53 protein-coding genes (2 of these 53 running past the window's edge) are annotated in these 57,671 nt (G+C 39.5%); 37 read left to right on the forward strand and 16 right to left on the reverse strand.

All coding sequences use genetic code 11. The features are described from left to right. The 6 genes from ftsZ to csrA form a co-directional block, all read left to right on the forward strand. On the forward strand, nt 1–180 hold the 3' portion of the coding sequence (gene ftsZ, locus ACYSN2_RS00500; protein ID WP_461748548.1) for a cell division protein FtsZ. Its footprint begins 945 nt before the window's first position; the window shows 180 of its 1,125 coding nt (coding positions 946–1,125); its start codon lies beyond the left edge, outside the window; its stop codon occupies nt 178–180. Nucleotides 181–223: 43 nt separating this feature from the next. Continuing rightward, entirely contained in the window at nt 224–1,138 is a 915-nt protein-coding gene (gene lpxC, locus ACYSN2_RS00505) for a UDP-3-O-acyl-N-acetylglucosamine deacetylase (RefSeq protein ID WP_461748293.1), read from the forward strand. A 132-nt stretch (nt 1,139–1,270) separates the two neighbouring features. After that, a complete protein-coding gene (gene rpsP / locus ACYSN2_RS00510; RefSeq protein WP_461748294.1) occupies nt 1,271–1,534 on the forward strand; it encodes a 30S ribosomal protein S16 in 264 nt (87 codons plus the stop codon). A 72-nt stretch (nt 1,535–1,606) separates the two neighbouring features. Beyond that, nucleotides 1,607–2,110, forward strand: coding sequence for a ribosome maturation factor RimM (gene rimM / locus ACYSN2_RS00515; protein ID WP_461748295.1), 504 nt, complete (start codon nt 1,607–1,609; stop codon nt 2,108–2,110). Beyond that, a complete protein-coding gene (trmD, locus tag ACYSN2_RS00520) occupies nt 2,100–2,795 on the forward strand; it encodes a tRNA (guanosine(37)-N1)-methyltransferase TrmD (protein ID WP_461748296.1) in 696 nt (231 codons plus the stop codon). Before rimM ends, trmD begins: the two co-directional genes overlap by 11 nt. A gap of 212 nt (nt 2,796–3,007) precedes the next feature. Then, nucleotides 3,008–3,190: a carbon storage regulator CsrA gene (csrA, locus tag ACYSN2_RS00525; RefSeq protein ID WP_461748297.1), complete on the forward strand. Its 183-nt coding sequence runs from the start codon at nt 3,008–3,010 to the stop codon at nt 3,188–3,190. Between the two features lie 89 nt (nt 3,191–3,279). Here the strand turns inward: csrA and glnA are convergent, their stop codons facing one another. Further along, nucleotides 3,280–4,692: a type I glutamate--ammonia ligase gene (gene glnA / locus ACYSN2_RS00530; RefSeq protein WP_461748298.1), complete on the reverse strand. Its 1,413-nt coding sequence runs from the start codon at nt 4,690–4,692 to the stop codon at nt 3,280–3,282. 240 nt (nt 4,693–4,932) lie between these two features. Here glnA and xth point away from each other — a divergent pair, with 240 nt between their 5' ends. From xth to ACYSN2_RS00610, 16 genes are all read left to right on the forward strand, one after another. Next, on the forward strand, nt 4,933–5,697 hold the full coding sequence (gene xth / locus ACYSN2_RS00535; RefSeq protein WP_461748299.1) for an exodeoxyribonuclease III: 765 nt from the start codon (nt 4,933–4,935) through the stop codon (nt 5,695–5,697). Nucleotides 5,698–5,748: 51 nt separating this feature from the next. After that, on the forward strand, nt 5,749–6,621 hold the full coding sequence (gene dapA / locus ACYSN2_RS00540) for a 4-hydroxy-tetrahydrodipicolinate synthase (protein ID WP_461748300.1): 873 nt from the start codon (nt 5,749–5,751) through the stop codon (nt 6,619–6,621). A 141-nt stretch (nt 6,622–6,762) separates the two neighbouring features. Then, a complete protein-coding gene (bamC, locus tag ACYSN2_RS00545) occupies nt 6,763–7,791 on the forward strand; it encodes an outer membrane protein assembly factor BamC (protein WP_461748301.1) in 1,029 nt (342 codons plus the stop codon). Between the two features lie 95 nt (nt 7,792–7,886). Then, nucleotides 7,887–9,857: a DNA mismatch repair endonuclease MutL gene (mutL, locus tag ACYSN2_RS00550; protein WP_461748302.1), complete on the forward strand. Its 1,971-nt coding sequence runs from the start codon at nt 7,887–7,889 to the stop codon at nt 9,855–9,857. A gap of 84 nt (nt 9,858–9,941) precedes the next feature. After that, on the forward strand, nt 9,942–10,799 hold the full coding sequence (gene aroE, locus ACYSN2_RS00555; protein WP_461748303.1) for a shikimate dehydrogenase: 858 nt from the start codon (nt 9,942–9,944) through the stop codon (nt 10,797–10,799). Between the two features lie 206 nt (nt 10,800–11,005). Beyond that, nucleotides 11,006–11,752: a bifunctional demethylmenaquinone methyltransferase/2-methoxy-6-polyprenyl-1,4-benzoquinol methylase UbiE gene (gene ubiE, locus ACYSN2_RS00560; protein ID WP_461748304.1), complete on the forward strand. Its 747-nt coding sequence runs from the start codon at nt 11,006–11,008 to the stop codon at nt 11,750–11,752. A gap of 52 nt (nt 11,753–11,804) precedes the next feature. After that, nucleotides 11,805–13,442, forward strand: coding sequence for a ubiquinone biosynthesis regulatory protein kinase UbiB (gene ubiB / locus ACYSN2_RS00565; protein ID WP_461748305.1), 1,638 nt, complete (start codon nt 11,805–11,807; stop codon nt 13,440–13,442). Nucleotides 13,443–13,721: 279 nt separating this feature from the next. Then, nucleotides 13,722–14,156: a c-type cytochrome gene (locus tag ACYSN2_RS00570; protein ID WP_461748306.1), complete on the forward strand. Its 435-nt coding sequence runs from the start codon at nt 13,722–13,724 to the stop codon at nt 14,154–14,156. Nucleotides 14,157–14,340: 184 nt separating this feature from the next. After that, on the forward strand, nt 14,341–15,429 hold the full coding sequence (locus tag ACYSN2_RS00575) for an extracellular solute-binding protein (protein WP_461748307.1): 1,089 nt from the start codon (nt 14,341–14,343) through the stop codon (nt 15,427–15,429). 340 nt (nt 15,430–15,769) lie between these two features. Then, a complete protein-coding gene (gene trxB, locus ACYSN2_RS00580; protein WP_461748308.1) occupies nt 15,770–16,720 on the forward strand; it encodes a thioredoxin-disulfide reductase in 951 nt (316 codons plus the stop codon). A 201-nt stretch (nt 16,721–16,921) separates the two neighbouring features. Beyond that, entirely contained in the window at nt 16,922–18,097 is a 1,176-nt protein-coding gene (locus ACYSN2_RS00585) for a phosphoglycerate kinase (protein ID WP_461748309.1), read from the forward strand. A 2-nt stretch (nt 18,098–18,099) separates the two neighbouring features. Continuing rightward, nucleotides 18,100–19,623 carry a ribonuclease G gene (gene rng, locus ACYSN2_RS00590; protein WP_461748310.1) on the forward strand — a complete coding sequence of 508 codons (1,524 nt, stop codon included), beginning with the start codon at nt 18,100–18,102 and terminating at the stop codon, nt 19,621–19,623. Nucleotides 19,624–20,022: 399 nt separating this feature from the next. After that, entirely contained in the window at nt 20,023–21,261 is a 1,239-nt protein-coding gene (gene coaBC, locus ACYSN2_RS00595) for a bifunctional phosphopantothenoylcysteine decarboxylase/phosphopantothenate--cysteine ligase CoaBC (protein WP_461748311.1), read from the forward strand. Nucleotides 21,262–21,264: 3 nt separating this feature from the next. Beyond that, entirely contained in the window at nt 21,265–21,699 is a 435-nt protein-coding gene (locus ACYSN2_RS00600; RefSeq protein WP_461748312.1) for a YqaA family protein, read from the forward strand. 26 nt (nt 21,700–21,725) lie between these two features. Further along, nucleotides 21,726–22,655 (forward strand): AEC family transporter, encoded by a 930-nt coding sequence (locus tag ACYSN2_RS00605; RefSeq protein WP_461748313.1) that lies wholly within the window; start codon nt 21,726–21,728, stop codon nt 22,653–22,655. Between the two features lie 51 nt (nt 22,656–22,706). Further along, complete coding sequence (locus tag ACYSN2_RS00610) at nt 22,707–23,552, forward strand: DMT family transporter (protein ID WP_461748314.1); 846 nt, start codon at nt 22,707–22,709, stop codon at nt 23,550–23,552. Between the two features lie 380 nt (nt 23,553–23,932). Here the strand turns inward: ACYSN2_RS00610 and ACYSN2_RS00615 are convergent, their stop codons facing one another. The 4 genes from ACYSN2_RS00615 to ACYSN2_RS00630 form a co-directional block, all read right to left on the reverse strand. Beyond that, nucleotides 23,933–25,258, reverse strand: a complete 1,326-nt coding sequence (locus tag ACYSN2_RS00615) for a c-type cytochrome (RefSeq protein WP_461748315.1) — start codon at nt 25,256–25,258, stop codon at nt 23,933–23,935. Continuing rightward, the gene (locus ACYSN2_RS00620) at nt 25,248–27,062 is read right to left on the reverse strand and encodes a GMC family oxidoreductase (protein ID WP_461748316.1); all 1,815 of its coding nucleotides are present in this window, start codon (nt 27,060–27,062) and stop codon (nt 25,248–25,250) included. Before ACYSN2_RS00620 ends, ACYSN2_RS00615 begins: the two co-directional genes overlap by 11 nt. A gap of 3 nt (nt 27,063–27,065) precedes the next feature. After that, nucleotides 27,066–27,755 (reverse strand): gluconate 2-dehydrogenase subunit 3 family protein, encoded by a 690-nt coding sequence (locus tag ACYSN2_RS00625; RefSeq protein ID WP_461748317.1) that lies wholly within the window; start codon nt 27,753–27,755, stop codon nt 27,066–27,068. Nucleotides 27,756–28,029: 274 nt separating this feature from the next. Further along, entirely contained in the window at nt 28,030–29,421 is a 1,392-nt protein-coding gene (locus tag ACYSN2_RS00630) for an alanine/glycine:cation symporter family protein (protein ID WP_461748318.1), read from the reverse strand. A 521-nt stretch (nt 29,422–29,942) separates the two neighbouring features. Between ACYSN2_RS00630 and ACYSN2_RS00635 the strand changes: the two genes are divergently transcribed. The 3 genes from ACYSN2_RS00635 to dctM all read left to right on the forward strand — a co-directional run bounded on the left by ACYSN2_RS00635 (nt 29,943) and on the right by dctM (nt 33,063). Next, nucleotides 29,943–30,950, forward strand: a complete 1,008-nt coding sequence (locus ACYSN2_RS00635) for a TRAP transporter substrate-binding protein (RefSeq protein ID WP_461748319.1) — start codon at nt 29,943–29,945, stop codon at nt 30,948–30,950. 143 nt (nt 30,951–31,093) lie between these two features. Beyond that, on the forward strand, nt 31,094–31,783 hold the full coding sequence (locus ACYSN2_RS00640) for a TRAP transporter small permease (protein ID WP_461748320.1): 690 nt from the start codon (nt 31,094–31,096) through the stop codon (nt 31,781–31,783). Then, complete coding sequence (gene dctM / locus ACYSN2_RS00645; protein WP_461748321.1) at nt 31,780–33,063, forward strand: C4-dicarboxylate TRAP transporter large permease protein DctM; 1,284 nt, start codon at nt 31,780–31,782, stop codon at nt 33,061–33,063. Before ACYSN2_RS00640 ends, dctM begins: the two co-directional genes overlap by 4 nt. A 395-nt stretch (nt 33,064–33,458) precedes the next feature. On the opposite strand, the gene ACYSN2_RS00650 is transcribed toward dctM, so the two are convergent. From ACYSN2_RS00650 to hemL, 6 genes are all read right to left on the reverse strand, one after another. After that, nucleotides 33,459–36,215, reverse strand: coding sequence for a valine--tRNA ligase (locus ACYSN2_RS00650; RefSeq protein ID WP_461748322.1), 2,757 nt, complete (start codon nt 36,213–36,215; stop codon nt 33,459–33,461). Between the two features lie 157 nt (nt 36,216–36,372). Then, on the reverse strand, nt 36,373–36,528 hold the full coding sequence (gene rpmG / locus ACYSN2_RS00655; RefSeq protein ID WP_461748323.1) for a 50S ribosomal protein L33: 156 nt from the start codon (nt 36,526–36,528) through the stop codon (nt 36,373–36,375). A gap of 10 nt (nt 36,529–36,538) precedes the next feature. Further along, a complete protein-coding gene (gene rpmB / locus ACYSN2_RS00660; protein WP_242146997.1) occupies nt 36,539–36,775 on the reverse strand; it encodes a 50S ribosomal protein L28 in 237 nt (78 codons plus the stop codon). A gap of 132 nt (nt 36,776–36,907) precedes the next feature. After that, the gene (locus ACYSN2_RS00665) at nt 36,908–37,954 is read right to left on the reverse strand and encodes a type IV pilus twitching motility protein PilT (protein WP_461748324.1); all 1,047 of its coding nucleotides are present in this window, start codon (nt 37,952–37,954) and stop codon (nt 36,908–36,910) included. A gap of 428 nt (nt 37,955–38,382) precedes the next feature. After that, on the reverse strand, nt 38,383–39,063 hold the full coding sequence (gene rpe / locus ACYSN2_RS00670) for a ribulose-phosphate 3-epimerase (protein ID WP_461748325.1): 681 nt from the start codon (nt 39,061–39,063) through the stop codon (nt 38,383–38,385). 162 nt (nt 39,064–39,225) lie between these two features. Further along, nucleotides 39,226–40,506 carry a glutamate-1-semialdehyde 2,1-aminomutase gene (gene hemL, locus ACYSN2_RS00675; RefSeq protein ID WP_461748326.1) on the reverse strand — a complete coding sequence of 427 codons (1,281 nt, stop codon included), beginning with the start codon at nt 40,504–40,506 and terminating at the stop codon, nt 39,226–39,228. A gap of 130 nt (nt 40,507–40,636) precedes the next feature. Here hemL and rsfS point away from each other — a divergent pair, with 130 nt between their 5' ends. The 4 genes from rsfS to ACYSN2_RS00695 all read left to right on the forward strand — a co-directional run bounded on the left by rsfS (nt 40,637) and on the right by ACYSN2_RS00695 (nt 43,371). Then, nucleotides 40,637–40,963, forward strand: coding sequence for a ribosome silencing factor (gene rsfS / locus ACYSN2_RS00680; RefSeq protein WP_461748327.1), 327 nt, complete (start codon nt 40,637–40,639; stop codon nt 40,961–40,963). A 44-nt stretch (nt 40,964–41,007) separates the two neighbouring features. After that, nucleotides 41,008–41,478, forward strand: a complete 471-nt coding sequence (rlmH, locus tag ACYSN2_RS00685) for a 23S rRNA (pseudouridine(1915)-N(3))-methyltransferase RlmH (protein WP_461748328.1) — start codon at nt 41,008–41,010, stop codon at nt 41,476–41,478. 309 nt (nt 41,479–41,787) lie between these two features. Continuing rightward, nucleotides 41,788–42,432 carry a c-type cytochrome gene (locus ACYSN2_RS00690; RefSeq protein WP_461748329.1) on the forward strand — a complete coding sequence of 215 codons (645 nt, stop codon included), beginning with the start codon at nt 41,788–41,790 and terminating at the stop codon, nt 42,430–42,432. Nucleotides 42,433–42,435: 3 nt separating this feature from the next. Continuing rightward, entirely contained in the window at nt 42,436–43,371 is a 936-nt protein-coding gene (locus ACYSN2_RS00695; protein ID WP_461748330.1) for a c-type cytochrome, read from the forward strand. 295 nt (nt 43,372–43,666) lie between these two features. Here ACYSN2_RS00695 and ACYSN2_RS00700 read toward each other — a convergent pair whose 3' ends face one another. Together ACYSN2_RS00700 and glpT are read right to left on the reverse strand one after the other, a co-directional pair. After that, the gene (locus ACYSN2_RS00700; protein WP_461748331.1) at nt 43,667–44,005 is read right to left on the reverse strand and encodes a hypothetical protein; all 339 of its coding nucleotides are present in this window, start codon (nt 44,003–44,005) and stop codon (nt 43,667–43,669) included. A gap of 559 nt (nt 44,006–44,564) precedes the next feature. Beyond that, nucleotides 44,565–45,911, reverse strand: a complete 1,347-nt coding sequence (gene glpT / locus ACYSN2_RS00705) for a glycerol-3-phosphate transporter (protein WP_461748332.1) — start codon at nt 45,909–45,911, stop codon at nt 44,565–44,567. Nucleotides 45,912–46,092: 181 nt separating this feature from the next. On the opposite strand from glpT, the gene ACYSN2_RS00710 reads away from it, so the two are divergent. From ACYSN2_RS00710 to ACYSN2_RS00720, 3 genes are all read left to right on the forward strand, one after another. Next, nucleotides 46,093–46,935, forward strand: coding sequence for an MIP/aquaporin family protein (locus tag ACYSN2_RS00710; protein ID WP_461748333.1), 843 nt, complete (start codon nt 46,093–46,095; stop codon nt 46,933–46,935). A 109-nt stretch (nt 46,936–47,044) separates the two neighbouring features. After that, nucleotides 47,045–48,538 carry a glycerol kinase GlpK gene (gene glpK / locus ACYSN2_RS00715; RefSeq protein ID WP_461748334.1) on the forward strand — a complete coding sequence of 498 codons (1,494 nt, stop codon included), beginning with the start codon at nt 47,045–47,047 and terminating at the stop codon, nt 48,536–48,538. Between the two features lie 137 nt (nt 48,539–48,675). Continuing rightward, a complete protein-coding gene (locus ACYSN2_RS00720) occupies nt 48,676–50,346 on the forward strand; it encodes a glycerol-3-phosphate dehydrogenase/oxidase (RefSeq protein ID WP_461748335.1) in 1,671 nt (556 codons plus the stop codon). 143 nt (nt 50,347–50,489) lie between these two features. Here the strand turns inward: ACYSN2_RS00720 and fabB are convergent, their stop codons facing one another. The 3 genes from fabB to lpxL form a co-directional block, all read right to left on the reverse strand. Next, nucleotides 50,490–51,710, reverse strand: a complete 1,221-nt coding sequence (gene fabB, locus ACYSN2_RS00725; RefSeq protein WP_461748336.1) for a beta-ketoacyl-ACP synthase I — start codon at nt 51,708–51,710, stop codon at nt 50,490–50,492. 20 nt (nt 51,711–51,730) lie between these two features. Further along, a complete protein-coding gene (fabA, locus tag ACYSN2_RS00730; protein ID WP_461748549.1) occupies nt 51,731–52,246 on the reverse strand; it encodes a 3-hydroxyacyl-[acyl-carrier-protein] dehydratase FabA in 516 nt (171 codons plus the stop codon). Nucleotides 52,247–52,539: 293 nt separating this feature from the next. Beyond that, nucleotides 52,540–53,451, reverse strand: a complete 912-nt coding sequence (gene lpxL, locus ACYSN2_RS00735) for an LpxL/LpxP family Kdo(2)-lipid IV(A) lauroyl/palmitoleoyl acyltransferase (protein ID WP_461748337.1) — start codon at nt 53,449–53,451, stop codon at nt 52,540–52,542. A gap of 321 nt (nt 53,452–53,772) precedes the next feature. Between lpxL and ACYSN2_RS00740 the strand changes: the two genes are divergently transcribed. The 5 genes from ACYSN2_RS00740 to ACYSN2_RS00760 all read left to right on the forward strand — a co-directional run. Next, entirely contained in the window at nt 53,773–54,288 is a 516-nt protein-coding gene (locus ACYSN2_RS00740) for an LPS-assembly lipoprotein LptE (protein WP_461748338.1), read from the forward strand. 9 nt (nt 54,289–54,297) lie between these two features. Further along, nucleotides 54,298–55,113, forward strand: coding sequence for a GTP cyclohydrolase FolE2 (gene folE2, locus ACYSN2_RS00745; protein WP_461748339.1), 816 nt, complete (start codon nt 54,298–54,300; stop codon nt 55,111–55,113). 229 nt (nt 55,114–55,342) lie between these two features. Further along, complete coding sequence (gene ruvB, locus ACYSN2_RS00750) at nt 55,343–56,377, forward strand: Holliday junction branch migration DNA helicase RuvB (protein ID WP_461748340.1); 1,035 nt, start codon at nt 55,343–55,345, stop codon at nt 56,375–56,377. Between the two features lie 111 nt (nt 56,378–56,488). Beyond that, nucleotides 56,489–57,289: a ferritin-like domain-containing protein gene (locus tag ACYSN2_RS00755; protein WP_461748341.1), complete on the forward strand. Its 801-nt coding sequence runs from the start codon at nt 56,489–56,491 to the stop codon at nt 57,287–57,289. 24 nt (nt 57,290–57,313) lie between these two features. Further along, nucleotides 57,314–57,671: the 5' portion of a WG repeat-containing protein gene (locus ACYSN2_RS00760; protein WP_461748342.1), read on the forward strand. The gene runs 152 nt beyond the window's last position; the window shows 358 of its 510 coding nt (coding positions 1–358); its start codon is at nt 57,314–57,316; its stop codon lies off the right edge, out of view.

Consider the following 57,671-nt stretch of genomic DNA (forward strand, 5'->3'; position numbering starts at 1 on the left):
GGTCTTGGTGAATACCAATCTCCGGTTGATCGAGGAAGTATTGCGGATCAATTGTTGGGTAGAGTTGCAAAGCCTGTGCAACAACAGGTTTCAGAGCCTGTTCAGCGTGAAGCGACGAAGTCATCGACTCAATCATCAGGATATTTAGATATTCCTGCGTTTTTAAGAAAAAACTCTTAATTTCTTCATATTAATTTAATATAAGGATGTTTTAATCAGCGTTATGATAAAACAAAGAACAATAAAAAATATCGTTCAAACCACAGGGGTGGGTTTGCACTCTGGTAAAAAGGTTTATTTAACCTTGAGACCGGCAGGAGTCGATGAAGGGATTGTTTTTCGTCGAACGGATGTTCCTTCTCCAAATATTAAAATACAAGCAGATTCGGTTGTAAGTACGCAATTAGCAACAATGATTGCTTCTCCGGAAGCACCTGAAGTAACAATCTCAACAATCGAGCATTTAATGTCTGCATTGTGTGGTTTAGGGATTGATAATATTATTGTGGAAGTAAGTGCTCCAGAGATTCCAATTATGGATGGGAGTTCTGCTCCTTTTGTCTATTTAATACAATCGGCAGGAGTGCAAGAGCAGGATGCTGCAAAGAAATTTATTAAGATTAAAAAGCCAGTTGTTTATAAAAACGAAGATAAGGTTGCAAAGTTATTGCCTTATAACGGCTTTAGATTAGACTTTACTATTCAGTTTAACCACGCTGTATTGGATAAAACGAATCCTCAACATCGTTGTGAATTTTCTAGTCAATATTATATTGAGGAAATTTCAAGAGCAAGAACTTTTGGATTTATGAAAGATCTAGAGATGATGAGAGAGTTAAATCTTGCGCTAGGCGGTAGTATGGATAATGCTATTGTTGTAGATGACTTTAGGGTTCTGAATAGTGATGGACTTCGATATGAAGATGAATTTGTACGTCATAAGGTCTTAGATGCAGTAGGAGATCTTTATGTCTTAGGTCACCCAATTATAGGGGAATTTGTAGGATATAAAGCAGGCCATATGATGAATAATATGTTGATCAGAGAGTTGGTTAAAGATCCGAGTTCTTATGAATTAGTGACGTATGATGAAGTAGAGACATCACCGATAACATTTACGGTGCCTGCTTGGAATTAAATTTACTTTAAGACTTTTAATTTACTAAAGATTAGAGTATAGTTTGTGGTTTACGATTTTATATTGAATAACGTGTCTCTATGTAATATAAAAAAGTTTTGGATTATAGTTGAATATAGGATATAAATTTTTATGGTTACAATTCGTTTAGCTCGTGGAGGCTCTAAAAAGCGTCCTTTTTACCAAATCGTTGTTGCGGATCAAAGAAACTCTGTAACGGGTAAATACATTGAGCGTTTAGGTTATTTCAACCCAATTGCTAAGGGTGGAGAGAAGCGTTTAGAGCTTGATACAGATCGTATCAACTACTGGGTAGGCGTTGGAGCTCAGCCTTCAGAGCGCGTTGCATCTTTAATTAGAGAAGCAAACAGAGCTTTAGCGAAAGTAGAAGCTTAATTTACGAGTAGTTCAATAAAAGCCACCTTACAAAAGTAAGGTGGCTTTTTTATTAAAAGGAATAGAAGATCAATGAGTGAAGAAAAAATCATTATTGGTAAAGTGAATGGATTTCACGGGGTAAAGGGTTTTATTAAAGTTTTTTCTGAAACAAGACCTAGAGAAGGAATTCTACAATATCCCCGATTTTTTATTAAATCTGGTGGAGATTGGAAGGTTCTTGATGTGGAAGTTGGTCAGAAGCACAGTAAGCATGTACTTTTGAAATTTGTAGGATATGACTCAAGAGATGCCGTTGAGCCTCTTTTGGGGGTAGAGCTTTATATTCAGCGAGAAGATATGCCGGAGCCTAAAGAGGATGAGGTTTATTGGGTCGATCTTTATGGGTTAAAAGTGATTAACCAAGATGGGGTTGAGCTGGGTATCATTGATGATATTTTTGAAACAGGTGCGAATGATGTGATGGCTGTCAAAAATGGAAAAGAAGAGATTTTAATCCCCTACTCTTTAGAGTACATCATCATGGAGATCAATTTAGAAGAAGGTTATATACAAGTTGATTGGGATGAAGAGTAAAATTGTTATAGATGTTATCGCTCTAATACCGGAGATTATAGAGCCTATCATCAAGGATGGAGTTGTTTCTAGAGCACATAATAAGGATCTTTTTGAGCTGCGGTTTTGGAATCCTAGGGATTACTCTGTAGATCGACATCATACAGTGGATGCTCGCCCCTTTGGTGGTGGGCCTGGAATGGTGATGATGTATGAGCCGTTGAAAAAAGCCTTTGATGCTATTGAAAATTTCCGAGAAAGTAGAGGTTTTAGAATCTATGTTTCGCCTCAAGGAGAAGTTTTAAAACAGGAAAGGGTGAGGAAATTATCGGAGTTGGAACATATCGTCATTCTTTGTGGTCGCTATGAAGGAGTGGATCAGCGTATTATTGATCATGAGATAGACTTAGAGTTATCGATTGGGGATTACGTGCTATCAGGAGGAGAGCTTGCGGCGGCAGTCATTGTTGATTCAGTTGTTCGAGTACTTCCTGATGCCATTTCGAATGAAGAATCTCATTTGAATGATTCTTTTAGTGTTGGAGATCTATTAGATCATCCTCACTATACAAGACCAAGGGAGATTGATGGTTATGTTGTACCTGAGGTTCTATTCTCGGGGGACCACAAAAAGATCCAGGTATGGAGAGAGAATAAGGCGAAAGAGGCTACGCTCTTGCGTAGTAAAAAGGAAGGTAAGATATAGGTTTTGATTGAAGGTAATTTATTAAATACATATAATTTTATTAAGTTTTATATTATAAATAACATATCTCATTAACCTAACTCAATTTCTTTTAATTTATTTAAAGTATAATTTATATTTAATAATTGACTGATTTGTATGTTGATATTATGATTACAAATCAGTTTTATTGATGTTCGGATGCTTTTTATGAAAGAATAAGGGGAGTAGACTTGTTAATATTAACTAGAAAGCCTGGTGAAAGGCTAATTATAAATGATGATATCACGATTACGATATTGGAATTTAAAGGAAATCAGGTGCGAGTAGGCATAGATGCTCCTAGTGATGTCACAATTTTTCGCGAAGAAGTGTATAAGACCATTGTGAAAAAAGAAGATGAAGAAGAAAAGTGATTTAAGTGATTTAGATAGTGATACTTAAAAGCCTCAAGTAATAGGAACATTACTTGAGGCTTTATTGTAAGGGGGGTTATCCTTGTTGTTTAGATGGAATAGTAAAGTTTGTATTCCATAGGATGTGGTGTTTCAGCAACTTGATTGATTTCATCCTGTTTTAGTTTGATGTATGCATCAATGAGGCAATTGCTAAATACATCCCCTTTTAATAAAAACTCACGGTCTTGATCGAGAGCTTCTAATGCTTCATCGAGCGATTTACTGACCTTCGGGATTGATTGGAGGATGTCGCTTGAAAGATCGTAGAGATTGTTGTCAAAAGCCTCTCCCGGATGAATTTTATTTTCAATACCATCAAGACCTGCCATTAATAATGCCGAAAATGCAAGATATGGATTTGCTGTAGCGTCTGGGAATCGCACTTCGATTCTTCGCGCTTTTTCATTAGAGATGTAAGGAATTCTAATAGAAGCCGTTCTGTTTTTAGCAGAATATGCTAACAAAACTGGCGCTTCGAAGTGAGGAACTAAACGTTTATAGCTATTTGTTGAGGCATTGGTGAAAGCGTTCAATGCCTTAGCATGTTTAATGATCCCGCCAATAAAGTAGAGCGCTGTTTCAGAAAGGTTGCTGTATTCATTGCCGGTGAAAATATTTTCGCCATCTTTAAAAAGAGAAATATGAACATGCATTCCTGAGCCACTTTCGCCGGCATAAGGTTTTGGTAAAAATGTTGCGCTTTTACCAAACTGATCAACAGTGCCTTTCACGATATATTTTAAACGTTGAACTTCATCTGCTTTTTCTAAGAGCGTATTAAATCTCACGCCAATTTCAGATTGTCCTGCTGAAGCGACTTCTCGGTGATGTATTTCAACCTCTAAGCCTGTTTTTTCAATATTAAGGCAGATTTCATTGCGTAAATCATGAAGTTTATCTACAGGATAGAGTGGTGAATAGCCTTCTTGTTTTTCAGCGAAATGACCGGATGCTGTTTCTGATGTTTGAGAATCCCAATACGCCGTATTAGAATTCAGCTCATAGCTCATATGGTTTGGGCTGTTGCTGTAACGCACATTATCAAAAATAAAGAACTCATTTTCAGGGCCAAAAAATGCTGTATCTGCAATATTGGATTGAATGAGATAATCTTCCGCTCTTTTCGCAAGTGCTCTTGGATCTCTGATGTAATAATCCATCGTATCTGGCTCAATCACATCACAAATTAATACTAAAGTAGGATGCGTTGCGATCGGATCGATAAAAGCACTTTCAGCTTTAGGAATAAGCACCATGTCAGAGCTTTCGGTCTGTTTCCATCCTTTGAAGCTAGATCCGTCAAAAAATTTTCCTTGAGTGAAGAGTTCTTCGTTTGCCTGTCGTGCGGGGATAGTAAAGTGGTGTTCTTGGCCGATCAGGTCTGTTAAACGAAGATCGATAAATAAAATTCCATTCTCTTCAATGAGATCCAAAATGGAACGAATACTATCAGCAGGCATGCTCACTCCTTAAAATTCTTGTGTCAATTTTTATTTCATAAACAGGTTATTCTACACTACTTTTGCTTAAAAAAGCTGAATAAATGGGGTTTTCAAATTTACTGGCAGAGAAGGATTATTGCACCGAGCTTTTGATTTGCAGAAGAGTTCCGTAGAATGGTGTTTTGTTAGAATTTAACTAGCAGATCAATGAGTCTATTTCTCTTATAACTTTAATTATATTTTAACGATAAATACATTATGAAAATAACAACTTGGAATGTAAATTCCGTGAATGTGCGATTGCCACATTTATTGGAGCTATTAGAAAAAGAAGCGCCGGATGTGATTGGCTTGCAGGAATTGAAATCTGTGAATGAGAAATATCCCTTGGAGGAAATTTCTAAATTAGGATATTTTTCAGCCATCAATGGGCAACCTACGTACAATGGTGTCGCACTTATCTCTTCGAAAGAGATTACGGATATTGTTTACGATATTCCAGGATTTGAAGATACGGAAAAACGGGTCGTTACGGGAACGATTGATGGAATAAGAGTCATTAATGCTTATGTTCCCAATGGGCAATCACCGGAATCAGATAAATATCAATACAAATTATCTTGGCTTTCAGCATTCAAGGGGTTTATTCAGTCTCAGTTGGATATTTATTCAGAACTGATTGTCATTGGAGATTTTAATATTGCTCCAACAGATGATGATGTTCATAATCCCGCAAGTTGGTCGGGGAAAATTCTCTGTACGGATCAAGAACGTGAAGCATTTTTCTCTTTATTGAAGTTAGGACTTCTAGATGGGCTTAGGATCGAAGCACAACCCAAAGGTTTATTTACTTGGTGGGATTATCGAGAAGGTGGATTTGAGAAAAACAGTGGTATTCGTATCGATCATCTATTATTATCAAGAGAATTGAGTCGCCGATTTAAATCGTCAGCTGTACATTTAAATTATAGGGCTATGGAGCGGCCCTCAGATCATGCTCCGGTATCAGTTGTATTGAAGTGAAAAATGAATATCCGTATATAACTGATAACGCAAAAAGTAAGGAGAGAATATATGTTTGGTGGTAGTATTGTTGCAATCGTAACCCCGATGTTTCCTGATGGCCGTATTGATTTCGATTCATTTGAAAAATTGGTGGAATTCCATATTCAAAATAAAACGGATGCGATTGTTGCGATGGGAACAACAGGAGAATCTTCAACTGTAAACTTTGAAGAACACCGTGAAGTTGTTAAGAAAGTCGTACAATATGTAGGTGGCAGAGTTCCTGTGATTGCGGGAACAGGCGCTAACTCTACAGAAGAAGCAATAAAGTTAACGCATTGGGCGGCAGAAGATGGCGCAGATGCATGTTTATTAGTTGCGCCATATTACAATAAACCACCACAAGAAGGTCTTTATCAGCATTTTAAGCTTATTGCTGAAACCGTGGATATTCCTCAAATTCTCTATAATGTACCTGGAAGAACGGCATCAGATATTTTGCCTGATACAGTCGAAAGATTGGCAGATCTTAAAAATATTGTTGCGATTAAAGAAGCAAGTACCTTTGAGCGTGTAGAACAGTTAGTACGTCGTGTTGGCGATAAGATCGATGTTTTGACGGGTGAAGATGGCATTTCTGCAAAATGTGTATTAGCAGGTGCTAAAGGTGTTATCTCTGTAACGGCTAATATTGCGCCACTTCAGATGCATGAGATGATGCAAGCAGCGATTGTTGGTGATGAAGCGCGTGCGTATGAGATTAATGAGCAGATAAAAGAATTACACCATGTGCTTTTCTTAGAAGCGAATCCTATTCCAGTGAAATGGGTGCTCCAAGAGATGCGGAAAATTCACGCAGGAATTCGTTTACCACTCGTTCCTCTCGATAAGCAATATCATTTAACAGTGCGTGAAGCGATGAAGACAGCAGGACTTCTCTAAATAGATTCTTTTAATGAAGTGAAAATGCGCATAAAAAAAGCAATTAAATGATTTTTCAGGTATAATTCCACTTGAAAGAATTTGGTGATTGCTTTAATCGCTCGTATAATGACAAGAATTTTATTCAGTAAAGGTTAGTCCATGTATACAAAAAAAATAGCGTTTGCAGTATTGCTATCAGGCTTAATAATTAGCGGTTGCTCTACTCAGAAAGTGCAATCGAGAGATAGCTTGCGTTATTTATCATCATCGCAAGTAAATCCTCTAGAGTATCCACCTAGCTTGGTGAAAAAGACGGAGACTGATGTACAAGCGACAACAACGCTTAAAGAATATCGATTACATCAAAAACAGGTCGCCCAGAAAGTCCTTCCTACAAGTGGTGCGGAAGGAATCACGTTTATTGAATCAGAAAATGGTCGTCGTTGGATTAATACTGGTCACACAGCTGATTTTGTGTGGTTACAAGTAAACCAGTTAGTCCGACAATTAGGATTAGAGATCGAAAGCTCTAGTCCAGATGTTGGTATTATCGAAACTAAATGGGCTGAAAACCAAGCGGATGTACAAGATGGATTTATTCGTAATCTCATTAGTAAAGTTGCCAGTAACTTATTTGGTGCGTCTTCGAGAGATAAATTCAAAATACGTCTAGAGCGTGATGGTGATCGAGTACTTGTATTCGTGACACATTATGCGATGAAAGATGAAGCCACAGGAAATGATGATCAATACCACCGTTGGGTAAATGCGCCGAGCGATCCTGAACTTGAAGCAGAATTTGTTGCTCGTCTTGCTGCAAGGTTGGGAGGTGATGGCCAAAGTGCCTTGGGAAAGTCGGCGCTTCCCGTGACTGACCGGGAAGGAACCCGCTTAACAATTAATAATCGTTCACAGCAGGATGTATGGAAGCAAATCGGTAATATTTTAGATGATGGTGCGCAATATAACGTGCTAGAGCAATATTCTGATATTAATACTATCCGTGTTGGTCGTACTGTGAAAAAAAGACGTTTTTGGTTCTTCACGAAATATGATCGGGAAGGGGAAGTCTACTACATTCGAATCAACCCAGTTGGTGAGAATAAGACCCAAATTGATGTATTGCCGGTGCTAACTTTGAATCATTTGGAAGAGATGATGGATCGAGTCACTACTCAATTAAAATAGTCTGAAACAATTTGATAACATAGAAAACGCCTGATTTAATAGATCAGGCGTTTCTTATATCTAAACGTTTATAAAATAGAGAGTAGAAATCAAAGATGAGCCAGCGAATTGCGAAGTTAGATCCTCATGTCATTAACCAAATTGCCGCAGGAGAAGTGGTTGAAAGACCGGCTTCTATTGTTAAAGAGCTAGTAGAAAATAGTATTGATGCCGGAGCGACCAATATCATTATTGATATTAAAGGTGGTGGTATGGATCATATTATTATTCAAGATAATGGTCATGGCATTGAAAAGGATGATTTAAATCTCGCGCTCTCAAGTCACTCTACAAGTAAAATTAGAAGCGCTGATGACTTGGTGGAAGTATCCACATTAGGCTTTCGCGGCGAAGCTTTGCCGAGTATTGCTGCCGTTTCTCGTTTGACGCTGATCTCAAAAGCGCAAAATGCGGAATATGCCTTCAAAGTGCAAGGTAAGGGATTTGATGAAATTAATGAGCCAATGCCGGCATCTTTACCGGTGGGGACTCGCATTGAAGTCTTGGATCTTTTTTTTAATGTACCGGCAAGACGAAAGTTCCTTCGAACGGAACGCACAGAATTCAGTCATATCGAAACCTTGGTAAAACGCTTAGCGCTGATTCGTTACGATATTGCTTTTACCTTAATTCATAATGGGAAAGAGCTATTCTCAGCGCCGGTTGCCGAAAGTATGGACGAGAAGCAGATGCGAATTGGCTCTGTATTTAGTCCTGAATTTTTGGCGGAGAGCTTTCACTTTACGCATACGAAAGAAGTGCCGCTAGATGATTACGATATTACTCGCACATTAACGCTTGAAGGGTGGGTTGCAAAACCAACCTTTTTCCGTAATAACAACGAGTGGCAATATGTGTATGTGAATGGACGAATGGTAAAAGATCGCCTTGTGGCTCATGCCATTCGCCAGGCGTATCGTGATGTGATGTATAGCGACAAACATCCAGCATTTGTGATCTATTTAACGTTAGATCCTGCAGCTGTAGATGTGAATGCGCATCCGCAAAAGCATGAAGTGCGCTTTCGAGAATCTCGCATGGTGCATCATTTCTTATTTAGCACATTAAATCATGTGATCTCTCAGCCGGAAGTAATGAGCGGACATGAGAAAATGCCGGTCATTGCTTCCTTAAATGGCGATGAAGTGAGTGGCGAAAGTTCTTCAGATATTCCCGTTCAGATTGAAGGAACGGAAATGCTTGAGAAACAGAGCGGTTTTAATTTCAATAGAGGCAATATCCCGAATCGACCTTATAAACCGGTCAATATCTATGAAGCGATCGGCGCCGGAAATATTAGCGCTCTCGATAATGCCGGCAATGAAAATGCAGGATCAGCACGTGATATTTCTTCTCTGATTCAGCAAGCTCGAGGACAAAGTTCCAATACTCAAACAGCATCTATGAGTGAAGATTCGGATGAATCTCTAAACCCCGATGAAGCGCCGTTAGGGTATGCATTAGGGCAATTGCATGAAGCGTATATTTTGGCGGAAAATCGTGATGGTTTAGTGATGGTAGATATGCATGCGGCGCATGAACGCATTATCTATGAACGTTTTAAGCAGTCGATGGGAACAGAACAAGGAATTATTCGTCAAGCATTGTTGATTCCTAAATCCATGGAGGTTTCTTCAAGACAGATTGCGATTGTGGAAGAATTTCAAGAAGAATTGCAGTCTTTAGGATTACTTATTGAAGTGTTAAGCCACGATAGTATTGTGATTCGAGAAGTACCGGCAAGCCTGATTCGAGCCAATAGTGAGAAGCTCATTACAGAAGTGTTGAACGATTTCGATCGTTACGGTTCGAGCCAAAAAATTACAGAACATATGAACGATATTCTTTCGACAATGGCATGTCATAGCGCCATTCGTCATCATCGCCGGTTAACACTTCCGGAAATGAATGCGCTGTTACGAGATATGGAGCGAACAGAGCGATCAGGGCAATGTAATCATGGAAGGCCCACATGGCGATCTTTAGCGATTACGGATTTAGATAAGCTTTTTTTCCGTGGGGAATAATCGCAATAATGATGACAGTGATAATGAGATTTCAAAAAAGATCATAAGAAATAGCTAATAAAAAATAAAAAGAGGATTTGTAAAGTGAGCATAGAAATAACCAACGAACATTTATGCGTGATTTTCGGGAATCCCGTTGCGCAATCTAAATCACCGGAAATGCAGAAGCAGTTTGCGAAGAATGCCGGCATTGATTTGGAGTATTTAAAGGTATTGGCACCATTAGATAACTTTAGTGGCGCATTAAAAGAGTGGATTGATAACGGCATTATCGGTGCAAATATTACGATCCCTTTTAAAGAAGATGTTTTAAAGTGTTGTGATCATCTCACAGAAGAAGCGACTTTAGCGCAAGCAGTCAATACCATTCGTATTGAAAATGGCGAAATTTATGGTCATAACACTGATGGTATCGGGTTGTTACGAGATATTACGGAAGTAAAACAGCAAAATCTTACCGGCAAACGAGTATTAGTTTTAGGTGCTGGAGGTGCTGTCAGAGGAATTTTAAAACCGCTTCTTGACTGCAAACCAAGTGAAGTCATTATTACCAATCGCACATTATCTCGCGCCGAAGGATTAGCTTCGGAATTCTCTCGTTTTGGTAATATTAAAGCCATGAGTTGGCAGGAGCTTTCCGGCGCATTTGATTTTATTATTAATGCCACAAGCGCCTCGCTACAATCCACGTTTCCAGAATTGCCAAAGGGCGTCATTAGTAATTCTAGCGTTGGGTATGATCTTGTTTACGGCAATGAACCTACATCATTTATGCATTACTTTTTAGAAGAAGGTGGGGCAAAAGTATTTGATGGTTTAGGAATGCTCATTGAGCAAGGCGTTTATGCCTTTGAGTTTTGGTTTAATGTTACGCCGAGCCGAGAAGGTGTATTAGAAATTTTTGGGCGTGCTGAATCTCTATCTGAATCACCATCTGAATAGTCATCTAAATAGTGATATTACAGTGATGCTTTGAAAATATTAAATAGTAGAGAAGAGTGAAGTAGAGAAGAATGCAGTTTTGAAAACTTGCTTTGAATAGTGATTGGAAGTCGTTAAATAAGCAGTCAATGAAAGCATGCCTTTAATCAGGCATGGAAGATAGGATTTTGTTATCATTTCAGGATGATTACATAAGGATAGAGAATATGTCTGAAGAAAAAACCCATTTTGGTTATCAAACAGTAAATAGTGATGAGAAAGAAGCGCGTGTTGCGGAAGTTTTTCACTCTGTTGCAAGTCGTTATGATGTGATGAATGATGTGATGAGCTTCGGTATTCATCGCTTATGGAAAAATACGGCAATGACATTGTCGGGCGCAAGAAAAGGGCAGAAAGTGCTTGATCTTGCCGGCGGTACAGGCGACTTAACAAAGCGTTTAAGTAAGCGTGTTGGTTCTGAAGGATTGGTCGTATTATCCGACATTAATGAATCCATGCTTGAAGAAGGTCGCAAGCGTTTAATTAATGAAGGCATCGTTGGGAATGTGGAATTTAAGCAGATTAATGCGGAACATATTCCATTTGAAGATGCGACATTTGATTTGGTGACGATTGGATTTGGTCTTCGAAATGTGACGGACAAACTCAAAGCACTTAAAGAGATGCGCCGAGTGTTAAAACCAGGCGGAAGATTATTAGTATTAGAATTCTCAACGCCGGTTGTGCCTGTTTTGGGAACACTTTATGATTTTTATTCTTTCCAAATTATTCCAAGAATGGGCGAATTAATTGCAAAAGATGGCGATAGTTATCGTTATCTTTCAGAGTCCATTCGTATGCATCCTCCGCAAGATGAGCTTCGCGATATGATGTTAGAAGCTGGATTTGATGAAGTGGATTATAAAAATCTTACCGGCGGGATTGTGGCAATTCACCGTGGATTTGTCTACTAATCAGTAACCTTTGAAAGGGTTTTCTTTTTGATATTTTGCAAAGGGTTTCTGGATGATCTCTCGTAGCTTGAGAATGATAAAAATTTGGTGGGTTTTATTACGCTTTGGTCTTTATGATCTCGCATTTATGATTCCCGGCTTTAGGCATTTACGCTTTTTACAGCCCATTTTATCGCTGTTTAATGGATATAAAGATACACCACTTCCTGTGCGTATTCGCTTGGCATTAGAAAGTTTAGGTCCGACTTTTATTAAGCTTGGGCAAGCGTTATCAACGCGTTATGATCTGTTAGATAAAGATATTGTCGATGAGCTGATCAAGCTTCAAGATCAAGTGCCGGCATTCTCATCGCAAGTAGCGATTGAGATCATTGAGAAATCCTTAGAAAAACCATTAGAAGATCTATTTGCAGAGTTTGTGGTAGAACCGATTGCGGCGGCTTCCATTGCTCAGGTACATAGTGCGAAGCTTCATAATGGGCAAGAAGTCGTTGTAAAAGTTGTGCGCCCGAACATCCAAAAAGTGATTAAACGCGATATTGGTTTAATGAAGATTTTAGCTGAGATGGTGGAGCGTTACTATCTTGATGGCAAGCGCCTTCGTCCTGTTGAAATTGTTGAGGAATATGCGCGTACGATTTTAAATGAGCTTGATCTCACAATTGAAGCTGCAAACGGCACACAACTGCGTGAAAACTTTAAGGGCTCAAAAGAGCTCTATGTGCCGGAGATTTTTTCAGAATTCACGCGTAAAAATGTTCTTGTGATGGAGCGCATTTACGGTGTTCCTGTGGGCGATATTGCGACGCTTAAAAAGCTTGGTGTGAATATCCCCTTATTGGCGGAAAGAAGCGTTGATATTTTCTTTAAGCAAGTCTTTGAACATAGCTTTTTCCATGCAGATATGCATCCCGGCAATATCTTTGTGGATGTGAGAAATCCTAATGATCCCACCTATATTGCGCTTGATTTTGGGATTATTGGCACGCTTAATGAAGATGATCAGCACTATTTAGCCAGTAACTTTTTAGCATTCTTTAATCGCGATTATCTAAAAGTGGCAGAGCTTCATGTGGAATCTGGTTGGGTGCCACCGGATACGCAAGTTGCGGACTTTGAAGCAGTGATTCGTTCACTGTGCGAGCCAATCTTTAATAAGCCTTTAAAAGACATCTCTTTTGGTGCGTTCCTTCTATCGCTCTTTCAAACGGCAAGACGATTTAAAATGGAGATGCAACCACAGCTCATTTTGCTTCAAAAGACGTTATTTGCCATTGAAGGTTTGGGTCGAGAACTCTATCCAGAGTTAGATTTATGGAAAACAGCAAAACCTTACTTAGTAAATTTTGTGAAAGAAAAACGAGGTCCTAAAGCACTTGTAAAGCGCTATCGTCGAGATATTCCTGTTTGGATTGAGCAGTTCCCTGATATGGTGCAAAATGCCAATCTTACCTTAAGACAAGCTGCGCGCGGAGATCTGAAGATTAATCTTGCTGCGAGAGAATGGGAAAAGCTTGCCAAAATCCAAAGAGAAGAGCGCCGGAAAAAAATATTTGGGGCGATCGGCTGTGTGTTTTTATTAGCACTACTTTTGAAATTTGAAGATTTTAATGATGTGAGTTATTGGTTAACGGCTGGAATTGCTGGGTTATCGGCATTGCTATTACATCATTCATTGAAGCGAAAATAGAGATTGTCATCTTTCTATAAAAAACTGATGCTACCGTGAAAAGAGAATGAAGGATCATTACGTGCAATATTTGCGATAAATATTCGCAATCGCTATATAAAAGTTTTTATATTTATACAAAATATTTAATTAATAGTAATATTCTTTAGATAGCTTCATTTATAATCAGCGATTGCATAAATGATTAGTTTTGAAATATGTTTGAAATAACTATCTAATATAGATTGAATCTAAGTTTTATCGCCTATTTGGCATTTGAATTTTTGAAAGGAGTAGTCAATGAAAAAATTAGCACTTACTGCAATGTTAGCTGTTGCAACGATGGGAATTTCTACAGCAGCAGTTGATACGGATGCAACGATTAAATATCGTAAAGCGGCATTTACAGTTGCAGGTTGGAATATGGGTATTCTTGGTGGCATGCTTAAAGGCGAAATCGAATACAACCCTGAAGAAGCGGTTGCGGCTGCAAAACGCATTAACGAAATGGCGAAAGCTGTGGGTGCAACGTTTGTTGAAGGCACATACGAAGGGACAAATGCAAGTCCTAAAATCGCAGAAGAGCGTCAAGATTTTGATACAAAATTAGCGGCATTTATTGAGCAGAGCGATATTATGGTAGAAGCTGCTGGCGATAAGAAAACATTAGCAGCACAAATGGGGAAACTTGGCGGTACTTGTAAGTCATGCCACGATTCTTACAAAATTGACTAATTAGAATTTTAAGAATTATCACTTTTAGATATTACATTTTAGATAGTGTATTTAGATCAAATTTTCTAAATGCCTTTAAATGTTTATAAGATAAAATTAAAGTGTGATATAAGAATGAAGCGGTTGGTGCAAGATCAACCGCTTCTTTTATGTCTACCCACTTTATAGGAGAAATAATAAAGTGATGAAAAAACTAAAGTTAACGGCTCTTTTATCCCTAGGGTTCTTAATTGGTAGTCATACAGTAAGCGCACAGGAAGTACGCGTTTATAACTGGACGGACTATATTGATCCTGAATTAATTACCGAATTTACTGACAAAACTGGTATTAAAGTGATTTACGATACCTTTGATAGTAACGAAGTATTATTAGCAAAAACATTAACAGGAAACTCCGGTTACGATATTGTTGTGCCATCTGATTACACGTTAATCTATATGGTTCAAGCAGATGCCGTACAGAAAATTGATCGCAGTAAATTGTCGAATATCGATAATATTTGGCCATTTGTAGAAGAAAGATTAGCAGATCTTCCGGGTGCAACAGAGTATTCAATTCCCTATATGTGGGGAACGACGGGTATTGCTTACAACGTTGCAAAAATTCAGGAACTTGTACCTGATGCACCGTTAGATTCGATGGAATTACTCTTTAATCCTGAATATGCATCCAAGCTTGCAAGTTGTGGAATTTATGTGATCGATTCTCCGAGTGAGTTCTATCCAATGCTCATGCGTTATTTAGGATTGCCGGCAGATAGCACTTCTAATGAAGATCTTGCGAAAGCAAATGAAGTATTACAATCGATTCGCCCCTATATTACGAAATTCCATTCATCAGAATATATCAATGCGATGGCAAATGGCGATGCATGTTTAACGCTTGGTTGGTCAGGCGATCTATTCCTAGCAAAAGCGCGAGCAGCAGAAGCAGATGCCGGCGTTGAAATTGAATACTTCATTCCAAAAGAGGGTGGTTTACTCTGGTTTGATCAGTTAGCAATCCTTAAAAACTCTAAAAATACCGAAGAAGCTTATGCCTTTATCGATTATTTATTAGATGCAAAAGTGAATGCAAGAGCGGCGGATTATGTGGAATATGCAACCTCAAATGAAGGTGCATTTGAGTTTGTAAACCCCGATCTTTTAAATGATCCAACACTCTATCCAACAAAAGAAGAATTATCGCTTTTAAATGTAAAACAGCCTTATACGCAAGCAGAGCAGAAAAAACTGATGCGCCAATGGTTGAAGATTAAGGCACAGCGTTAATACTATTTTTAGTATTTCAGAAGCCTTTGAGTAAGGCTGTAAGAATGCATTGATGCGATATATTAGAAGGGCTGATCTTTAAAGGATTAGTCCTTTTTTATTGTAAGATTGATTTAATAAAGGCTTGTTGCACAACACGAGCTGATTCGTGGCTGGGTCGAATGCTTGCATGCTTATCAATATCTCGTGCCAGCAATGTTGATCCTTTTTAGCAGTTTGAATCGGTTGATTCTTGATTAATTTAGGAATAATTGCTCTGACTTAGGAGCGATCTTCGCTTTTAAGGTATAATGCGGAAATATAAATTTACATAAAAATTGAGATTGAGGGATTTTATAATATGAGCGAAGTACATCACTCTTTAATCGTGTTAGGTTCAGGTCCTGCGGGATATACAGCGGCGCTTTATGCGGCAAGAGCAAACTTGAAACCGGTTGTGATTACCGGTATGCAAATGGGCGGTCAGCTTACAACGACAACAGATATCGATAACTGGCCATCGGGTGCTGAAGGTTTAACAGGTCCTGTATTAATGGATCAAATGCGTGAGCATTGTGAGCGTTTTGGTACTGAAATCCTCTTTGATCATGTCAATAGCGTCGATCTCACTAAAAAGCCTTTCACGCTTTTCGCGGATAATGCAACGTATACTTGTGATGCGTTAATTGTCGCAACAGGTGCTTCGGCGAAATATTTAGGTTTACCTTCTGAAGAAGCATTTTTAGGACGTGGCGTTTCGGCATGTGCGACGTGCGATGGTTTCTTCTATCGTGAGAAAGAAGTGATTGTTGTCGGTGGTGGAAATACTGCGGTTGAAGAAGCGCTCTATTTGAGTCAAATCGCTTCAAAAGTACACTTAGTTCATAGAAGAGATACATTTAGAGCTGAAAAAATTCTCATCGATCGCCTTTACCGCAATGTGGAAGAAGGAAAAATCGAGCTTCATTTAGATGCAACATTAGAAGAAGTCTTAGGCGACAATGCCGGCGTTACCGGTGCTGTAATTGCTTCCGTGAAAGATGGCAGCACGAAAACCTTAGAAGTGCCGGGCGTGTTTATCGCTATTGGCCATGCACCAAATACGGAGATCTTTAAAGATCAGTTAGAGATGCGTCATGGTTATGTTGTAGTAAAATCTGGCATTGACGGCGATGCGACAAGTACCTCTATTCCTGGTGTATTTGCGGCAGGTGATGTGATGGATTCTCACTATCGTCAGGCGATTACTTCAGCAGGATCAGGTTGTATGGCAGCATTAGATGCTGAACGTTATTTAGATGGATTGAAATAACAACACGGATACGACAAAGGTTGTCGTAAAGAAAAAATTAAAGAAACAATTAAATAAATTATAGAAGCGTTGATGAAGAATATTGAGAGCATGAATGACTCATGAATCATCAAATGCTGGTATCAACGATTCGAAATAGCATTAAACAGAATTTTTTAACATTATTTTGATATTAAAGTAGCTTAATTGCGAGGATGGCAAATGAAATTTAATACTTTGGATGATCTTAATTTAGAAGGTAAACGTGTATTGGTTCGTGAAGATTTAAACGTACCCATTCATGAAGGGGAAATTACTTCTGATGCGCGTTTAGAAGCTGCGTTACCAACGATTGAGAAAATTCTAGAAAAAGGTGGGGCGGTAATGCTCATGTCTCACTTAGGCAGACCGACAGAAGGCGAAGAGAGCAAAGAATTCTCTTTAGCGCCGGCAGCAGTTTGGTTAACAAACCGTTTAGGAAAACCTGTTTCATTAGTGAAAAACTGGATTAACGGCGTTGAAATTCAACCGGGCGAAGTAAAACTTTTAGAAAATGTACGTTTCTTAAAAGGCGAAAAAGCTAACGATGAAGCGCTTGCTAAAAAAATGGCAAACCTTTGTGATGTTTACGTGATGGATGCATTTGCAACCTCTCATCGTAAAGAAGCCTCTACTTACGGCGTGGGTTTAGAAGCGAAAGAAGTTGCAGCGGGTTTATTGTTAGAAAAAGAGCTCAATGCTTTAACAAAAGTGATTCAAAATCCTGAAAGCCCAATGGTTGCGATTGTGGGCGGTGCAAAAGTTTCGACGAAACTTACTGTATTGAATACGCTTCTTGATAAAGTGGATCAGCTAATTACTGGTGGTGGTATCACGAATACGTTATTACTCGCAAAAGGTTACAAAGTGGGTAATAGCTTAGTTGAGAAAGATTTAGTACCGGAAGCGAAGAAGCTTCTTAAACGTGCAGAAGCAGAAGGGAAAGAGATTCCACTTCCCATTGATGTCGTTGTCGGAAAAGCATTCTCAGCCGATGCAGAAGCTGTGATTAAGCCAATCTCAGAGATCGCAGAAGACGATATGATTATGGATATCGGTCCTGAAACAAGTGCGCTCTACAGCAAAATTCTCGCAAATGCAAAGACGATTGTTTGGAATGGCCCAGTTGGCGTATTTGAATTTGCAAACTTTGCAGAAGGCACAAAACAATTAGGCGAAGCCATTGCGAAAAGTGATGCATTCTCCATTGCCGGCGGTGGTGATACCGTTGCGGCAGTAGAAGAATTTGGATTAAAAGAAGATATCTCTTATATCTCAACAGGTGGCGGTGCTTTCTTAGAGTTATTAGAAGGTAAAGTATTACCTGCAGTTGAAATGTTAGAAAAGCGAGCAAACTAAAAATGAACAATAACGAAATCTTAATTAATATTACGCCGAATGAAACGAGAGCTGCTGTCATTAGCAATGCGATGGTTCAGGAAGTGCTGATTGAAAGAGAAGAGAAGCGCGGACTGGTCGGCAATATTTATAAAGGCGTCGTTATTCGTGTTTTACCTGGTCTTGAGGCAGCATTTGTCGATATCGGTCTTGATCGAGCAGCATTCTTACATGTCAGCGATATTCAAACAGCATGTAGCGATTATACTCCGGACGAATGTGAGAGCTGTAATGATGGCAATGAAGCGGAACGATTACCGACAAAGCGTAATCCGGAAGCGATTGATATCACCAAAATTCTGACGCAAGGCCAAGAATTAGTGGTGCAAGTGATTCGTGATCCCCTTGGAACAAAGGGCGCACGAATCACAACGCAAGTATCGATTCCTTCTTGTTATCTTGTCTATTTAGCAGATTCAGATGTGATCGGCGTTTCAATTCGTATTGAAGATGAAGAAGAACGTGATCGTCTAAAATCTACATTGCAGGAATATCAGAAAGAGATTCCCGGCGCCTATATTGCTAGAACGGCAGCAGAAGGCGTTGATCCTTGGGTGCTTCGTGCCGATATGCAGTTCTTAAATCGCCTTTGGGCAGATTTAAAAGAGCGTATTGCAAAAGCGAAAGTGGGAGAAGTAATTTACGGCAACTTCCCATTAGAGCTTCGAATCTTACGAGATTATATCTCTAAAGATATTCAGCGCGTTCGAATCGATTCGATGGAAGGCTACAAGAGCATGATTGATTTCACCACGCTCTTTTTGCCGGAAATGACAGAACGTATTGAATATTACGTTGGACCAAGAGCGATTTTTGATCTCTTTAATACAGAAAGAGAGATTAATCTAGCGCTTGAAAAACGAGTCGACCTTAAATCTGGCGGTTATTTAATGATCGAACAGACAGAAGCGATGACAACGATTGATATTAATACCGGCGGATTTGTAGGATTTCGTAACTTAGAAGAAACGATCTATAAAACGAACCTAGAAGCAGCGCAAGCCCTTGCAAGACAAGTTCGTCTTAGAAATCTTGGCGGTATTATTATCCTCGACTTTATCGATATGCAGAGCGAAGAGCATCGTCAAGGTGTGTTAGAAGAGCTTCTTGAGCATCTTTCACAAGATTATGCGCGTACTTCCGTGAGTGAAGTGACTTCTCTTGGATTAGTGCAGATGACACGTAAACGCACGAGAGAAAGTCTTGTGCAGTTAATGTGTGAGCCGTGCCCTAAATGTCAGGGAAATGGTTACGTAAAAACCAGTGCAACGGTCTGTTTTGAAATTTTACGAGAGCTCATTCGTGATGGAAAACGATTCCCAACATTGAAAGAATTTCTCGTATTAGCAGCGCCGGAAGTGATTGAACGTCTGCTTGATGAAGAAGCGCACAGCGTTGCCGATCTTCAAATTCAGATTGATGCCAATATCCGTCTGCAACCGGAAGAACTCTATCCTGTAGAGCAGTTTGATATCGTACCGATGTAGTTTTAGGTTAGAAATCTATCAGAGTAGTATATAAAGCTAGATCTAAAAGAAGCCTCAAATATTTTGATAATGTTTGAGGTTTTTTCTTATTTTTCGTAAATATTTCTTTGATCGATCGAAAAATTGATTTAGGGAAGTATGATTGATTCATTAGGAGCTGATGTGCGGCTGGTTCGAATGTTTGCATTCTTTTGAAAATCTCGTGCCAGCGTTGTTAAATCTTTTTGAGTAAGTTCTTTAGGTTTAAAACTAAAAGGATGATATGTGTAATTTGGTTAGGAACATCCTTTAATAATTTTCTATGATTTTTTTTGGGAAATATCAAACCTAACACTGCACTGTTTAATGCTATGATACGACAATCGTGCGAGTATTAATAAGGGTTAAGGAGCATTTGAAATGAACATTGTTTTGGGCGTAACGGGCAGTATTGCGGCATATAAATCCCCTGATCTTGTGAGAAGATTGAAGGAAGTGGGATTTGATGTTCGTGTGGTGATGACGAAAGGTGGGCTGAGTTTTGTCACGCCATTAACATTGCAAGCCGTTTCCGGTTATCCCGTTGTTTATGATCTGCTTGATCCTGCGCATGAAGCTGGAATGGGGCATATCGAACTTGCGCGCTGGGCGGATTTAATTTTAATCGCACCGACAAGTGCCAATACGATTGCTAAGTTAGCACAAGGATTTGCGGATGATCTGCTTTCAGCTATCTGTTTAGCGACTGAAAAACCCATTATGCTTGCGCCGGGAATGAATCGTTTAATGTGGCAAAATATTGCGGTTCAGGACAATGTTCAAAAATTGAAATCTCGCAATATTCATATTTTGGAGCCAGAAAGTGGCGAACAAGCATGTGGTGAAATCGGGCAAGGAAGAATGCCGGAGCCAATGCATATTCGGGACGCTGTTTCAGCGTTTTTTGCGAATCAAATCTCCCAGAATGTGAATGAAAAAATAGTGATTTCAAATCCATTACGTGGGAAAAAACTCGTAATCACAGCAGGACCAACGGTTGAAGAGATTGACCCTGTACGTTATATCAGTAATTATTCTAGCGGAAAAATGGGGTACTCTTTAGCGATTGCCTCTGAGAAACTCGGGGCTAATGTGACGCTCATTTCAGGACCGGTTGCGTTAGAAGCACCTAAAAATATTGAATTAATTGCTGTGAAGAGCGCATTAGAGATGATGGAAGCTTCGTGGAATGCCACAAGAAATGCCGATATCTTTATTGCAGCGGCTGCCGTTGCCGATTATGCGGTGACAGATCGAGCAGAGCAGAAGCTCAAAAAGACAGATGATTCAGAATTTCTGACGCTGACATTGAAGAAAAATCCTGATCTTTTAGCAACCATTGCCGGCGGAGAAAATCGCCCACCTATTTGTGTGGGATTTGCCGCAGAAACAGAGAATATTGAAGCAAATGCACAATCAAAGCTTCAACGTAAAAATGTCGATATGATCTGTTTAAATGATGTTTCCGGCGGTAAAGTGTTTGGGGAAGAGGAGAATGAAATGCTGCTCTTTATGAAAAATGGCGATATCAAACCGATTGCAAGAACGGATAAAAAGCTCGTTGCCGAGAAAATTTTAGAAAGCATTTCGTCGCTTATTACGCAAACGGAAGTAGAGTAAAGCATGGAACTTTCCATTTCTCTTTGGGAAGCATTGTGGCTGTTAGCGGTTTCTAGTTTCACTTCCTCAACGATATTGCCGGGAAGTTCTGAAGTCGCACTCGTCACGTTTCTTTACCATTTCCCCACAGAGATTTGGATTGCTTTTTTTGTAGCAACGATAGGAAATACGCTCGGAAGTATTTTAATGTTATTAATCGGGCGATTTTTTCCGGAGAAGAAACAGAAAAAGCTCTCTCCGAAAACGCATCGTTTTATGCAACGTTACGGTGCATTAAGCTTGCTCTTTTCGAGCTTACCCATCATTGGGGATATTTTGCCGATTGCTGCAGGTTGGCTACGATTGAATATGTATAAATGTTTAATCGTGCTTCTCATTGGAAAAGCGGTACGTTATTTGCTGATTATTTATCTTTTAGATTTTACGCCCATTATTTAGAAGCACTTTGAAGACAAGGAATCGTCGTGTTTACATTTTTTTTAATCCTATTTCCCATATTTTCAGTCTTTATTGTGGGTTTTATTGCACAGAAAATTCTGCATTTCGATATTCCGAATCTTTCCAAAATGTCGCTCTATGTGCTATCGCCATTTTTAGCGTTTAAAACTTTCTATTCTCACGAGATTTCCATCGATTATCTCTATTATGCGAGTTATGTTTTTGGGCTCTGCTTAGTATTAGTTTTACTGATTTCTATTATTTCCAAGTGTCTTCGCTACGATGAAAAAACACGTTGTGGCATGATTTTAGGATCTTGCTTTATGAATAATGGGAATTATGGAACGCCGGTAATTTTGGCATTTTTCGGACCTTTAGGCTTTGATATTGCCATTATTATGTTGGTGCTACAGCAAGTTGTGATGAATACGATCGGAACTTATTATGCGGCAAAAGGTTCTAGTCGGGAGATTGTAGGAAGCTCTGTAAAATATGCATTACGGAATGTGGCAAAAATGCCCACCGTTCATGGAGCGATTTTAGGTGTTTTATTTCAATTACTGCATATTCCTTTGAGTGATTCGCTTTACAGTTCTATTGCAATGGTGGGCGATGCGTCTGTTGTGGTTATTATGGTCATTTTGGGCATGCAATTAGCGAATATTCGTCTGACGAATGTGGAGTATTCTAAACTCTCTATTAATCTGACAGTGAAGATGTTAATTTCCCCGATTATCGCTTTTTTCCTTGTGCAATGGATGCCGATAGATCTTTTTTATAAGCAGATTCTTATTGTCCTTGCGGCAATGCCGGCAGCGGCAAACACCACCTTATTGGCGGTTTATTTTGATACGAAACCGGAGATGGTTTCGAGTGCAACATTTATCAGTACGCTTTCAAGCTTAATCACGCTTCCGATTGTTTTATTATTACTGGGAATTACGATACCTAGTTAGAAATGCCAGCATCCCATCTGTTGAAAGAAATTGGTTGAAGGAGACAATAACATGCATAAAAGAGCCTTAATGATGGCGCATATTGCCGCTGTTTTATTTGGTTTAACCGGCATTTTTGGCGCGCTGATTCAAGCAAGTGCAGAATCCATCACATTTGGTAGGGCGCTCTTTGCTGTTGTGGGATTATTGCTGATTTTAATTTGGCAGAAAAAATCTCTATTAAAGGGAATCACTCGCGTAAAAGCGGGAATGTTACTTCTTTCCGGCGCATTACTTGCCATTCATTGGGTCACTTTTTTTATTGCCGTAAAAGTCGGAGGTGTTGCTGTTGCCACATTAGGTTTTGCAAGCTTTCCGGCATTTATCACGGTAATTGATTGGGGTGTTTTTAAAGATCGAATTACCTCAAAAGAATGGTTATTATTGTTACTCATTTCAATCGGTTTAATTTTGGTAACACCGGAATTTAGCTTTCAGGATAGTGGCACAATCGGCTTATTGTGGGGAATTCTTTCGGGATTCTCTTTTGCCGTATTAGCGGTGACCAATAAGCGAGGTGTTCAGGGAATTGATGCAATGCAAGTCGCCTTTTGGCAAAACTGTGTCGTGATGCTTCTGCTATTACCATTTTCACTATTTGCAATGCCGGCATTAAGCCATATGGATTGGTTCTATCTCGCGCTTTTAGGGATTTTCTGCACCGGCTTATCGCACTATCTTTTTGTGAAGAGTTTAGAGCACTTGAATGCCCGTATTGCCGGCATGATTATCGCCTTAGAACCTGTGTACGCTATCGGCATCGCTTGGTGGTTATTTGGTACAGCGCCGACAATGACAATGATCGTGGGCGGTTTACTCATGATCTTTGCGATAGTATTGGCATCGAGAAAGAAGTAGGAAGAAGAATAATTTGATGAATTTTTAGAGAAAATCATAAAAATCCACAAAAATTAATAAAAACCAATAAAAACATTAAATCGGGTGATCCTTATCGTTTTTCAATAAGTGCGCTAGACTGAGATCATATTTTTTATAAAGTGGTTTTAGAATAAAGTTTAAAATTTTTTGTAAAACCTTTTATAAAACCTTTAGCAACCGTAGATAAGGAGTTTCATGATGGATGACGAAGAGTAGTTTTTCTAAATAGTTCCGCTGGGTTTTTCCAGTTGATAATACGAAGTTGCAAAAAGAGAAGGTCATTCAATGAAAGCCTTCTCTTTTTTTGTGTGGATGATAATGACTTAAATAGTTATTACTTTGTACTTTGCCGTTATTACCTATAAACCTTTGCTGTTTCGAGCCTGTTTAACTTCTTCAATCGTCACGGGTTGTCCTTGATTTCCCCAGCTTGTGCGAATGAAGGTAGCGAGATTTGCAATATCCTCATCACTGAATCGATCGGACTCATTTGGCATCACAAACTCTGTGACTGCTTGATGCGTACCATTTAAGATACTTCCGGATGTAATGATTTTAATAACGGAAAGGGGGCTTTCTGCCTGAACTGCAGGATTTCCTGCTAATGCCGGAAATACGCCTGAATAACCCATTCCATCGGTTCTGTGGCAAGTAGCACATGCATCGATATAAGTGGAAGCGCCTATCATGGAATCATTGCCGGAGGCGAGCGCTTGATGCGTTGCATCGTTATATACGTAAGGAGGATTTTGCGGGTTTACCGGCGGTAGTGTTTTGAGATATTTTGCCATGGCCGTAATATCTTCTTTCGTTGCATATTGCAAAGAGTTATCAATCACTTCACGCATTCCGCCAAAGACCGCATTATGTTCACTTCTACCAGTCCACAAAAGGGTTGCAAGATCATCCGTACTGATTCCTCCAAGACCGGTAATATCATCTCCTCGAAGATTAATCGGCATCCAACCATCAACAGGGACATTGCTTCCCATTAAGAATTTTGGATTAGAATCATTATAGGCTTCTTCATTTAGTGCAAAACCTCGGGGCGTATGGCAACTGCTACAATGCCCTAAACCTTGTACGAGATATGCGCCTCGTGCGATTTCAGGATCGGCATATTTTCCTGCATCAAACGCTTCCGGCGTGGGTGAGAAGATTAAACGCCATGCAGTGAGTGGCCATCGCATAGAGAGAGGCCATGTAATTTCTTCTTTGGGGGGTGCAATGGCAAGAGGTTTTACGCCTTGCATAAAGTAGGTATAGAGCGCGCGTATATCATCTTCAGAAATCACTGAATAATCGGGAAATGGCATTGCCGGATAGAGTGAAGCGCCATCTTTTCGAATTCCAAAGCGTACGGCATTGTCAAAATCTTGTAAGGTGTAATTGCCAATTCCATAGGTTTTATCCGGCGTAATATTCGGCGTAAAAATAGTACCAATGGGGAGATCAAATGAAACACCACCGGCAAATGGTTCATTTTCATTGCCGGTATGGCAAGAAGTACAATCTCCAAGCCGAGCTAAATATTCGCCTTTTTTGATGAGATTATCTACGGATCCTGCTGTTTTCGTTTCAATGGTCGATGTCGGGCCTTGATAGAAGTGAAGTCCAACCGCACCGATTACGCCAATGCCGACAATTGTTAAAACAGAACGAGAAATAAACGATTTAATTGTCATGAGTTTCTCCTTGAATCGTTACAAGCGGACCTGGATGAGTAAGGTAACGATCTTTAATCTCTTTCACTGAATGATAAGTAAGTGCACCAATTAAACCGGTGGGATTATAGGACATATTCTGCGGAAATGCGCATGCGCCGTAGACAAATAGATTCGGCACATCCCAAGATTGCATATATTTATTTACAACACTATTGCTAGGATGATCGCCGGTAATTGCACCTCCGGTAATATGAGTTGATTGATAGACTCTCGTATCCCAATTGCCGGTAGTTTTATTAATGGTGTAAGATTCGATCTCATCTCCCATGGCTTCGCAAATTTTTTCATATTGTTTGGCAATATAATCGCCTTGGCGAAGCTCATTTTCATGCCAATTGAAAGTCATGCGAGCAAGTGGTAAACCCCAAATATCTTTATAGGTTGGATCAAGATCGATGTAAGCATCTCTATAGGACATCACAGAACCTTCCGCATCCATGCCGACAATTCTTTGGTAGCCATCTTTTTTCCCTTGTTTCCAGCCTTTTCCCCATTTCGGAGTATTGGGGGCAGTGCCAACTTGTGCAATAGGGCGACCGCCGGCATTCGCGGCCGTAATATATGCACCACCAATAAAATTTCCTTCTCGGTGATCAAAGTGCAAACCATTGCAATCATCAATCACAACGCCGGCAGCACCTGCGCCAATAAAGGGATTATTTTGCGCACCTTCTTTGAGATAAACGGTCGCATTCGTATAGTACTGATAAGCGAAGTTTTTCCCGACAACGCCTTCTCCGGTGTAAGGATTATAAGGCTTGCCAATTTGTGATACAAGAAGGAGTTTGACGTTATGAACTTGGAAAGCACAGAGCAGAACAAGATCAGCAGGTTGAAAGACGAGCTTTCCTTCAGCATCTACGTAAGTCACGCCGGTGGCTTGATCGCCTTGATCATTGGTATTGACTTTAATTACTTCAGATTGTGTTCTTAGTTCAAAATTTGGGCTTGTTACTAATGCCGGCAAAATGGTGGTTTGTGGACTTGCTTTAGAATACATAAAACAGCCAAAGTCTTCACAATAACCGCAGTAGTTACAAGGTCCTAAACGAACGCCATAAGGATTAGTGTAAGGTTTGGAAGCATTAGATGCCGGAAGCGGGAAAGGATGAAAACCGACTTTTTTAGTAGCTCTTTCAAAAAGAGCGCCACTAAACAGCGTTTTTAAAGGCGGATTGGGATAATTCGCCGATCTTGGCGCTTCAAAGGGATTTCCGCCGGGAATAATTTTGCCATTTAAGTTGCCGGCTTGCCCAGATGTCCCGCACACTTTTTCAAACATATCAAAATAGGGTTCAAGATCTTCATAAGTGACGGGATAATCTTGAATCGTCATCTCTTCAGGGATAAAATCTGCACCATATTTTTCGGTATACATGGAGCGAATTTTGAGATCTTCCGGCAATGCGCGCCATGTCATTCCATTCCAGTGAAATCCACAACCACCGACATCTGTTCCCAGATAAAAAGACCCAAGTTCACGATAAGGAACGGCGGTATCATCCAAGTTATAACGAATGGTCACGGTATTATTCTTCATCCGTTGAAAGAGCTTAAAGCGCTGAACGTAAGCCAATTCATCCGCAACATTCGGATAAGGTGCATCCGATGATGTGGTTCGATGTTCTCCACGTTCTAAAGCGACAACATCGAGTCCTGCATCTGTCAGCTCTTTTGCCATAATGGCACCTGTCCAACCTAATCCTACGACGACCACATCTTTTTTAGGCATGGTTTTATCAGCTTTTTTTTGTAATATCATGATTTAACCTCTCTTACCGGCAATATCAACAGGACCATAAGGATATTTTGTGCCGGGTTTATCTACAAAATCCATAAAATCAGCTCGAGCACCGGGAAATCCAACAAGTTTCCAACCAATCATATTTTTATTACCGCCATATTTTGGATCAGAGAGAAATCCTTCTTGGGTATTTTGCCAAATAAGATTAAAAAAAGTCGTGGAGGAAGAGATGCCTTCTAAAGGAATATTTCCAGCTTCAATTTTTTCCATCACTGAAATTTGATCATCTTCATTGAGCTGATCAAATCGTTTTTGATATTGCTTTTGAAGGAATTGATTGATTTGAGCGATGCTCTGTTTGTAGAGTTCATTAGGCGGATATTGTTCTTGATAGCCAAGCGTGGGTAGGGCATCTACATGAAAAGGCGCTTCCATATAAAATAGCTCGCCTGTACCAAAAGTTGTTAGCATTTGTCGATCAATAAACTCAGGAACACCAGCAACAAGCGCACCGCCACCGAGTTCATCTTCGGGAATTAACTGATTCGTAAAAGCTTTGATAAATTCCCACTCTTCGCTATTAAAGTATTGAGGAGAATATTCTGTATTCGCTGTTTGAGCGAAAGACATCGTGGGTAATAAACAGATGGATGAGGTCATTACCGTGGTTGTCTTAATAAAGTTTCTGCGTGAGTGATTATATTTTTTCATGAAAGATATCCTATTTACATTCTGAATTTCCGTTAATCTCATTTATTAACTAGGATGATACATATAAGTTTACATATATTTATAAGTTTATATATTAAATATATTACTTAAATTTCTTTTGTTAAACTTTTGTTAAAGAATAAAGGCAACTATTTTTAGTAGTTGCCTTTGTTTTAAAATTTTCTCAGATTGTATTTGAGGGGGTATCGTAAGACTATTTTATGAAACCCTTTATTAGGGAAATTTCTTGCGTGAGATTTTCTTGCCTAAGATGTTAGTCATCCCAACAATCTGTATTCTTTAAGCCTTGGATATTTTTCGCTTTAAATATAGGATTTTTCCCTTCTTTAAGCTGACGATAGAAATCGTGTGCTACTTTAAAGGCAATATTGCCGAGGATTGCGATGACAACAAGGTTGATAATCGTCATTAAGCCCATAAATAAATCCGCAAGATTCCATACGGTTTGCATACTCATAATGGCGCCGAACATCACCATCACTAATACAAGTAGACGATAGAAGAGAAGAGCCCCGGAGCTATCTTTAATAAATTCGATATTGGTTTCGCCGTAATAGTAGTTGCCGATAATGGAGCTAAAGGCAAAAAATAGAATGGCAATGGCGACAAAGTATTGCGCCCATTCACCCACTTGAAGCGCTAACGAATGTTGTGTTAATACCACGCCTTCGCCGTGCGCATCTCCTGTATAAAGACCTGATAGGAGAATGATAAAAGCCGTTGCCGAGCAGATAATCATCGTATCGAAAAATACGCCAAGGCTCTGCACTAATCCTTGTTTTGCAGGATGCGAAACATTCGCCGTAGCCGCAGCATTTGGCACGCTTCCCATTCCGGCTTCATTAGAAAATAATCCTCGGCGAGCACCTTGCATAATGGCTGCACCAATTCCACCGCCGGCAAATTCTTCGATCCCGAATGCGTTATTAATAATAAGCATAAACATTGCCGGCACTTCAGCAATATTTACGGCAAGCACATAGAGTGCAATCCCTACATAAAAAATTGCCATAATCGGCACACAAATTTGGGTGAATTTTACAATTCTGCGAACACTGCCAAAAACAATAATGCCGGTGGCAATGACTAAGATTGCGCCGGTGGTGATAGTTTCTAATCCAAATACCGCTTCAAAGGATTTGGCAATGGTATTCGATTGCACCGAGTTGAAGATAAAACCAAAGGTAATGGTTAATAGAATCGCAAAAATAATGCCGAGTTTATTCCAGCCGAGTGCTTTTCTCATATAGTAAGCAGGGCCGCCTCGGAAGTTATCGCCGTCTTTGACTTTATAGACTTGCGCAAGCGTACTTTCGATAAATGCTGTAGACATGCCAAGAAGAGCGATCATCCACATCCAAAACACAGCGCCAGGACCGCCCATAGCAATGGCAATGGCAACGCCGGAAATATTTCCTGTTCCCACGCGACTTGCGGCACTAATGGTGAAGGCCTGGAATGCCGAAACGCCGTCTTTACTCTCATTTTTTTCAACGGTTAATCGGAACATCTCTGTGAAAAGTCTGATCTGGATAAAGCGAGTTTTAAGTGTGAAGTAGATTCCTAGAGTAATCAGAAGGATGATTAAAATATAACTCCAGAGATAGTTGTTTAAAGTATCGATTAGCCAGTTGAGGGAATCCATGATGTCTCCTTATCCTCTAAATATTCTTAGATAGTATAGATGTAATATCTTTTTAACTTTGGAAGTATTTGAATAATTGTTGCTATGCCACTGTTTTAGGCTATTTATATATCTTGTTATTTCTTATTCTTACTTTTATTTTCATGAAGATTGTAGAGTAGCTTGCTCTTAAAAAAAGCGCAACTTCTCCCTTTTTGCATGGTAAGGATTAAAAGAAGAAGGCAAATATATCCGTAAAATTTTATGATTTTAGAATGAAAATGAAGTTTCGAAATATTGTGTTTTATCACAAATATTTACGTTAAATATCATGATAGTAATCTTTGTAATCAATCTATATTGCTAGTAATTGAAGAATTCATGAAATCTGATCTAAGTTAAAAACCGAAAGGATTAATATAAATTAACTTAAAGAAATGTTTTTTTATGATATGTTCAAAAATAGCTCTTTTTATAAAGAGTGAATAAGAACGATATGAAGAAAACACTATAACGCATCATTCATGGAGGAATGTGTATTTATGAATACAATGATTAGGAAAGTTGTGGCATCGACGCTTCTTGTAAGCGGTTTAATGTTTGGAACATCGCAAGCGGCGGATGATCCGATTGTGATTAAGTTTTCCCATGTAGTTGCGGATACGACGCCAAAAGGGCAAGGAGCACTTCTTTTTAAACAGCTTGCGGAAGAGCGTTTGCCGGGACAAGTGAAAGTAGAAGTTTACCCAAACTCTTCACTTTTTGGTGATGGACAAGAGATGGATGCGCTTCTTGTGGGCGATGTGCATATTTTAGCGCCATCACTTGCGAAATTTGAACATTATCAGCAGAAAATCCAACTTTTTGACTTACCATTTATCTTTGATGATATGGATGCGCTAGATCGTTTCCAACAATCAGAAGCAGGGCAAGAACTGCTTACAAGTATGGAAGATAAAGGAATTACAGGGTTAGGTTATTGGCATAATGGCTTGAAACAGCTTTCAGCAAATAAAGCATTGCATGTACCTCGTGATGCGCGTGGACTTAAATTCCGAGTTCAAAACTCAGCGGTATTAGATGAGCAGTTTAAAGCGCTTCGTGCAAATCCTCGTAAGATGGCATTCGCCGAGATGTATCAAGGTTTACAAACCGGCGTTGTAAATGGTGCTGAAAATCCTTATACCAACATCTATTCGCAAAAAATTCATGAAGTACAAAAGTACATCACTGAATCTAATCATGGTGCTTTAGATTATATGCTCATTACCAATACTGATTTCTGGAATGGATTGCCGGAAAATGTGCGTGATGAATTAACAGAGATCATTGCAGAAGTCACGGTTGAAGTGAATAACCAAGCCAATGCTCTCAATGAGCGTGATAAGCAGAGTATTTTAGATGCCGGAACGACAGAAATTATCTATTTAACGCCAGAAGAGCGTGAAGAGTGGAGAGTTGCGGTAAGACCTGTTTGGGAGAAATTCCAAGATCAAGTAACGCCGGAGCTTATTGAAGCGGCATTAAGCGCAAATAAAACAGAGCAATAAAATTACCGTACTGAGCTTTATTAAACCCTAAATGATTGAACCCTAGGTTTCACTGCGATACTTAGGGTTTCATTCATCATGATTTATTACGAGTTGAATATTGAGCTTCAATATTGATTCTCAAAATTAGAAGAGAGGAGTTTATGTTTCTTTCTGTATATCAAAAGCTAGATCGAGGTTGGCAAACGACCGAAAAAATAGTCACGGTATTTATTTTATCGGCGATGACGTTTGTGACTTTTATCTATACGATGCTAAATAATCTCTATACGCCCTTTTATAGCTTGGCGGATTTTTTAGGCGAACGAGGATATACCTCCATTGAAGATCATCTCTTAAATGCCGGTGATTTTATGATGGATTTAGCGACCGCAATGAATTGGTCGAATCGTTTTACGGCAGCCTGTTTTGCATGGTTGATTTTCTTCTGTATGTCTTATGGCGTCAGAATCGGCGGACATATTGGCGTGGATGCTTTAGTGAAGTTATTTCATCGTCCGATTCAAAGATTCCTCGCTTATATTGGTCTAGGCGCTTGCCTTTTATATGGAGGAATCATGCTCTTTGCGAGTCTTGATTGGGTTTTAAACTTTTATAAAATTGGCACATTTGCCGAAGATTTAGATCGATTTGGCGTGCGCCGTTGGCATATTGCGATGATTGTTCCTATTGGATTTTTCTTGCTTATTTTGCGTTATTTAGAGATCGGTTACCGAATTGTGACGCATCAACAAGATAGTTTAGGATTAGCAGATGAAGCAAAAGATGTGATTGATGAAATTGCGAAAGCGGAGCACGTCACAACAGCAAATGATGCCGAGGTACAAAAATGACCATTTTATTCTTATTTGTTTTACTCTTTGCGTTAATGCTCATCGGCGTTCCTGTGGCAATCTCTTTGGGGTTATCGAGTGCATTAACCATTATGTTTTTCAGCCCAGATTCTCCAAGAAGCTTGGCGATTAAAATGTTTGAAACTTCAGAGCATTCAACGCTCTTAGCCATTCCATTTTTCCTAATTGCCGGCGCATTTATGACAACGGGCGGTGTTGCGCAAAGATTGATTGATTTTGCCAATGCATGTGTAGGGCATATTCGCGGTGGACTTGCCATTGGTTCTGTATTGGCATGTATGCTCTTTGCGGCGCTTTCAGGATCAAGCCCGGCAACGGTTGCAGCGGTAGGATCTATTGCCATTGCCGGCATGGTGAAATCAGGGTATAGCCAAGAATTTGGTGCGGGAATTGTTTGTAATGCCGGAACCCTTGGAATTTTAATTCCGCCATCGATTGTCATGGTGGTATATGCGGCGGCAACGGAGCAATCTGTTGGGAAAATGTTTATGGCAGGCGTGATTCCGGGTGTTTTACTCGGCATTGCATTGATGGTTGCCATTTATGTTGTGGCGCGTGTGAAGAAATTGCCGGCACAACCTCGTGTGAGCGTTGTTCAGTGGTTAGGTTCTTTTAGACGTGCGCTTTGGGGATTGCTCTTAATGGTAATCATCCTCGGTGGTATTTATAGCGGGATGTATACGCCCACGGAAGCGGCAGCAGTTGCAGCAGTTTACTCCATGTTTGTGGCGCTTTTTGTCTATAAAGATATGAAGATCACAGATTTCCCAAAAGTGATGCTTGAATCTGGGAAAATGACGGTGATGCTAATGTTTATCATCGCCAACGCCATGTTGTTTGCCCATGTTTTAACGACTGAGCAGATTCCGCAATTTATCGCCAATTGGGTTTCAAGCATGGGATTATCGCCATGGATGTTCCTCATTATCGTCAATATTGTGCTACTGGTTGCCGGTAGTTTTATGGAACCTTCTGCGGTTATTTTAATCCTTGCGCCGATCTTCTTCCCAATTGCAATGGAGCTTGGCATTGATCCGATTCACTTAGGAATCATCATGATCGTGAATATGGAAATAGGCTTAATCACGCCACCTGTCGGGCTCAATCTTTTTGTATCCTCGGCAGTTACCGGCATGCCGATTACAAGTACGATTAAAGCGGTATTGCCGTGGTTAACGATCCTTCTGATCTTCTTGTTATTGATCACCTACATTCCGATGATTTCATTAGGATTACCGAAATTCTTAGGAATGATGTAGTGAAGAGAATATAGTGATATCGATTTGAAATTCTAAAAAGGATTAATCCTGCTGGCGCAGGGTTCTCAGAAGAATGCAAGTATTCGCACTAGCGATGAATCAGCCACTGTTTTACAATTGGATTTTTTACACCGATTTCACTATCGATATTTCGGTTGAAACTCTAAAAAGGCTAGATTCTGCTGGCGAGGGATTCTCAGAAGAATGCAAGCGTTCGACCCAGCGATGATTCAGCTCTTATTAATCACAAGGTTTTTTAATCGTTCGGTATAAAACTCTAAGAAACAAAAAAGGCTAGTGCAGAAACACTAGCCTTTTTTTAATATCACATTTTATTGTTTAATCACTTAATAGTGAGTATTCAATATATGTAATGAAAATGTTGAATCATGAAATTATAATGCTTCAATCTTAACGAGTTGCTGTTTTAACTCTTGTAATTGATTTTCCGCATCTTGTAATTTCGCGCGTTCGCCTTCTACCACTTTTGCCGGTGCTTTATCTGTAAATCCAGGATTTGACAGCTTGCCGGTAAGTGCTTTGATGATTGGCTCAATTTTACCAATCTCACGATTTAAACGAGTCAGCTCTTGCGCTTTATCGATTAATCCTGCAAGAGGAATGAGAAGACGCATTTTACCAATCACGACAATTGCAGATTCAGGCGCATCGCCTTCTACTTTTGTGAAGCTTTCAAGACGCCCCATTTTTTGCAAGAAGTTCATGTTTTTCTCGATACGAGCAAGATCTTCATCTGTTGCATTTTCATAAAGCACATCAAGTGGTTTACCTGGTGAAATATTCATTTCCCCACGAATACGGCGAACCGCTAAAAGCACGTCTTGTAACCATGTGACATCCGCTTCAAGTGCTGTATCACGTTGATCCACAGAAGGGTAATCCGCTACAGAAATACTCACATCTGTTTTAAGTGTTGGTGCGATTTCTGTGAGTTTCTGCCAAATTTCTTCTGTGATATATGGCATAAACGGATGAAGTGCTTTGAGAATAGAATCTAACACAAAGAGCAAGTTGTAACGAGTTGCCGCTTTCTCTTCTTCGCTGTAATCGCCATTTAAGATTGGTTTTGTCAGCTCTAAATACCAATCGCAGAACTCATGCCAGATAAAGTCATAAAGCGCTGCCGTTGCTAAGTCAAAGCGATATGATTCGATATGACGATTCACTTCTGTCAGCATATGACTTAAGCGTGAATTGATCCATCTGTCGATATGAGAGAGTTTCGCACTGTTTTCACATACTTCTTTATCTTCTGTATTCATAAAGACAAAGCGAGATGCGTTCCAAATCTTGTTACAGAAGTTGGAATAACCCTCAATACGACCGACATCAAAGATGATGTCACGACCATTTGTCGCAAGGGAAGTAAAGGTAAAACGAAGGGAATCCGTACCAAATGCTTTGATGCCTTCAGGGAAGTGACGGCGAGTATCTGCTTCAATACGTGCAGCCATTTGTGGTTGCATTAAACCTGTTGTACGTTTTGTTACTAATGATTCAAGATCAATTCCATCGATCAAATCGATTGGGTCTAAAACGTTCCCTTTAGATTTACTCATCTTCTGACCATCTTGGTCACGCACTAAACCATGGAAGTAGACTTCTTTGAAGGGGATTTCATCCATAAAGTGAAGTCCAAACATGATCATTCTTGCAACCCAGAAGAAGATAATATCAAAGCCTGTTACGAGCACTGATGTTGGGTAGAATGTTTCAAGTTCTTTGGTTTTTTCAGGCCAGCCAAGCGTTGAGAAAGGCCAGAGCGCAGAAGAGAACCATGTATCTAAAACGTCATCGTCTTGTTTGAGAGAAACGCTTGCATCGATGTTGTTATCACGGCGAACTTCTTCTTCGTTTTTACCAACATAGATATTGCCGTTTTCATCATACCAAGCAGGAATTCGATGACCCCACCAAAGCTGACGTGAAATACACCAATCTTGAATGTTGTTCATCCATTCAAAATAGGTATTTTCCCAGTTTTGAGGAATGAATTTAATGTCTTTGTTTTTAACCGCTTCAATGGCAGGTTTTGCAAGTGTTTTTGCATCTACAAACCATTGGTCTGTTAAGTACGGTTCAACGATCTGATTCGTACGATCACAGCGGGGGATCATGAGTTTATGCGGTTCGATTTTATCGAGTAAACCTGCTGTTTCAAAATCAGCAACAATCTGTTTACGAGCATCAAAACGATCAAGACCACGATAAGCTTCCGGCATTTCATCATTAATTGCCGCATCATCTGTGAAGATGTTGATCATTGGAAGGCTGTGGCGAACCCCCATTTCATAGTCATTGAAATCGTGTGCCGGCGTGATTTTAACGCAGCCCGTTCCAAATTCAGGATCCACATAATCATCTGCAATAATCGGAATTTGACGATTACAGAAAGGAAGATCAATGGTTTTACCAATAAATTTCGCATAACGCTCATCTTCAGGATGAACTGCAACTGCCGTATCGCCGAGCATGGTTTCAGGACGAGTTGTCGCAACGACTAAATACTCATCTGTGCCGGTAATAGGGTAGCGAAGATGCCACATGAAGCTCTCTTCTTCTTTGGATTCTACTTCAATATCTGAAACCGCAGTTTTAAGAATCGGGTCCCAGTTAACAAGGCGTTTTCCACGATAGATTAAGCCATCTTTGTAGAGCTCAATAAAGACTTTTTGTACTGCATCCGAAAGACCTTCATCCATCGTAAAACGCTCACGGGTCCAATCAGGACTTGCGCCCATTCTACGGAGTTGCTGCGTGATGTTTCCACCAGATTCTTCTTTCCATTCCCAAATACGATCTACAAATGCATCACGACCTAAATCATGACGAGTTTGACCGTTTGCATTGAGTTGTCTTTCAACAACCATTTGTGTTGCAATGCCGGCGTGATCCGTTCCTGGTTGCCAAAGAGTGTTTTTACCTTTCATGCGGTTAAAACGGATTAAAAGATCCATAATGGTATCTTGAAATGCATGTCCCATATGTAAGCTGCCGGTAATGTTTGGCGGCGGGATGACGATGCAATAAGGGTCTTTGGAAGTATCTCCACTTGCTTTAAAGAGATTATTTTGTTCCCAAAATTGGTACCACTTTTTTTCAATTTGTTCTGGTTGATAGCTCTGTTTCATCTACTGATTCCAAGTCGTGTTAAAGCATTAAAATAATGCTCAAAAGTATAGCATTAACTTGTGGTTTAGTCGCCACATACTCCATGAATTGTCTTTCTTAGAAGCAAAAAAAACTAGCCCTAGAGCTAGTTTTTGCTGAGACCGGTTAATACTGATATTATTTTAAGCGGGCTTCAGTGTAAAGAACGTGTTTACGAACAACTGGATCGAATTTTTTGAATTCTAATTTTTCAGTTGTTGTACGTTTGTTCTTAGTGGTCGTGTAGAAGTGACCTGTACCTGCTGAAGATACTAATTTTACTTTTTCTCTCATTACCTACTCCTTAGAATTTTTCGCCCTTAGCGCGAAGATCTGCTAAAACTGCGTCGATACCTTTTTTATCAATGGTACGAAGACCCGCTGGAGAGATACGAAGTGATACGAAACGATTTTCGCTCTCAACCCATAAACGGTGAACCTGAAGGTTTGGGAGGAAACGACGACGTGTTCTATTGTTTGCATGGGAAACGTTGTTACCAGTCATTGGCCCTTTCCCAGTTACTTGACATACTTTACTCATGATTAATAACCCTGATCTTAATTGTAATATTAACCCCGGCCGCCAGCTAAAAAATTTGATGTGCGGACTGAACCCACGAATTATAGTGGAAACTTCTCCCTATTGCAATAATTTGTCGCTATTGTCGCTAGATTACGAATAGATTTCGGGATTAAGTAAATTTTGTGCCTTTTTGGCGAACAAGTCAGAAAGTATACCACTTTTTTGTAAAAATTCTATATGCTGTTCGAATGATTGCATGCCAAATTGCTTGCCAGTCTGAATAGCACTAGGTATTTGAGCGATTTGATTTTCTCGGATTAGATTAGAAATTGCGCTATTTACTGTCATGATTTCAAATAAAGTGACTCTTTTTTTATCCGTGTTGATAAGTTGTTGGGCAATAACTGCCTTTAAACTCTCCGCCAATTGGGTGCGAATTTCAGCTGATTGATCGCTTGGAAAATAACTTAAAAGCCGGTCAATGGTTTTAGGTGCAGAATTGGTATGAAGCGTGGATAACACTAAATGACCTGTTTCTGCGGCTTGTAATGCGAGTTTTACTGAATCCTGATCTCGAAGTTCTCCGATTAAAATAATGTCAGGATCGGCTCGTAAAGCATCTTTGAGCGCATGATGAAAGGCATTGGTGTGTTCATGCAGCTCTCGTTGTTCAATGAGGGATTTATGGGATTGAAACACTCTTTCAATGGGATCTTCAATGGTAATAATGTGCTTTTCTTCCTGTTGATTGATCTCATGAATCATTGCCGAAAGCGTCGTTGATTTGCCGGAACCTGTAGCGCCTGTTACTAGAATTAGTCCATTTTTTTGCCGTAAAACTTTAGTGATGATTGCAGGGGCATACAAATCTTTTAAACTCATAATGTCTGTGGGAATTATTCGAAATACCGCCGTTAAACCTTGTAAGCTCTGAAAATAGTGCGCTCGAATTCTTAAAGAACTACTTTCGAAGTTGAGCGTATAGGCAAAATCGATTGCGTGATATTGATTGAATATCTCTCGATTTGCATCATCTAACAGAGGAAGTAGAAGTGTATTTAAAGATTCTGCCGATAAAACTGTTTTAGTTAGCGGGATTAATTGTCCTCGAATTCGAGCATACGCTTTTCGATTCGCACAGAGATGAAGATCTGAAGCATGTTTCTCATGAGCAAATTGAATCAGGTTTTTAAGCATCCGATGTAGATTCCTATCAAAGTTTTATTTTTCAAGATTGATGAAAAAGAGGAAGCTAATAATCAAACTTGAAGTCAAAATGAAATAAAAACGAACAATAAAGATAGGAGAGCAGAAGCGATATAGAGGATTTGGAGTAATGCTATTTTAAAATCTAAAAGAATTGAAATCGCTGGCACGAGATTTTTAAAAACATGCAAGCATTCGAACCAGCCACGAATCAGCTTATATTATGCGATAGATTGTGTAGTCGATTTAATGTAAGCATCATAAAAAAGAAGATACAAAAAAGCACCGTTTACATACTCACTCTTAGAATTTTAGATAGAAACTTAAACGATGCTTTTGATAGTTCTTTGAGAATGTGTTTTTTGAAAAACACTTTCGGAAAGAACTCTCGGAAAACATTTTCAAAAACTCAGATTAAATTATGCGAGTTCTTTCTTCATTTTGCCGATAATATCTTGATAGCTTGTACCGCTATTGAAGATTGCGCTTCCGGCAACGAAAGTATCGGCACCTGCTTCAGCGATCTCTTTGATGTTGTGAAGATTCACGCCACCATCGATTTCTAAACGAATTTCACGATCTGTGCCCGCAGTTTTCTCATCAATGATTTGGCGAAGCATTTTGATCTTGTCTAAGCTTGATAAAATAAATTTCTGACCACCAAAGCCAGGATTCACGCTCATCACGAGTACCATATCGAGATAATCCCACACATGATCTAAAACGCTGATTGGTGTTGCCGGATTTAACACTAAACCTGCTTTACAGCCTAACGATTTGATGAGCTGTAATGAACGATCGACATGCATGCTAGCTTCAGGATGGAACGTGATGTACGTTGCGCCGGCTTTAGCAAACGCTTCAATCATGCGATCTACAGGGCTTACCATTAAATGCACATCAATGGGCGCTGTCACGCCGTAATCACGAAGGGCTTTACAGATCATCGGTCCAAAAGTGAGGTTTTCTACGTAGTGATTATCCATTACATCAAAGTGGATAATATCTGCACCGCCGGCTAATACTGCATCAACTTCTTCGCCGAGTTTTGCAAAGTTTGCAGAGAGAATGGAAGGGGCAATCCAAAGGGGCTGTTTCATGATTTTTTACTCTTTAGTGAACGATCTATAAACAAATGAATATGAAGACTGGGATCTATGAGGAGGGTATTAGAACAATCATCATAGATTAAAGATTGATTGAAAATAAAAAGGGAGAATGCAATGAAACATTCTCCCGATATTTTATCGTGCTTAACTCAATTAAGCCATTTTAGATAACACACGATCCATTGCTGCAATCGTTGCATCAAGATCTTCATAAGTGTGTGCACTTGACATAAAGCCTGCTTCAAATGCGCTAGGTGCGAGATAAATCCCTTCTTCTAACAAGCCGTGGTAAAACGCTTGGAAGAAATCAATATCTGATTTTGTCGCATCTGAGAATGTGTTAACTGCATCATTTGTGAAGAAAAGACCAAACATGCCGCAAACATGGTTTGTGCTGAGTGGTTTGTTGTGTTTTGCAAATACTTCTTTGATGCCTTTGATGAGGTAATCCGTTTTTGCTTCAAGATCTTCGTAGAATCCATCTTGTGAGATAAGATCTAAAGTTTTAATGCCGGCAGCCATTGCAACAGGGTTTCCTGATAAGGTTCCTGCTTGATATACCGCACCATTTGGCGAAAGATGATCCATGATCTCTTTTTTACCACCAAAAGCACCGACCGGCATTCCGCCACCGATGACTTTACCGAATGTAGAAAGATCTGGCGTTACGCCGTAAAGACCTTGCGCTGAGTGTTTATGAACACGGAAACCTGTCATTACTTCATCAATGATAAAGACAGATCCTGCTTTGTCACACTCTTCACGAATGGTTTCTAAGAATCCAGGTTGTGGTGGAATACAGTTCATGTTGCCGGCAATTGGCTCGATGATCACACACGCAATCTCTTTACCATATTTTGCAAAGGCTTCTTTAACCGCTTCAGGATTATTGTATTCAATGACAATTGTGTGCTGTGTTAAATCTGCTGGAACGCCTGGTGAAGATGGCTCACCAAATGTTAAAAGACCAGAACCGGCTTTCACTAAAAGTGAATCTGAATGGCCATGGTAGCAACCTTCAAATTTTACGATTTTATCGCGACCGGTATAACCACGAGCAAGACGAATTGCACTCATGGTTGCTTCTGTACCGGAACTTACCATGCGCACTTGATCCATTGAAGGAACAAGCTCTAAAACACGTTTTGCAAGTTCTGTTTCAGAAACCGTTGGAGCACCAAATGAGAGCCCATTTTTCGCAGTTTCAATCACAGCATCTAACACTTCAGGATGCGCATGACCAACAATCATCGGCCCCCAAGATCCTACATAATCAATATATTTCTTTCCAGCTTCATCATAAACATAAGCACCTTCGCCTTTTTTGAAGAAAACCGGCGCACCGCCAACTTGTTTAAATGCACGAACAGGAGAGTTCACGCCACCAGGAATATATTGTTGTGCTTCACGATATAATTCGTCAAATTGACTCATAAATGATGTCCCTTTATAAAGATTTTAGGTAGTAAAAATAGATTTACGTATTATGAAGCTAAATCTTCATTTGTTCAACAGGCGGAAATTCACTACAATAGCGCAGAACAATTAAATAGAAGGAATCTGTATGATCGCTGAAGCAAAAGATAAGTTAGTAAATGGTTTAGATGAAATTAAGGCAATTAATCCTTTAGCATTCGATGTTGACGGCATTGTTAGCTATGCGGATTGGGTTGTTGTGGCATCTGCAACCTCAGGTCCACATTTAAAAGCGTTAGTGCGTAAAGCTGAAGAAGTGATGTTGAAAGAAGGCATTAAGCCAATCGGGATTGAAGGAATCAATAGTGCATCTGATTGGGTTTTAATCGATTTCGGCGATATCGTGGTACATCTTTTAACAGAAGAGAAGCGAGATTTTTATAATCTTGAGAAAATTTTTGTTCGCGCTGAATAATTTGAGCGGTGTAATTTTGATGCGAAAGTCTGAAGGAAACTAGAATGATTGTCTATCTCATAGCAGTTGGTAGTAATATGCCGGCGTGGGTTAAAACAGGATTTGAAGAGTATTCTGGTAGGCTTCGTCATGATGTTGAACTGAAACTGATTGAAGTTCCGGCATTGGTTCGGAAAAAGAACTCTGATGTGAAGCGCATTTTAAAAGAAGAGGGCGATAAACTTTTAAAAGCGATTCCAAAAAACTGTTTGATTGTTGGGCTCGATGTTGTTGGGAAGGAAGTAACAACGCCGGAGCTTAGTAAAAGAATGGAATCGTGGATGCAATCAGGACAAGATGTGGCGCTATTAATCGGCGGGCCTGAAGGGTTTTCTCCGGAAATTAAAGCGCTCTTTCAACAATCATTATCGTTATCTAAATTAACGCTTCCCCATCCAATGGTGCGGGTTTTGGTGGCTGAGCAATTGTTTAGAGCTTGGAGCATTATTAATAACCATCCTTATCATCGGGAATAGAAGCATTGCATATTGCGTGAATTTTAAAAAAAACAGTGTAAATTTTTGCGATTTATAAAAAGAACATATAGAATATGTTCTTTTTTTTTATATATTTATATAGTAATTTAAACAATTGAAGTGATTTTGTAAGATTGGTCAAGGTTGATCAGCCATATAAAAAATACTGTATAAAAAGTAGTTGGTTAAAAATAGCTTTGATCCAAGACCTTCTAGTAACTCTTTCAGAAAATATTGAAGAGATATTTTCTAGGATAAGGAAGGTTGTATGGGGCAAAATCGGAAATATCGTTTTAAAAAGAGGTGCGTATGAAGTTTATTCATAAGATGGTATATGTGTCTCTCCTGTCATTGTTGTCGCTTGTGAGTGCATCAGATTTAGGAGAGAAAGTGTATACAAGAGGTGGTGAAAATCCGATGGCAATTGCATGTATGACATGTCATGGAGTCCAAGGGGAAGGTCTTGCTGTAGCTGGCTATCCGGCGGTAGCAGAAATGCCGGCAGGGTATTTAGCAAAACAAGTACAAGATTTTAAAGCGGGAGCACGTAAACATCCTGTAATGGATGGCATTGCGGCTGCTTTAACACCTGAAGAAATTGAAGCAGTATCCGTATATATGCAAGCATTTACAGCGCCGGCAATTCCTGAAATTACACGTGCAACGCAACCTACGGATTTAGGTAGCCGATTAGCACTTCGTGGCGATTGGAGTCGTAATGTTCCAGAATGTGTCGCATGTCATGGTCCAAGTGGTGTTGGTGTTGGGAATACTTTCCCAAGATTAGCAGGACAAAGTGAGCTCTATATTGTCAATCAGATGAATGCTTGGAAAAATGGCACACGTCAAAATGATGAAGCAGATCTGATGGGGCATATTGCGCGTGAATTAAATGATGAAGAAATTCAAGCAGTCGCAGTGTATTTCTCAAATATTGGGAAAACAGGGAAGTAGAATATGAAACAGTTAATGAATAAAAGCATTTTAACGGCATTATTGTCGTTTGGGGCATCTGCTCTGTTTGCACAAACAGGCGTTGTATCCATGGATGACCAATCTCAGATCCCGCATGCGCCGGTGATTGGGTCAGGGGAAGAGTATCATCAGCCACCATTAGATAGTGATATTCCGAATAATGCTTATGGCGATATGATCCGTAAAGGACAAGCAATTTTCGTGGATACAAAACGTGAAGCATCTGAGTTTGTTGGCAATGGTATGAATTGCGTCAACTGTCATATGGATCAGGGTAAAATGGCAAATGCATCGCCTTTATGGGGCGCATATCCAATGTATCCGGCATATCGTAGTAAAAATAATCGTGTAAATACTTATGCGGAAAGAATTCAAGGATGTTTTGAATTTAGTATGAATGGAACACCACCGCCGGCAGATAGTGAAACAATGACAGCATTGATCACCTATTCTTATTGGTTAGCAACAAATGCACCAACGGGTGTATCGTTACCGGGAAGAGGTTATCCGCAAGTGCCACAACCAGAAGCGGGATACAGTATTGAGCGCGGAGAAGTTGTGTATGCAGAAAACTGTGCGGTGTGTCATGGAAATGATGGATTAGGGCAAAAAGTAGATGATCACTATGTATTCCCACCACTCTGGGGGCAAGATTCCTATAACTGGGGAGCTGGAATGCATCGAATTAATACGGCAGCAGACTTTATTAAAACGAATATGCCATTAGGACAAGGTGGAGCTTTAACAGATCAACAAGCTTGGGATGTTGCGGCATTTATGAATAGTCATGAAAGACCACAAGATCCACGTCTGATTGATGGTTCTGTTGAAAAAACACGTGAGAAATATCATGCAAATGATGGGGTAAACCTTTACGGCGTTGAAGTAAATGGTACGATTTTAGGTCAAGGAATTTAATATTACGATTCAGTGATCATGATTCAAAATAAAGATTCAAACTCATAATGCATGTTGATGATGGAGTGATGAGTTTTAATGCATCAATCTAGTATTCTATTGCAAATCTAAGCGTTGGATAAACGTAGCATTAAGAATCGGAAAATTGCTTGAATGATTGGAATCGATTGAACTGTTTGACCAAACGAAAAAAATGAAAAAAAGCAAGATGAAGTCGGTAATGACTGGCTTTATCTTGCTTTTTTTGTTTTTTGAAAGTTTGTTGTGATCTTATTGATATAGATGCTGTTAGCTATTATTTATATTCAGCAAGATAAAACTGGTAAGGAAGTTGGGAGTGTGATGTTTTGTTTTCAATAGGAGTCAATGTTTGAGCCGTAAGTATCATAGGTGTAATACTTGAGTGTTCTGTGCTAGCCATTTCACACTCGGAATAGAGTGAAGAAATAGAGTGCTGAGATCTTCCTGTAATTTCTTGAGATACTTTGGGGGTGCAAGCATCTTTAGTGATTTCCCCTTGAAATATAATGGACCCTCTACCAATGACAGTTCCTTTCATAGTTTCAGTAGCATTTGCAAAAATATTAAGAGAGAGGAAGAGAGATATCAGCATTACGTACGACAATTTAAACATTTTGAACTCCTTTCAAAAAGATTTAACTAAGAAGTAGATACATCATGTATCCAACAAGTTAAATAATTGTATAGGAATTGTTATTTTTTGTTATCAAATGTTTTAATGAGTCAATTTTACAGTTTGAATTATAAATATATTTATTGATTTGTAGGTTTTGTTTACATTGATTTTTTTCTTATCATAATGAGTTATTTGTATTTTAAATTTCGCATTTATGTGTGTACTACTAGGATTTTAGCCATGGGGTATTTTTGAAATTTACGACAATTTACAATAATTTTCAAATTTAGCTCAAGATAATGTCGAATGAAGGCAGATAGATATAGTAAATAAGTCTTAATATTGAGGTAGATCAAGTCCATTTTGAATGAAAATATCCGACGGTCTATTTTTACAAACAACAAGATTGTTGTAAAAAATATTAGCTCAGTTATTACAAACAGAGCTAGTTGGTTCATCGTTTGTTTAAATCAAGAATGAAAAGAAGCATAAAAGCTATTATCAAAGCTATTCTAGCTATAAGTTGTAGAATAGCTTTGATACGAACTAGGCAGTTTTATGCTGATGATGAGCTATTAGGTTTTCTTTCTCCTATCATTGTCATCACGAGAAGTATGACGGATAAAATACTTCCCACAACCATAATGATGAAAGCGCTGTTCCAGCCAAAGGTACCCACAGACCAACCGATCAGCGCACTTGCGGCAACAGATCCACCAAGGTATCCAAATAATCCGGTAAATCCAGCGGCGGTTCCGGCAGCTTTTTTCGGAGCGAGTTCTAGCGCATGTAAACCAATGAGCATGACAGGACCGTAAATTAAGAATCCGATAATAAGTAAACAGATCATGTCAATAGAAGGATTTCCAGCAGGGTTTTTCCAATAAACAACAAGGGCGATGGTCACTAAAACCATGAAGAAAATGCCGGTGGCGCCTCGATTGCCTTTAAAGATTTTATCAGACATCCAGCCACAGACTAATGTACCGGGAATGCCGGCATATTCATAAAGGAAGTACGCCCAAGAGGATTTATCAACGGTAAAACCTTTCACTTCTTTCAAGTAGGTAGGTGACCAATCTAAAACGCCGTATCTCAAAAGGTAGACAAAGACATTAGCGATCGCGATGTACCATAACAATTTATTATTAAAGACATATTGCATTAATATCTGTTTTGTAGAGAGTTCTTCCTCTGAAGCTTCCGAGTAATCATCCGGATATTCGTTTTTATATACTTCTATTGGCGGAAGCCCACAAGATTGTGGCGTATCTCGCATTGCTAGCCAAATAAAAGGCACCATAATTAATGCCGCCATTGCCGGTAAATAAAGGGCAGATCGCCAATCGTTGAAGTAATACATTCCCACAATAAATAGAAGAGCAGGAATTCCGCCACCGACATTATGTGCGCAGTTCCAAATGGAAACAATTGTTCCTCGCTCTGATTTTGACCACCAATGCACCATGGTTCTGCCGCAAGGGGGCCAGCCCATTCCTTGAACCCAACCATTAATAAAGAGCAGAATAAAGATGATCCAAACGCTAGATAGCGCTAAATCAGAAACTCCCATAAATAACATGATGAGTCCTGAAATTAATAGGCCTAAAGGAAGAAAGTATCGGGGATTAGAGCGATCGGAAACCGTTCCCATGATAAATTTGGATAATCCGTAAGCAAGGGAAACGCCCGATAATGCAAATCCTAATTCACCATGTGTATACATGCCTTCTTCGATCATATTAGGCATAGCGAGGGAGAAGTTTTTACGAACAAAATAGTAAGCTGCGTAACCAAAAAAGATTCCCATAAAGATCTGCCATCGTAATCTACGATAGGTTGGGTCAATTTTTTCTTTTGATAATAGGGCTTTATGTGGGGCAGCCTTTAAAAAGTTAAACATTTAAGACTCCTTTATAAATTCAAATTCATAAACTTATTTGAAATCAATAGATAAGTAGGTTTAAGTCAATTAAGAAAAGATTTTAATTATTAATAATGGTGTTTATTTGTTATTAATATAATAGTTATTAATATGTAAATTAATTTAATGCTCTCTTAAACATTGAAAATGAGGAAAAGAAATGCCCATTTATCTAGCCGAATTTATAGGAACCGCCATCATGATTTTATTTGGTGGTGGAGTGGTTGCGAATGTTGTTTTGAAAAAGTCCAAAGCTGAAGGTGGTGGCTGGATTGTGATTATTATGGGGTGGGGATTTGCTGTCATGTTAGGTGTCTATGCAACGAGCAAATATAGTGGCGGACATCTAAACCCAGCAGTGACGTTAGGATTGGCAATTGTGGGTAAATTTCCTTGGGCGCATGTGCCGGGATATATTATCGCTCAGTTTCTAGGGGCAATGGCAGGTGCTTATTTAATTTGGACTCACTTTAAACCCCATTTTGCTGTGACAGAAAATCCTATTGCAAAGAGGGATATCTTTTGTACAACGCCGGCAATAGAGAGTTTTCCGAATAATGTCATGTCTGAAGTGATTGGGACTGCCATTTTGATGTTGGCCATTTTATTTATTGGGATCAATGATGTTACAGGCGGATTACAACCCGTTGTGATTGGTTTCTTAATTATGGCAATTGGTCTAAGTCTAGGGGGAACCACAGGATATGCGATTAATCCTGCACGTGATTTAGGCCCAAGATTCATGCATATGCTTTTACCAATCCCTGGTAAAACGGATTCCAATTGGAAATATGCTTTTGTGCCGGGATTATCTCCGATTGTGGGAACGATTATTGGCTCTGCACTTTACGGTATATTATTTAGAGTAGGTGCAGGAGACGTCATCTCGCTAACAGCTGCTTGGAGTTGGTTAATTATTGGTTTTCTTCTATTGGCGGGATTACTTTATTATGCAAGGTGTCAGCAGTTATTATTGATCAGTTGCAAGAATCAGGGTCAGTAAAGATCATTAATGATGAAACATTGAAATTAGAATTTGAAGTGCTACAGCGAAGTGTTATGCCATTTCAAAGAAAATCAGAATCCTTTATCAGGATTGATAGGAGATACATATGAAGCAATATATTATGGCGGTTGATCAGGGCACAACGAGCTCACGAGCCATTATTTTTGATCAACAAGGACGTATTATTGGAAGCTCCCAAAAAGAATTTCGTCAAATATTTCCTCAACCAGGTTGGGTGGAGCATGATCCTACAGAAATTTGGGCATCGGTATTGTCTGTTATTACAGAAGTACTGACAGAAAATAATATTGAACCCAAACAGATCGCCGGCATTGGGATTACTAATCAACGTGAAACAACGGTTGTTTGGGATAAAACCACAGGGCTTCCTATCTATAATGCGCTTGTATGGCAATCTCGGCAGACAGTTGGCATTTGTGATTCTCTGAAAAAAGCTGGACATGAAGCCATTTTTAAACAAAAAACAGGGTTACTCATTGATCCTTATTTTTCCGGCACAAAAGTGACTTGGATTTTAGATCATGTGGAAGGTGCGCGTGAAAGGGCAGAAAAAGGGGATCTTCTCTTTGGAACGATTGATACTTGGCTCATTTGGAAACTTACCGGCGGCGCTGCGCACGTGACAGATTATTCCAATGCTAGTCGAACGTTGATGTATAACATTTTTGATCTAAAATGGGATGAAGAATTACTCACCTACTTAAATGTGCCGGCAGAAATGTTGCCGGAGGTTCATTCGTCTTCAGAAGTATATGGTAGAACAAGTCCACAGCATTTCTTCGGAGAAGAAGTGCAAATTGCCGGTATTGCCGGCGATCAGCAAGCAGCGCTCTTTGGGCAAACATGTTTTAAAGAAGGAATGGCGAAAAACACTTACGGCACAGGTTGTTTTATGCTGATGAATACCGGCAATACTCCTGTACTTTCTGAGAGAGGCTTATTAACAACAATCGCTTGGGGCATTGATGGAAAAGTGAGTTATGCGCTAGAAGGTTCTATTTTTGTTGCAGGTTCTGCGATTCAGTGGCTCCGTGATGGGTTGAGAATGTTTGCGGATTCGAGTCTTTCGGAAGATTATGCGAGTAGAATCGATTCAACGGATGGCGTTTACGTTGTGCCGGCATTTGTAGGATTAGGAACGCCATATTGGGACTCTGAAGCGAGAGGTGCGATTTTTGGCATTACAAGGGGTACGGAGAAAGAGCATTTTATTCGTGCGACTTTAGAATCTATTGCGTATCAATCACGAGATGTCTTAGAAGCAATGGAGCATGATTCTAATCTGAAATTAACAACGTTAAGAGTCGATGGCGGCGCGTCTTTAAATGGGTTTTTAATGCAATTTCAAAGTAATATTTTAGGCGTAGAAGTGGATCGCCCTAAAATCAATGAAACAACGGCATTGGGCGCTGCTTATTTAGCGGGATTAGCGGTCGGCTATTGGCAATCTATTGATGAAATTGATCATATTTGGGCATTGGATCAAAAATATACGCCAAAAATGGATAAAGAAACTCAAGATACCCTTTATAATGGTTGGAGATGTGCGATTAAAGCAACTCAAGCGTTTAAACCATAAAGGTATGAGTAATCTGGAATACCTTCAGCCGGAATAAATCGTTGGCGTTCTTGCAGTCCATATTTTTAATTTTTAAAGCTCTTAAGATACTGAATGTTTTTTTAGAGTGAAAAGTATCTGTTATTAAGGAGATAAATATGATGTTTTCAGCTTCGAAGCGAGTAGAAGTGGCTCAGCAGTTAGCCGGAGAAACCTATGATGTTGTTGTCATTGGTGGAGGTATTACGGGAGCAGGGATTGCTTTAGATGCCTCAAAACGAGGAATGAAGGTAGCACTGATTGAGATGCAAGATTTTGCGGCAGGAACAAGTAGTCGCTCAACAAAGCTGATTCATGGTGGGCTCCGTTACTTGAAGCAATTACAAATTTCTGTCGTGAAAAGCTCAGGACAAGAGAGAGCGATTGTCTATGAAAATGGACCGCATGTAACAACACCTTTATGGATGCTTTTGCCATTTCATAAAGGGGGAACATTTGGGCCTTTTTCAACTTCTATTGGGCTTCGTGTGTATGACTATTTAGCGGGCGTTAAGAAAAATGAACGCCGTAAAATGCTGAGCAGAGAAGAAACCATTCGCCGAGCGCCACTTGTAAAGAAAGATGGTTTAATTGGAAGTGGTTATTATGTGGAATATCGTACAGATGATGCAAGATTAACGATCGAAGTCATGAAAAAAGCGGTGGAACTTGGTGCAAAAGTTCTGAACTACACCAAAGCAACCTCTTTTCTTTACGATGAGAATGGGAAAGCCAATGGCGTTGAAGTAGAAGATATCTTTACCAAGCAAACATTCAAGATACATGCGAAAAAAGTCATTAACGCAACAGGACCTTGGGTGGATGAAATTCGTAAAAAAGATGTGAGTAAGGTCAACAATAAACATTTGCGATTAACGAAAGGGATTCACTTGGTCATTGATGCTAAGGATTTCCCATTAGAGCAAGCGGTTTATTTCGATACAAAAGATGATAAACGCATGATCTTTGCCATTCCTCGAAATGGTAAAACCTATGTCGGTACTACAGATACTGTATATGAAGCTGATAAAGTGCAACCTGTTGCCACAGCTGAAGATCGGGATTACCTACTTTCAGCCGTGAATTATATGTTCCCAACCATAAACTTGAAAAAGGAACATATTGAATCTTCTTGGGCGGGAATTAGACCGCTTATTTGGGAAGAAGGGAAAGATCCTTCAGAAATTTCTCGTAAAGATGAGATTTGGGAATCTGATAGCGGATTACTCACGATTGCCGGCGGTAAATTGACAGGATACCGTCATATGGCGGAAGAAGTGGTAGATCGCTTAGCAGAAGTTCTAAAAAGAGATTTTAATGAGCATTTTAAACCTTGCCTAACAAAGCACGAACCTATTTCAGGGGGAAATGTGGGCGGTGCAGATCATTTTGAAGCGTATATTGCGGCGCAAGTTAAAAAGGGAATCGCGCTTGGATTAACGGAAGAAGAGAGTCATTTTCTTGCGCGTTATTACGGCACGAATTCTGAAATAATCTTTGATCATTTCAAGGGTGGAGAATTTGTAGAACTTGAAGGGCTTTCACGTTTAACATCATTGCGATTATGGTATGCCTTAAATTATGAAAGCGTTGTCTGTCCTGATGATTTCATGATTCGCCGTACCGGCAATCTGTTTTTTAATATCCAAGCGGTTTATCAGGAAAAAGAAGCAATCATTCATCACATGGCGGCGCATTTCGGTTGGAATGAGGAAGTGAAAGCACAAATGACGGCAAGAATGGATCAGCTGATTCAAGATGCGGAAGCTTTTCCAGAAGCGATTGCGTAGTAAAGTTAGGGATAACATTATCAATGCGGGATATCGCATAGTTATTTAGACATCAAAAATAAAAAAGCTGATTTGAAATTCAAATCAGCTTTTTCTTGTTCACTTACTTTTATTGATCTTGTAATGATGGTTGTTAAAGGAAACTAACCTTTATAACGGCTTAATACTAATGCCGAGTTTGTACCACCAAAACCAAAGCCATTATTAAGAACGTTATCCATTTTTGCATTATCGACACGTTCACGAACGATCGGGAAGTGTGCAAGTTTAGGATCCACTTCATTAATATGAGCGCTTTCTGTGATGAAGTTATTTTGCATCATTAAGAGGCAGTAAATTGTTTCATTCACACCAGCAGCACCAAGCGCGTGACCAGTTAAAGATTTCGTTGAGCTGATGGGTGGAACTTTATCGCCAAATACTCGGCCAATTGCTTCCAATTCAGGAACGTCACCGGCAGGTGTTGAAGTACCGTGAGTATTGATGTAATCGATGTCGCCTTTTACAGTTTCAAGCGCCATACGCATACAACGTTCAGCACCTTCACCGCTTGGAGCAACCATGTCATAACCATCAGATGTTGCGCCGTAACCAGTGATTTCAGCATAGATCTTCGCGCCACGTTTTAAAGCGTGTTCTAATTCTTCAACAACAACGATACCGCCACCGCCAGAAATCACGAAACCATCACGATCTTTATCGTAAGCACGTGAAGCAGATTCCGCTGAATCATTGTACTTAGAAGAGAGTGCGCCCATTGCGTCAAACATTGCGCTCATGTACGGATGAAGTTCTTCACCACCGCCGGCAAATACGATATCTTGTTTGCCCATTTGGATCTGCTCATAAGCATTTCCGATACAGTGAATGGAAGTTGCGCATGCTGAACTGATGGAGTAGTTTAAGCCTTTAATTTTAAAAGGCGTTGCTAAACAAGCAGAAACAGTAGAACCCATCGTACGAGTGACCATGTATGGTCCAATACGTTTTGTAGCGCCGTTTTTACGAAGAATATCGATACTATCGATTTGGTTCTTTGTAGATGCACCACCAGAACCCACAATAAGACCTGTTCTTGGGTTAGAAACTTCTTCTTCAGAAAGTTCCGCATCCGTAATTGCTTGTTTCATCGCAATATAAGCATACGCTGCAGCATCTGCCATAAAGCGGAAATCTTTACGATCAATTTGCGATGCAAGATCGATATTCACAGCACCATGTACATGTGAACGGAATCCAAGATCCGCCATCTCTTGCGAAAACTCGATTCCAGATTGAGTATTGAGGAGTGATTGTAAGACTTCATCTTTATTGTTACCGATACTCGATACAATGCCAAGGCCTGTAATAACAACACGTTTCATGAATAAAATTCCTCCAAAAATTAAAAGTTGTCCGTTTGTGTGAAGAGACCAACTTTTAGATCTTCACCAACGTATATCTCTTTACCATCTACTTCCATGGTAGCATCTGCGATACCCATTGTTAGAGATCTTAAAATAACACGTTTCATATGAATGTTATAAGTGATTTTCTTTGCTGTTGGGAGCACTTGACCACTGAATTTAACGTTGCCTGCACCTAATGCACGACCACGGCCTTTACCGCCCATCCAGCCAAGATAAAAACCAACCAATTGCCACATTGCATCAAGACCAAGGCAACCAGGCATAACGCTGTCACCGATGAAGTGGCAAGGGAAGAACCAAAGATCAGGATTAAGATCTAACTCAGCTGTGATTGATCCTTTACCATATTTACCGCCGTTTTCAGTGATGGAGATAATGCGATCCACCATAAGCATTGGTGGCATTGGAAGTTGAGCATTTCCTTCACCAAATAAGTTACCTTTTGCGCACTCGATAAGCTCATCATATGTGAAGCTTGATTGGGTTGTAATTCTAGTCACGTCTTATTGATCCTATGAAATTATACAAAGTTAGATTATTGGTATCTCTATGAATAGATAGGGGATTCCCCTTTTTTATAACAGAGATAAATAATTTCTAACCTGTGATTATACCTAAAAAAAGTCGTAAGAGTTAACCTCTTTCATATTGAGGGGCTTTTTAAGACTTCTTTTTCGAAATAAGGCTTTATATTTTAGAGGTTACCTAAGATATATTTTGCCTATTGTACTGCTTGATTGTTTTTTTGTATCAATTTTGTTCGTCATTACGATTAAATTGAGCGTTATAAGTCCTGATACAGATCAGGCTCCCCTTGTGGGCGAGTTTTAAAACGTCTATGAGCCCAGAGATATTGCTCAGGAGCATCCATAATCCACTGTTCAAACATTTGATTTAATCGTAAGGTGTCGGCTTCCAAATCTTTGGTGGGAAAATCCGTCAACATGGGTTTGATAATGATGTGATATTTATTCTTTTTGCGAATCACGTAATAGGGAAGTGCTTTCGCTCTTCCTAAACGACACAATGTGGAGGTTGCAGTAATTGTGAGGGCATTGACCCCGAAGAAAGGAATGAACACATGATCCGTGCTTCCATAGTTTTGATCAGGCGCATACCAAATGAGATCTCCCTCCCGAAGAAGTTTGATCATTCTCCGAGTTTCGTCCCGAGTAATGGGTTCAAGCCCTGATTGATCATAGCGACCTTGATATTGCACATGTTCGTAGTAGGGATTTTCGTGGGGGCGATACATGCCTCTAACTTTAGTTTTGAAAGAGATGGCTCTTCCGCCCAGTTCTAACGGGGTCATGTGAAGCGTGAGAAGCAGAGCACCTAATTCACTCTCTTCATACTCTTTTAAATTTTCTAAACCTTCATAGACAAGATGCTTTTCGAGCTGTTTTTGTGGCATATACCACGCAATAATCACTTCGAAAATGGCCATACCCATGGATTTGAAATTCTCTTTAATGAGTTTTTTTTGGGAGGCTTTATCTAACTCAGGAAAACAGAGTTCAATATTTCTTTGAATAATTTTTCTACGGCTTTTAGCAATATAATAGGAGATACGCCCAATGATTCTGCCGAGAAATAGTAAGAAAGGTAATGGTAAATGTGCAATTAATTTGGCAAAAAAGATGCCAACAGCTAAGAGCTTATGATCAGATGCTTTTGGTACGGTATGTTTGCCCATAGGTCCATTGAATAACTACAAATAATCGTGAATTATAACAGTTTTAATCAGAAAGCGAGAGTTGATCTCTTTTACAAGGTAAAACTTCAAGGATTATTTTTGAAATAGAGGGGATTTGGGATAGCAAGAAAATATTTATTCTGAAAGCATAGTTATTTACAAATAAGCTGAATTATATCAATGGGATTAATTCTTATTCTGCGGTAGAATCTGCTATCTAGCATTTTTGACACGAAACTTTCTTTAATTTGAATATGGTTTAAAATAGGTAAACTTTGATTTTGATCAAGTTATTTTATACCCTATGAGGTGTTTTTTGATATGAAATTACAATTTCGAGCGAAGTACATAGTGTTACTCGGCCTGTTTACGTTATTAGTAGGTTGTGGGTTTCATTTACGAGGCGATATCTCATTGCCAGATCAGTATCAGACTGCTTTTATCGAAAGTGATGAGCCAGCGTATTCTCGTGAAAGTGTAGAGTTCTATGTAAAACGCGCTTTAGGTTCGCAGTTGAAATTTGTAGATTCAAAATATCAAGCAGATCTGATTATTACTATTGATGAAACGTATGACACAAGAGTTGTTGCAAGTAACTTAAGTGGAATACAGCGAGAATATAGTAGTTATCTGACAGCAAATATTTCGGTCGTAAATTCTCAAGGAGAGATTGTTTTTCCAACAGAAAGGTTTGTAAGATCTCAAGATTATTCTTTGGATGAGCGTGAACCTTTGGCAAAAACGACGGCAGAAGAAGCGATTAAAAAGGAATTGTCGGAAGGGGTTAGTGATGCCTTCGTACGACGCTTAACAACCGTTATTAGAGCAGTGAAATAGGGAGTATTCGTGAGTAACGAACAGATTACCGCCATCAAAGATGTGCAAGCGTATGAAGATGAGCGCAATGTTGAAATTTCAAAAGTGGGAATTAGCGGTTTACGCTTACCATTAACCTTTAAAAATAGTGATGTTGAGCAAGGCACCGTCATGGAAGCGGCTTTCACTGTGACTTTACAAAAAGAACGTAAAGGTACGCATATGTCCCGCTTCATTGAAGTTTGGGATAATCAGCCAAAGCCTTTCGGTTTAGAAAGTGTCAAACCACTTTTGAATGAATTAGAAGCAAAATTAGATTCAAGTAACGCACAGTTCCATTTGAAATTCCCACTCTTTTTTGAAAGAGTTGCGCCCGTTTCAAAAGCAAAAAGTGTGATGGATTTTAACTGTGAAATCGTTGCGAAATCGAATCATGATAATGCCGGCAATGATTATTATGAATTAGTGCTTATGGCGCCGGTAACGAGCCTTTGCCCATGTTCTAAAGAGATTTCTGAATTTAGTGCGCATTCACAACGTTCACACTTAACAATTTCTCTGATCTTCAAAGATCAAGTGTCATTTGAAGGTTTGAACATTGATCAAATGCTTCATGATATGGAATCTGTAGGTTCTTCAAAACTCTATCCATTACTCAAACGTCCGGATGAGAAATATGTGACAGAGCATGCTTACAGAACGCCAAGATTCGTAGAAGATTTAGTGCGTGATTTAGTGGTGCTTTTAAGAGAACGTACAGATTTAACAGAATTCTCGGTACAATCTGAGAACTTTGAATCGATTCATAACCATCAAGCTTACGCAAAAATTAACTATACATTCTAATTCTAAATTTCATTCTAAACTGAATTCTAAGTTTAAATCTGATTACCAATATCGCTAGTATTGCCATATTGCAATGCGATTTTGAGATAAAGTCATTAGATAAGTTACGAATGAATACAGATCAACGCCGTAATGATTCTTTGAAAAGAGAGATCATTGCGGCGTTCTTTTTTGGTAAGATAGCCTTTCATTAAATGAGAGATACAGTTCAATTAAATAAGGGGAATGAATGTTAGAGTCAGATCGACTAATTGTCAGCGAGCAGCCTTTGGAAGAAGATAAGGTCATTGATCGTGCCATTCGCCCCAAAAAGCTCACGGATTATACAGGACAAGCACCTATTCGCCGGCAGTTAAATATCTTTATTCAAGCGGCAAGGCAACGAGAAGAAGCGCTCGATCATGTGCTTCTCTTTGGTCCTCCGGGCTTAGGGAAAACAACGCTAGCGCATATTATTGCTTATGAAATGGGCGTTGGCTTAAAGCAAACTTCAGGGCCGATTTTAGAGAAAGCCGGCGATTTAGCGGCGATTTTAACGAGCTTGGAAGAGAACGATATTCTCTTTATTGATGAAATCCATCGCTTAAATCCTGCTGTGGAAGAGGTGCTTTATCCGGCAATGGAAGATTATCAGCTCGATATTATGATCGGAGAAGGTCCTGCCGCTCGTTCTGTGAAGATTGATTTGCCAGCATTTACACTGATTGGTGCAACTACACGAGCGGGACTTTTATCTTCGCCACTTCGTGATCGTTTCGGGATTGTTTCTCGGTTAATGTTCTACACCAATGATGAGCTGACAAAAATCGTCAATCGCTCAGCAAGCCTTTTAGGTGCGCCTATTACAGATGAAGGTGCGTTTGAAATTGGTCGACGATCTCGGGGAACGCCGCGTGTTGCTAACCGCTTACTGCGCCGAGTTCGAGATGTCGCAGAAGTGGAATCTAACGGCGATATTACTATTCAAATTGCACAAAGTGCGCTAGAAATGCTGGATATCGATAATGCCGGATTAGATGAGCATGACCGCAATTTCCTGCGTTTAATTGTGGAGAAATTTGATGGTGGTCCTGTGGGAATTGATACGTTAGCAGCGGCACTTGGCGAAGAGAAGGGCACGCTCGAAGATATGATCGAGCCATTTCTCATTCAAGAAGGATTTATCATGCGAACGCCGAGAGGACGAGTTGCTACGAAGCATTGTTTGCGATATTTCGGCATGAATGTGGATGAACTCAATGATGAAGATTCTGCCGATGAATAGCGAAACAATCATTCCAAGATAAATTGCAAAAAACTCAAAAAAACCCCAGAAAAATAAGACTCAAAACAGATCGTGATTTAAATGAATATTACTTAAAGCAAAAGAAACATTATGAATTTTTATGAACGTGTGGGCGATGCCCTGTATGAAGCGGATCCTTTTTTAAAATGCCGGAAAGTCGATCAACTATATGAGGATCTCATTGCCGGTAATATTGTGCCATTTACGGCGGAAGATGTGACGGAGATTCTGCCGGCGGGAAGACCTGCAAAACCGGAACTTATTAATCCGCAAGATGTTCCTCGCCGAGGATTAGGCTCAAAAGAGGGAATATTAGCCCTTGTACATGCTATTTGTCATATTGAATTTAATGCGATCAATCTTGGATTAGATGCGGCATTTCGATTTCGGAATATGCCGGCAAAATTTTATGAAGATTGGCTCTTTGTCGCAAAAGATGAAGCAAAGCACTTTTTAATGCTCACAGGATATTTGGAATCGTTTGATTCTTTTTATGGCGCCTTTGAAGCGCATAATGGCTTATGGGATTCTGCAGATAAAACAGCGCATGATCCCTTGATTCGAATGGCGCTTGTGCCAAGAGTTTTGGAAGCGCGAGGACTTGATGTCACGCCGGGAATCATTCGCCGTTTACAACATGCGAAAGAAGATGAGCTCATTGGTTTATTAGAAATCATTCTTCAAGAAGAAGAAGGGCATGTTTTAGTGGGAAATCACTGGTATCGTTATCTTTGTGATGAGAGAAACTTGCCGGCAAAAGAGACCTTTTTTGATCTCATCAAAGAATATGGACAAACCCTAAGACCGCCTTTTAATGTAGAAGCTCGATTACGTTCAGGATTTACCCAAGAAGAAATTGATTATTTAGTAGAATCCATTGATTTAAAATAATCTCATTGAAAGGATAGGCTTGTGATGGTTTTTTCAAAATATAAGTATGGCTTAATAGCATTGATTGCACTGTTTTTTTCTTTTAAGGCAGTTTTTGCTCAGGATGTTTTGACTCCTGATGAGGCTAGGCGCTATCTATTGGAAAATTACTTTGATAGTAATAGTGTAAATGAGGAGCGACTTTATGTTAAACAATGCTTTAAAGATGATAATCCATATCACTACTGTTTAGTAAGATTTAATTGGCAATGGTATTATTTTGATAAAAATTTACAACAGCCTTATGATGTTTATATGTTTGATAATGGACCTGATTATTCTTCAGAAGGATATTATCGTATTCGTAAAAATGGCAAAATTGGGTTTGCGGATGAAACTACGG

It is taken from the genome of Ignatzschineria sp. LJL83 (assembly GCF_054871845.1).

Coding starts and splice junctions, on each gene's coding strand:
- ACYSN2_RS00690 (WP_461748329.1), top strand. CDS start 41,788: ATGAAGTTTATTCATAAGATGGTATATGTGTCTCTCCTGTCATTGTTG.
- rlmH (WP_461748328.1), top strand. CDS start 41,008: ATGATTGTCTATCTCATAGCAGTTGGTAGTAATATGCCGGCGTGGGTT.
- lpxL (WP_461748337.1), bottom strand. CDS start 53,451: ATGGGCAAACATACCGTACCAAAAGCATCTGATCATAAGCTCTTAGCT.
- rsfS (WP_461748327.1), top strand. CDS start 40,637: ATGATCGCTGAAGCAAAAGATAAGTTAGTAAATGGTTTAGATGAAATT.
- xth (WP_461748299.1), top strand. CDS start 4,933: ATGAAAATAACAACTTGGAATGTAAATTCCGTGAATGTGCGATTGCCA.
- ACYSN2_RS00740 (WP_461748338.1), top strand. CDS start 53,773: ATGAAATTACAATTTCGAGCGAAGTACATAGTGTTACTCGGCCTGTTT.
- ubiE (WP_461748304.1), top strand. CDS start 11,006: ATGTCTGAAGAAAAAACCCATTTTGGTTATCAAACAGTAAATAGTGAT.
- ACYSN2_RS00600 (WP_461748312.1), top strand. CDS start 21,265: ATGGAACTTTCCATTTCTCTTTGGGAAGCATTGTGGCTGTTAGCGGTT.
- ACYSN2_RS00575 (WP_461748307.1), top strand. CDS start 14,341: ATGAAAAAACTAAAGTTAACGGCTCTTTTATCCCTAGGGTTCTTAATT.
- rpe (WP_461748325.1), bottom strand. CDS start 39,063: ATGAAACAGCCCCTTTGGATTGCCCCTTCCATTCTCTCTGCAAACTTT.
- glpK (WP_461748334.1), top strand. CDS start 47,045: ATGAAGCAATATATTATGGCGGTTGATCAGGGCACAACGAGCTCACGA.
- coaBC (WP_461748311.1), top strand. CDS start 20,023: ATGAACATTGTTTTGGGCGTAACGGGCAGTATTGCGGCATATAAATCC.
- rimM (WP_461748295.1), top strand. CDS start 1,607: ATGAGTGAAGAAAAAATCATTATTGGTAAAGTGAATGGATTTCACGGG.
- rng (WP_461748310.1), top strand. CDS start 18,100: ATGAACAATAACGAAATCTTAATTAATATTACGCCGAATGAAACGAGA.
- ACYSN2_RS00570 (WP_461748306.1), top strand. CDS start 13,722: ATGAAAAAATTAGCACTTACTGCAATGTTAGCTGTTGCAACGATGGGA.
- trxB (WP_461748308.1), top strand. CDS start 15,770: ATGAGCGAAGTACATCACTCTTTAATCGTGTTAGGTTCAGGTCCTGCG.
- ACYSN2_RS00625 (WP_461748317.1), bottom strand. CDS start 27,755: ATGAAAAAATATAATCACTCACGCAGAAACTTTATTAAGACAACCACG.
- glpT (WP_461748332.1), bottom strand. CDS start 45,911: ATGTTTAACTTTTTAAAGGCTGCCCCACATAAAGCCCTATTATCAAAA.
- trmD (WP_461748296.1), top strand. CDS start 2,100: ATGAAGAGTAAAATTGTTATAGATGTTATCGCTCTAATACCGGAGATT.
- ACYSN2_RS00635 (WP_461748319.1), top strand. CDS start 29,943: ATGAATACAATGATTAGGAAAGTTGTGGCATCGACGCTTCTTGTAAGC.
- rpmG (WP_461748323.1), bottom strand. CDS start 36,528: ATGAGAGAAAAAGTAAAATTAGTATCTTCAGCAGGTACAGGTCACTTC.
- ACYSN2_RS00585 (WP_461748309.1), top strand. CDS start 16,922: ATGAAATTTAATACTTTGGATGATCTTAATTTAGAAGGTAAACGTGTA.
- ACYSN2_RS00665 (WP_461748324.1), bottom strand. CDS start 37,954: ATGCTTAAAAACCTGATTCAATTTGCTCATGAGAAACATGCTTCAGAT.
- ruvB (WP_461748340.1), top strand. CDS start 55,343: ATGTTAGAGTCAGATCGACTAATTGTCAGCGAGCAGCCTTTGGAAGAA.
- ACYSN2_RS00700 (WP_461748331.1), bottom strand. CDS start 44,005: ATGTTTAAATTGTCGTACGTAATGCTGATATCTCTCTTCCTCTCTCTT.
- ACYSN2_RS00755 (WP_461748341.1), top strand. CDS start 56,489: ATGAATTTTTATGAACGTGTGGGCGATGCCCTGTATGAAGCGGATCCT.
- rpmB (WP_242146997.1), bottom strand. CDS start 36,775: ATGAGTAAAGTATGTCAAGTAACTGGGAAAGGGCCAATGACTGGTAAC.
- ACYSN2_RS00620 (WP_461748316.1), bottom strand. CDS start 27,062: ATGATATTACAAAAAAAAGCTGATAAAACCATGCCTAAAAAAGATGTG.
- dctM (WP_461748321.1), top strand. CDS start 31,780: ATGACCATTTTATTCTTATTTGTTTTACTCTTTGCGTTAATGCTCATC.
- ACYSN2_RS00640 (WP_461748320.1), top strand. CDS start 31,094: ATGTTTCTTTCTGTATATCAAAAGCTAGATCGAGGTTGGCAAACGACC.
- hemL (WP_461748326.1), bottom strand. CDS start 40,506: ATGAGTCAATTTGACGAATTATATCGTGAAGCACAACAATATATTCCT.
- lpxC (WP_461748293.1), top strand. CDS start 224: ATGATAAAACAAAGAACAATAAAAAATATCGTTCAAACCACAGGGGTG.
- glnA (WP_461748298.1), bottom strand. CDS start 4,692: ATGCCTGCTGATAGTATTCGTTCCATTTTGGATCTCATTGAAGAGAAT.
- ACYSN2_RS00610 (WP_461748314.1), top strand. CDS start 22,707: ATGCATAAAAGAGCCTTAATGATGGCGCATATTGCCGCTGTTTTATTT.
- ACYSN2_RS00615 (WP_461748315.1), bottom strand. CDS start 25,258: ATGACAATTAAATCGTTTATTTCTCGTTCTGTTTTAACAATTGTCGGC.
- ACYSN2_RS00630 (WP_461748318.1), bottom strand. CDS start 29,421: ATGGATTCCCTCAACTGGCTAATCGATACTTTAAACAACTATCTCTGG.
- fabB (WP_461748336.1), bottom strand. CDS start 51,710: ATGAAACGTGTTGTTATTACAGGCCTTGGCATTGTATCGAGTATCGGT.
- dapA (WP_461748300.1), top strand. CDS start 5,749: ATGTTTGGTGGTAGTATTGTTGCAATCGTAACCCCGATGTTTCCTGAT.
- ACYSN2_RS00650 (WP_461748322.1), bottom strand. CDS start 36,215: ATGAAACAGAGCTATCAACCAGAACAAATTGAAAAAAAGTGGTACCAA.
- ACYSN2_RS00695 (WP_461748330.1), top strand. CDS start 42,436: ATGAAACAGTTAATGAATAAAAGCATTTTAACGGCATTATTGTCGTTT.
- ACYSN2_RS00710 (WP_461748333.1), top strand. CDS start 46,093: ATGCCCATTTATCTAGCCGAATTTATAGGAACCGCCATCATGATTTTA.
- ubiB (WP_461748305.1), top strand. CDS start 11,805: ATGATCTCTCGTAGCTTGAGAATGATAAAAATTTGGTGGGTTTTATTA.
- mutL (WP_461748302.1), top strand. CDS start 7,887: ATGAGCCAGCGAATTGCGAAGTTAGATCCTCATGTCATTAACCAAATT.
- bamC (WP_461748301.1), top strand. CDS start 6,763: ATGTATACAAAAAAAATAGCGTTTGCAGTATTGCTATCAGGCTTAATA.
- ACYSN2_RS00720 (WP_461748335.1), top strand. CDS start 48,676: ATGATGTTTTCAGCTTCGAAGCGAGTAGAAGTGGCTCAGCAGTTAGCC.
- rpsP (WP_461748294.1), top strand. CDS start 1,271: ATGGTTACAATTCGTTTAGCTCGTGGAGGCTCTAAAAAGCGTCCTTTT.